Here is a 56503-nt window from a genome sequence, read left to right as displayed (position 1 = left end):
CGCCCCGGTTCACCAAGGTGTTCGCGTAGCGGGCCGGTTGGTCAGTGTGGAACCGGCGTGTAATGCGCCGCGTCGGTGGTGAATTCGGGTTTGCCGTAGGTCGCCAGCCGCAGCCTCAGTAGTGCGATGACATAAGCGTCGGTGACGTCCCTCAGCACCGGGACGCGGCTGGCCTGGCTCACCGCGGTGAAGCGCCCGATGATGAAGGGCGCGGTGAGGGCGACCCGCAGCAGGTCCGTCGACCCGAGTGAAACGCCCATGGCCTCGGCCACCTCGCGATCGCCACCGCAGAACGTGCGGACGAAAGTGAGCTTGCTGAAACTCTTTTCGACCGCCTCGGCGCAGCGATCGAACAGGGTGGTGTCGGGCCGCAGGTAGGCCGCCATCGTGCCGCGGACCAGTTCCTGGCAGATGCTGTCGAAGCCGTGGCGCAGTAGCGCCGAGCGCGCGTGCATGACGTGGATGATGTCGGCGGGCTCCGCGGGCAGCAGCTCCTCGGGGAGGCCGAGCAGAAAGCAGCGATACCTGGCGAATTCGATGACGGCACGCTCTTCTTTGGTGAACTTCGTCCGGCCTTGTTGGCGCGCCTTGCGGGCCAACAGGTACTGGCCGATCATTCCCGCCGGCATCTGGTCGACCTGCGGCACCGGCATGCCGTAGACGGCCGTGTCCCATTTGTCCGATTTCTTCAGGGCGTTGTAGCGGACCATCGAGTGCATCAGCCGGACCATGGCCGCGGCCTCGAACCCCGGGCCGTACCGGTCCAGCGCCCCGGGCAGCGTCGTGACGGCGAAGAAACTCGCCGTTTCGTTGACCCGCCGTGCCGCGCGCTTCCCCGAGAGCGCGCCGGTCAGCGCCATCGGCAGCGCGGCATAGGTGTTGGTGAACGTCGCGATGAAGGCTCCCCGCGTGATGAAGGGGGCCAGCAGCGCCGCCGGAATGCGTTCTTGGCGAGCGCCCTCCCGAACGAGGTCGAAGTCGATCCACTCCGGGGTGGCCTCCATCGCGGCGATGAACGCGACGAGCTCGGGCGGCGCCTCGGGCACGGCGTCGAGCCCCTCCCGGCAGGCCCTCTTGACCATGTCGATGAGATCCGTGACGCTGCGCGTGGCCATCAGCGCCGCGTACGGATCGGCGACGACGTCGCCGAGCAGGGTGGCCGTGCTGATCAATTCGAGGACGCGGTCGTCTTCCAGGATCGGCGCGCGGTCGGCGACCCAGGCGGGCAGGGCGGAGTCGACGTCCGGCTCGGTGGCCAGGCGATCCGGCGCCCGGTCGAAGTCAAAGTCGCCGTAGAGATCGGGCTGCAAATCGCGCTGGCTGCGGACACGTCGCTCGAGCTCGGGGTAGTACGTGGCCTTGGACATCACCAGCCGCCTCCCGCTAACTAACAGTTAGTGAGTAATACTCACAAGGTGTTAGTTATGCTGTCAAGCGTGACCACGTCGTCGCTGTCGTCGCCCGCGAAGCGCCGCATGACCGCCGAGGGTCGGCGCGAGCAGATCCTCGACGTCACGCACGCGATCGTCGAGGCCGAGGGGTTCCACGCGGCCACACCGAACCGCATCGCGGAGCAGGCCGGCATCAACCGGTCGTTGATCTATCAGAAATTCGGCGACTTGGCGGGGCTGTTCGTGGAGCTGATCGACCGCGAGGCGGCCCGCGCGGGCGCGCAGTTCGCCGAGGCGATCTCGGGGTTGGATGCGGCCGCCGAAAATCAGTCGCTGGTGCTCGCGTTCGACGGGGTGCTGGCGGCCGTCGACGCCCACCCGGCGACGTGGCGGCTGTTCCTGTTCCCGCCGCAGGGCGCTCCGCCGGAGTTGTATGCCCGCCTGGCTCAATCGGAGGCCGCCGTCATCGACTTCTTCGTCCGCGAACTGCTGCGCATCAATCGCCAGTTGCACGATCCCGAATACACCGCCCGCGTCCTGCACGCCGCCGGCCGCGAACTGCTGCGGCTGCACCTCAGCGATCCGCAAACCGCGACCGTGGAGCGGCTGCGTACGTTTGTGCGGCGATTCGGTTCGGAGCTCGTCCCGACGGGTTGAGGGCGCGCCCCCCGCGAAAGGTCAGCTGGTGCGCCCTCTTTCGGTGCGGTAGCGGCGCACCAGGGCGTCGGTCGAGCTGTCGGACTGCGGCGCTGGCGAGGAGTCGGCGGTGATCACCGGAAGCAGCGCCTTGGCCTGCGTCTTGCCCAATTCCACCCCCCACTGGTCGAAGGAGTCGATGCCCCAGACGACTCCCTCGGTGAAGACCTGGTGCTCGTAGAGCGCGATCAGCTGGCCCAGCACCGACGGCGTGAGCCGGTCGGCCAGGATCGAGGTGGACGGCCGGTTGCCCGGCATCACCTTGTGCGGCACGACGTGGGCCGGCGTGCCCTCGGCCGCGATCTCCTCGGCCGTCTTGCCGAACGCGAGCACCTGCGTCTGGGCGAAGAAGTTGCTCATCAGCAGGTCGTGCATGCTGCCGGTGCCGTCGGCGGTGGCGAGGTCGTCGAGGGGCTGGCTGAAGCCGATGAAATCTGCCGGCACCAGCCGGGTGCCCTGGTGCAACAACTGATAGAAGGCGTGCTGGCCGTTGGTTCCCGGTTCGCCCCAAAAGATTTCGCCCGTGTCGGTGGTGACGGGTGTGCCGTCGGCGCGCGTCGACTTACCGTTGGATTCCATGGTCAGCTGTTGCAGATACGCGGCAAAGCGGGACAGGTCGTTGGAATAGGGCAGCACGGCGCGCGATTGGGCGCCCATGAAGTTGGAGTACCACAGCCCGATCAGGCCGAGCAGGACGGGCGCGTTGGACTCCAGCGGGGCCGTCTTGAAATGCCGGTCGACGATGTGGAATCCGGACAGAAAGTCGGCGAAGGCTTCCTTGCCGATGGCCGCCATCAGAGACAGGCCGATCGCCGAATCGACCGAATACCGCCCGCCGACCCAATCCCAGAACCCGAACATGTTGTCGGTGTTGATGCCGAAGTCGTCGACCAGTCGCTTGTTGGTGGACACGGCCACGAAATGCTTGGCCACCGCGGCGTCGCCCAGCGCGTCGGTCAGCCAGCGGCGCGCGGCGGTCGCGTTGGTCAGCGTCTCCAGCGTGGAGAACGTCTTCGACGCGACGATGAAAAGCGTTGTGGCCGGGTCCAAGTCGGCCAGCTTCGCGATCAGGTCGGCAGGGTCGACGTTGGAGACGAAGCGTGCCGAGATTCCGGCGTCGGCGTAGTGCCGCAGCGCCTGATACACCATCACCGGTCCCAGGTCCGACCCCCCGATGCCGATGTTGACGACCGTGCTGATTCTTTTCCCGGTGGCCCCGACCCATTCACCGCTGCGTAACCGGTCGGTGAAGTCGCCCATCCTGTCCAGCACCGCGTGCACATCCTCGACGACGTTCTGGCCGTCGACGATCAGCTCGGCGTCGCGGGGCAGCCGCAGCGCGGTGTGCAACACGGCCCGGTCCTCGGAGGTGTTGATGTGCACGCCGGAGAACATCTGGTCGCGCCGCTCTTCGAGATTAGCCGCGCGCGCCAACTCGACCAGCAGCCGCAGCGTCTCTCGGGTGACGCGGTGTTTGCTGTAGTCGATATAGAGGTCGCCGACCGTGACGGTCAGCTCGCGGCCGCGATCGGGGTCTTCGTCGAAGAACTGGCGAAGGTGGGTGGCGCCGATTTGTTCGTGATGACTGCGCAGGGCGTCCCACGCCGGGGTGGCGGTGATGTCGGGGATGGTTTGCACGGAGGTCATGATCCGACCCTAATGCGGTCCGACGGCGCCCGGCCAGGCCAGCGCGCCGCGCTCAGTGGCCGAGCCGGCCCCTGCCCAGCCGCAGCAGCAGCATCGCCAGGTCCTTGCCGTCGGGACCGAGTTCGCTGTAGCGCTCGATGACCTTCATCTCGCGGCTGTGCACCAGCCGGGTGCCGCCGGACGCCATGCGCACCTTGCCGATCGCCTGGGACACCTCGGCGCGCCGCTTCACCGCGGCGAGGATCTCGGCGTCCAATCGGTCGATCTCTTGGCGCAACTGCTCGATGTCGGTGGTCTCCTGGGACTCGACCATCTCGATGTTCATGTCTGTCAACTCCGCGTTCTCTTGATGTGGGGGTTCTGGTCTCATCCGTTATCGGGCCTCACAAAAGAGACGAGCCCCGAATCCGGAAGCGGACCACGGGGCTCTGCGAACGCAGCTACACCACGGGCACCGCTGGCCGGTACCCATAAAAAAATCGGCGCTGCATGTTGAGCACCAATCGAGTGTGCCACTAGGGGGCGCGACCACGCAAAACCGGGTCCGGCGCGCCGGGCCGCCTGGCCAGCAAAGTAGTCGGAGCCCGGCGGTAGATTTGGACCGACATGAGTGTGCACGTGACCGGTGATACTGAAGCCAAGTCGACCCCCGAGGCAGACCAGCTGCTCGATGGGCTCAACCCGCAACAACGGCTGGCGGTGGTCCACGAGGGCTCGCCGCTGCTGATCGTCGCGGGCGCGGGCTCGGGGAAGACGGCGGTCCTGACCCGGCGCATCGCTTACCTGATCGCGGCGCGGGGCGTCGGGGTCGGCCAGATCCTGGCCATCACCTTCACCAACAAGGCCGCCGCTGAGATGCGCGAGCGCGTGGTGCGGCTGGTGGGCAACCGCGCCCGGGCGATGTGGGTGTCCACGTTCCACTCGACCTGCGTGCGCATCCTGCGCAACCAGGCCTCGCTGATCGAGGGGCTCAACTCCAACTTCTCGATCTACGACGCCGACGATTCGCGGCGCCTGCTGCAGATGATCGGCCGCGACATGGGGCTGGACATCAAGCGCTTCTCGCCGCGCCTGCTGGCCAACGCCATCTCGAACCTGAAGAACGAGTTGATCGGCCCCGACGAGGCCGTGGCCAACCTGTCGGAGGACTCCGACGAGTTGAGCCGCACGGTGGCCACCGTCTACGGCGAATACCAGCGGCGGCTGCGGACGGCCAACGCCCTGGACTTCGACGACCTGATCGGGGAGACCGTCGCGGTGCTGCGCGCCTTCCCGCAGATCGCCCAGTATTACCGGCGGCGCTTCCGGCATGTGCTGGTCGACGAGTACCAGGACACCAACCACGCCCAGTACGTGCTGGTGCGGGAGCTGGTCGGACACGGGGACCAGGAGGATTCATCCGACGCAGCTGGTCGGGTGCCGCCGGCGGAACTGTGCGTGGTCGGCGATGCCGATCAATCCATCTATGCGTTCCGCGGCGCCACCATCCGCAACATCGAGGACTTCGAGCGCGACTATCCCGACGCGAGAACGATTCTGCTGGAACAGAATTACCGCTCCACGCAGAACATTCTGTCCGCCGCCAACTCGGTGATCGCCCGCAACACCGGGCGCCGCGAGAAGCGCCTGTGGACCGACGCCGGCGCCGGCGAGCTGATCGTCGGCTACGTCGCCGACAACGAGCACGACGAGGCCCGGTTCGTGGCCGAGGAGATCGATGCGCTCGCCGAGCGGGGCGAGATCACCTACAACGACGTCGCCGTGTTCTATCGCACCAACAACTCGTCGCGGTCGCTGGAAGAGGTCTTCATCCGCGCCGGCATCCCCTACAAAGTCGTTGGGGGAGTGCGCTTCTACGAGCGCAAGGAGATCCGCGACATCGTCGCCTATCTGCGGGTGCTGGACAATCCCGGCGACGCGGTCAGCATGCGGCGCATCCTCAACACGCCGCGCCGCGGCATCGGGGACCGCGCCGAGGCGTGCGTGGCGGTGTACGCCGAGAACACCGGCGCCAGCTTCGCCGACGCGCTGGTGGCGGCCGCCGAAGGCAGGGTGCCGATGCTGAACACCCGCGCGGAGAAGGCGATCGCGGGCTTCGTCGAGCTGCTGGACGACCTGCGGGGCCACCTCGACGACGACCTCGGCGAATTGGTCGAGCTGGTGCTCGAACGCAGCGGCTACCGCAGCGAGCTGGAGTCCTCCACCGATCCGCAGGAGCTGGCCCGGCTGGACAACCTCAACGAATTGGTCAGCGTCGCGCACGAATTCAGCATCGACGAAGCCAATGCGGCCGCGCTGGAGACTCCCGAGGACGAGGATGTGCCCGACACTGGCGCCCTGGCGGCGTTCCTGGAGCGGGTGTCGCTGGTCGCCGACGCCGACGAAATCCCCGAGCACGGAGCGGGTTTGGTCACGCTGATGACGCTGCACACCGCGAAGGGGCTGGAGTTCCCGGTGGTGTTCGTCACCGGCTGGGAGGACGGGATGTTCCCCCACATGCGGTCGCTGGACGACCCGACCGAACTGTCCGAAGAGCGGCGGCTGGCCTACGTCGGCATCACCCGGGCCCGGCAGCGGCTGTACGTCAGCCGGGCGATCGTGCGGTCCTCCTGGGGTCAGCCGATGCTCAACCCGGAATCGCGCTTCCTGCAGGAGATTCCGCAGGAGCTCATCGACTGGCGGCGCAGCGCCCCGCCGCCGTCGTCGTTCAGCGCTCCCGTGAGCGGTGCCGGTCGGTTCGGCGCGCCGCGTCCCTCGCCGGCCCGAGCGGGGGCCGGCAAGCGCCCGCTGCTGGTGCTGCAACCCGGCGACCGGGTGACTCACGACAAGTACGGGCTGGGCCGGGTCGAGGAGGTGTCGGGGGTCGGTGAATCGGCCATGTCGCTGATCGACTTCGGCAGCGCGGGACGGGTGAAGCTGATGCACAACCACGCCCCGGTCAGCAAGCTCTGACGCGCCGAACGTGACGTCAGGGCGAGATTTTCGCCAATTCTTCGCCGTCAGAACACGTTCGGCGCAACGGGCGCTTTAAAGGTGTCAGTCCGCCTGCAGCCAGCGTCTGGTTTGCGGGTGAAACGCCAGCGCCACGCTGGCGACCGGCAGCAGCCACAGCGTGTAGACGATCCACGCCACGCGGGCGCCGGCGATGAAGACGCCGCCGTAGGTCAGCACCGCGACCACCGCGCCGGCGGCGATGAGGTAACGGCCCAGCGGCCGATGCTGCAGCAGCAGGATCACCCCGGAGATCGTGGTGATCGCGAAGACCAGCGCGAGGAAGGCGACCGCGATGCAGAACAGGCGGTCGGTCCGCCACCACCCCGCGATCAGGTCGGTGGCCACCACCGACGTCGCCCAGCCGCTGACGATGGTGACGGCGCTGGCGGCGACGGCGGTCCGGCCGCTGGGCTCGTGGCCCGGCAGGCCCGCGAGCCCGCGCCGGACAGAGGACGTGCCCTGATCGGGGGCTGACTGCCGGGGAAGCTGCGTCGTCGGGGACTCCGGGACGACGGGCATCGGCCCGGTTGGTGCGCGCCGGATGATCCGCGTCTGCGATTCCGAGGGTGGTGCGGCGGCCTCGGGTGTGGGCGCAGGAGCAGCGGGGTCGTTGGGCGCGGTCACCTCAGCCAGCGTAGTTGCCGACGTTAAGACCCCGCTTAGCAAGCCATGGGACTGGGTCGATCCGTTCGGTTCCGCCCTGGAGCACCTCAAAGTGCAGGTGGGGGCCGGTGGAGTTGCCGCGGTTGCCCATGGTGGCGATCTGGTCGCCGGCCATCACGCGCTGGCCGACGCTGACCAGCGTCGTGTTGACGTGGCCGTAGAGCGTGACGGTGCCATCGGCGTGCCGCAGCTTGACCAGCGCGCCGTAGCCGGCGGCGGGCCCGGAGTCGATGACCACGCCGTCGGACACCGCATAGATCGGCGTTCCGATCGAGTTGGCGAGGTCGATGCCGGCGTGCAGCACGCCCCAGCGGTAGCCGAAGTTGGAGGTGAAGATGCCCTTCGTGGGCATGACGTAGAGCGGCTGCTGCAGCCGGGCCTCGCGCTGGGCGCGATCGTTGGCGTAGGCGACGCCCTTGGCGAGCTCCTCGTTGTGCACCGCCGCGTTCGCCGCGGGCTGGACGGCGACCACCTGGGCGCCGCGGATCGTGTTGCTGCCCGCCCCGCCGGACAGCGCCGACGCGTTGGCGGTCAGCACGGCCTCCGTCTTCGGGGTATCGGCGTGGCTGGTCGCCGTGTGGGCGGCGGCCGCCGCCGCGCCGGCGGCCATCGCCGAAATCAGCAGGCGCCCCCGGGCCGCGCTGGTCGGCTGCTTGCGGTGTTGCCCGCCGCGGCGGATGACGGGAATGACGTCGGTGATGTCCGAGTAGTTGGGGCGACGCGCCTCGGTCGCGGGGGCAGCGGGCTGGAACCGCGCCGGGACCGGCACCGCGGCCGGGGCAGCCAGCAGCAGCGGGCCCAAATCGTCCGTGTCGAGCAGGTCGTCGAGCTCGGGGGCGAGCAGCACCCGGGCTTCGTTGTCGAAGGTCGAGTCGTTGCTGAAGTCCAGATCATCGAGATCGGCGGACTCGTCGACGAAATCGAGGTCGTCGAAGTCGAACCCGTCGAGGGGCAGGATTTCGGTGACTTCGTTGCGGTGACCTTCGGTCCACCGGCCGCCTGCTGCGCGACCTACCCTCACCACGCCTGTTGTTTCGGCAGAAGGACGAGTCAAACGGTGCTGGGACAAGCTGAAATGTCCTCGTATCGTGACCATAACGTTATCTGGACCCTAGGAAGGTATCCGCTAACCGACGGGGCTGGCAACCTCGGGCCAAGAACCCAACCAATATTGTGATTCGCATCACTTTTGAGGGGTATCGGTACGCGGTGAGCTGCGCCACATCGGTGGACGCGACGGTAGCAGGCGTTCGACGGGTGGATACAGTGCCACCGTGCGAGTCGCCGATTCCGGCTGTCCCCAATGCGGGGCCCACGTACAGGCCTAGCAGCAAGTCGAGCGAAGACAGTGAGCCCATGGACCTTTTCGAGTATCAAGCAAAAGAATTGTTCGCCAAGCACAACGTACCGAGCACGCCCGGTCGGGTGACCGACACGGCGGAGGGTGCCCGGGCCATCGCCGAGGAGATCGGTCGCCCCGTCATGGTGAAGGCCCAGGTCAAGGTCGGTGGCCGCGGCAAGGCGGGCGGCGTCAAATACGCCGCGACGCCCGACGACGCCTACGAGCACGCCAAGAACATCCTCGGCCTGGACATCAAGGGCCACGTCGTGAAGAAGCTGCTTGTCGCCGAGGCCAGCGACATCGCCGAGGAGTACTACATCTCCTTCCTGCTCGACCGCGCCAACCGCACCTACCTGGCGATGTGCTCGGTCGAGGGCGGCATGGAGATCGAAGAGGTGGCCGCCACCAAGCCCGATCGGCTCGCCAAGGTTCCGGTCAGCGCCGTCAAGGGCGTCGACGAGGCGACCGCCCGGTCGATCGCCGAGCAAGGCCACCTGCCGGCCGAGGTCCTCGACGCCGCCGCGGTCACCATCTCCAAGCTGTGGGAGCTCTTCGTCGCCGAGGACGCGACGCTGGTGGAGGTCAACCCGCTGGTGCGCACCCCCTCACTCGGTGAGGACGACCCAGGCCGCATCCTGGCGCTGGACGGCAAGGTCACGCTCGACGCCAACGCCGATTTCCGCCACCCCGATCACACCGAGTTCGAGGACCGCGAGGCGACCGACCCGCTGGAGCTCAAGGCCAAGGAACACCACCTCAACTACGTGAAGCTCGACGGTGCCGTCGGCATCATCGGCAACGGCGCGGGCCTGGTGATGTCGACCCTCGACGTCGTCGCCTACGCCGGGGAGAAGCACGGCGGGGTCAAGCCGGCCAACTTCCTGGACATCGGCGGCGGCGCCTCGGCCGAGGTGATGGCCGCCGGGCTGGACGTGGTCCTGGGCGACCAGCAGGTCAAGAGCGTGTTCGTCAACGTCTTCGGCGGCATCACCTCCTGCGACGCGGTGGCCACCGGCATCGTCAAGGCGCTGGAAATCCTCGGCGACGAGGCCAACAAGCCGCTGGTCGTGCGCCTCGACGGCAACAACGTCGAAGAGGGCCGTCGCATCCTCACCGAGGCCAACCACCCGCTGGTGACGCTGGTGCCCACGATGGACGAGGCCGCCGACAAGGCCGCCGAGCTGGCGAGCGCCTGAGATAAGGAGACATGACCCAATGTCCATTTTCCTGAACGCAGCAAACAAGGTCATCGTCCAGGGCATCACCGGCAGCGAGGCCACCGTCCACACCGCGCGAATGCTCAAGGCGGGCACGCAGATCGTGGGCGGTGTGAACGCGCGCAAGGCGGGCACCACCGTCACGCACGAGGACAAGGGCGGGCGGATCGTCAAGCTGCCGGTGTTCGGCGGCGTCGCGGAGGCGATGGAGAAGACCGGCGCCGACGTGTCGATCATCTTCGTGCCGCCGAAGTTCGCCAAGGACGCCATCATCGAGGCCGTCGACGCCGAGATCCCGCTGCTGGTGGTCATCACCGAGGGAATCCCGGTGCAGGACAGCGCATTTGCGTGGGCCTACAACGTGGAGAAGGGCGGCAAGACCCGCATCATCGGGCCGAACTGCCCGGGCATCATCACCCCGGGTGAGGCGCTGGTGGGCATCACTCCCGCCAACATCACCGGCACGGGCCCCGTGGGGCTGGTGTCCAAGTCGGGGACGCTGACCTACCAGATGATGTACGAGCTACGGGATTTCGGCTTCTCGACGTCCATCGGCATCGGCGGGGACCCGGTGATCGGCACCACCCACATCGATGCGATCGAGGCCTTCGAGAAGGACCCCGACACCAAGGTCATCGTGATGATCGGCGAGATCGGCGGCGACGCCGAGGAGCGTGCCGCCGATTACATCAAGGCCCACGTCTCCAAGCCGGTCGTCGGTTACGTGGCGGGATTCACCGCCCCGGAGGGCAAGACGATGGGCCACGCCGGCGCCATCGTGTCCGGCTCGTCGGGCACGGCGGCCGCCAAGAAGGAGGCCCTGGAGGCGGCGGGCGTCAAGGTGGGCAAGACCCCGTCGGAGACGGCGGCGCTGGCCCGGGAGATTCTCAACGCGCTCTAGCGGCCGCCGGCGCTTGACCGGACCCGGTGGCGGGGCCGCAGTTCCGCTGCGGTAGATAGTTGAGCTATGAATCTTGACGCGCGCACGCCCGTCGTCGTCGGCGTCGGGCAGGCCGCCGAGCGCATCGACGACCCCACCTACCGGGCGATGTCGCCCGTCGAGTTGGTCGCCGCCGCCGCATCGGCGGCCCTGGCGGACTGCGGGGCCGACGTCGCGTCGGTGGCCGCGGCCGTCGACACCGTGGCCGGCGTCAGGCAATTCGAGATCTCCGGCCCCGTCGCGTCGGCCGTGCTCGGCCGGTCGAACAACTACCCGCGGTCGGTGGCCAAGCGGCTGGGGGCTCAGCCGGCGCGCGCGATCCTCGAGATCGTCGGCGGCCAGGGCCCGCAGCATTTGATCAGCGAGCTGGCGGCGGAGATCGCCGCCGGCCGGTCGCAGGCGGCGCTGATCTTCGGCTCCGACGCGACCTCGACGCTGCGACATTTCGCGAACGCCGAGCACAAGCCGGACTTCACGGAGACCGTCGACGGTGACCTGGAGGACCGGGGTCACGGCATCGAGAAGCTCATCTCGCGCTACACGGTCATCCACGGCCTGACCAGCGCGCCGATCCAATACGGGCTGCTGGAAAACGCCCGGCGGGCCGGGACGGGGCTGGGGCCGTTGGAGTACCGGCGGACGATGGCCGAGCTGTTCGCGCCCTTCACCAAGATCGCCGCCAGCAATCCGTTCGCCGCCGCGCCGGTCGAGCGCACCGTCGACGAACTGATCACCGTGACCGAGGCCAACCGAATGATCGCGGAGCCCTACCCGCGGCTGATGGTCGCGCGCGACCAGGTCAACCAGGGCGCGGCCGCGCTGCTGATGTCGGTCGAGGCGGCGCGTTCACTGGGGGTGCCGGAGGAGAAGTGGGTGTACCTCCATGGGCACGTCGACCTGGAGGAGCAGCCGCTGCTGGAGCGTCCGGATCTCGGGCATTCCCCGTCGGCGGTCATGGCGGTGCGCGAGGCGCTGGGCATGGCCGGCATCGGAGTCGACGACGTCGCCACCTTCGACCTCTACAGCTGCTTTCCGGTGCCGGTGTTCAACATTTGCGACGGGTTGGGGATCGCGCCCGACGACCCGCGGGGCCTGACGGTGACCGGCGGGCTGCCGTTCTTCGGCGGGGCCGGCAACAACTACTCCATGCACGCGGTTGCCGAGACGGTGGCCCAAATGAGACGCATGCCAGGGCAATTCGGCCTCGTCGGGGCCAACGGCGGCATCCTGAGCAAGTACTCGGTCGGGATTTACTCGACAGCTCCGGCGGAATGGAAGCCGGATCGCAACGAGGAGTTGCAGGCGCTTGTCGCCGGGTGGCCGACCCAGGCCGTGACGGAGACCGCCGATGGCCGCGGGACCGTCGAGACGTACACGGTCCGGCGGGACGACGGGCGTCCGACCGGCATCGTCATCGGCCGGCTCGACGACGGCAGCCGGTTCCTGTCGACCACCGAAGACGACGAACTGATCGCCCTGCTGATCGACGGCGACCCGCTCGGGCGCGAGGTCCGGGTGCGCTCGTTCGACTACGGCAACCGCTGCTTCGCCGGCTGAGCGGGCTACACCAGGGCGGCCAGCTTGCCGGCCAGTCGTTCGACGTAGGCGGCGACCTCGTCCTCGGGGCGGTCCGGCAGCCCGAACAGCACCTCAGTCACGCCGAGCTCCGCCCACTTGGCGAGCTTCTCGGGGATCGGCTTGAAGTCCAGCGCCACGATCTGCGGTGCGCCGTCGCGGCCGGCGGCCGCCCAGGTGTCCTGCAGCAACTTGACCGGTTCGTCGATGTCGAAGTCGCGCGGGGTGGTGATCCAGCCGTCGGCGCTGCGGGCGATCCACTTGAAGTTCTTCTCGTTGCCGGCCGCCCCCACGAGCACCGGAATGTGTGACTGCACCGGCTTCGGCCACGCCCAGCTGGGCCCGAACCGGACGAACTCGCCGTCATAGGCGGCTTCCTCCTCGGTCCACAGCGCCCGCATCGCCTCGATGTACTCGCGCAACATGGTCCGGCGCCGCCCGGGCGGCACCCCGTGGTCGGCCAACTCGTCGGTGTTCCATCCGAAGCCGACGCCGAGGCTCACCCTGCCCCCCGACAGGTGGTCAAGCGTCGCAATGCTTTTCGCCAGCGTGATCGGGTCGTGCTCGACGGGCAGCGCCACCGCCGTCGAGAGGCGCACCCGCGACGTGACGGCGCACGCGGCGCCCAGACTTACCCATGGATCTAGCGTGCGCATGTAGCGGTCGTCGGGCAGCGACGCGTCGCCGGTGGTGGGATGGGCGGCCTCCCGCTTGACCGGGATGTGGGTGTGTTCTGGCACGTAGAACGTCTGGAAACCGTGGTCGTCGGCGAGCTTGGCCGCTGTCGCCGGGGAGATGCCGCGGTCACTGGTGAAAAGCACGAGGCCGTAATCCATGCACAGAATTAGAACGTGTTCTACCTGCGCTCGGCAAGCGGGACACCTCGGCGCTGGTCGCGCCGACAGGCCGGTGGCTCCGGCACGGCCACCGGAAGGTGCGCTAGCGTGGTTGGTCGATCGTGCCGCATCGCAACATGGGGAAGGTGTTCCGCTGTGGCGCGCCTGGAAGCACAGCGTCGCACTGCAATGTGGCGCCGCTAAGAAGCAACAGGAGGAGTCATGACCTATTCGCCCGGTGGTTCCGGATATCAACCCGCGCAGCCCGGCGGCTCCTACGCAGGCGCCACACCGTCCTTCGCCAAGACCGACGACGGTGAAAGCAAGCTTCCGCTGGCGCTGAATGTCGCGGTCGTGGTGCTCGGCATCGCGGTCTATCTGCTGAATTTCGGGCCGACGTTCGTCATCGGCGCCGACCTCGGCCCGGGCGGCGGACGCGCCGGCGACGCCGGCACCGCGGTCATCGTCGCGGTGCTGGCCGCCCTGCTGGCGGCGATCGGCCTGCTGCCCAAGGCCAAGAGTTATGTGGGCATCGTCGCGGTGGTCGCCGTTTTGGGCGCGCTGCTGGCCATCACCGAGACCGTGAACACGCCCGCCGGATTCGGCATCGGTTGGGCGATGTGGCCGTTGGTCGGCTGCAGCATCATTCAGGCCTTCGCCGCCGTCGGCGCGCTGCTGCTGGACGCCGGCGTCATCACGGCGCCGACGCCACGGCCCAAGTACGACCCGTATGCCCAATACGGCCAGTACGGACAGCAGTACGGCCAGTACGGCCAGTACGGACAGCAGCCGTCGTACTACGGTCAGCCGAGTGCGCAGCAGCACGGCGGTCACCAGTCCCACCAGCAGGAGACGCCGCAGCCTTCCTCGTATGGCTCGCAGTACGGCGGATATCCGCAGAGCCAGGCCCCGACGCAGGCCGCGATCCCCACGTCGACGGGCGGATTCGGCGCCCAGCCGCAGCCCGGCGCGCAGCAGCACGGGCCGTCGACGCCGCCCACCGGCTTCCCCAGCTTCAGCCCGCCGCCGTCCTCCGCCGCGGGCGGCACGGAGTCGCCGGCCGGTTCGGGTCCGGTCGACCAGGCGAGCCAGACCGGTGGCCAGTCGGCCTCCGGCCACGAGCAGCAACAGTCGCCGTCGTCACCGTCTGGGCCGGCGCCCTCCTAAGCGCGCGCCCTCGCGCGTAGTCGGGCACGTGCGCCAAGAGTGACAAGGGTGTCAGCAAGCGAGGACCACCGGGCAGGTGGCGCTCGCCAGGCGCGCGACCTCGTCCGGGTGGCGTTCGGCCCGGCCGTCGTGGCACTCGGCATCGTCGCCGCGGTGACCCTGCTGCAGTTGCTGATCGCCAACAGCGACATGACCGGCGCGTTGGGCGCCATCGCCAGCATGTGGCTGGCGGTGCACCAGGTTCCTATCTCGATCGGTGGCCGCGAACTGGGCGTGCTGCCGCTGCTGCCGGTCTTGCTGATGGTGTGGGGCACCGCGCGCACCAGCGCCCGGGCCACCGCCGCCCAGTCGTCGTGGCTGGTGGTCCGCTGGGTGATCGCCTCGGCGCTGGGCGGCCCCTTGCTGCTGGCGGCGATAGCCCTGGCCGTCATCCACGACGCGTCGTCGGTGATCACCGAGCTGCAGACGCCCAGCGCCCTGCGGGCATTCACGAGCGTGCTGGTGGTGCACGCCATCGGCGCCGCGATCGGCGTGTGGTCCCGGGTGGGGCGGCGGGCGCTGGCGGCGTCCCCGCTGCCCAACTGGCTCGGCGATTCGTTGCGCGCCGCGGTGGCCGGCGTGCTGGCGCTGGTCGGCCTCTCCGGGCTGGTGACGGCGGGGTCGCTGATCGTGCACTGGTCGACGATGCAGGAGCTCTACGGAATCACCGATTCGATATTCGGCCAGTTCAGCCTGACCGTGCTGTCGGTGTTGTACGCGCCGAACGTCATGGTCGGCACGTCGGCGGTCGCCGTCGGATCCAGTGCCCATCTCGGCTTCGCGACGTTCAGTTCCTTCACCGTTTTCGGCGGCGACATCCCGGCGCTGCCGATCCTGGCCGCGGTCCCCACGCCGCCGCTGGGGCCGGTGTGGGTGGCGCTGCTCATCGTCGGCGCGTCATCGGGCGTGGCGGTCGGGCAGCAATGCGCCCGGCGCGCGCTGCCGCTGCTCCCGGCGATGGCCAAACTGCTGGTCGCCTCCGTCCTGGGTGCCTTGGCGATGTCGTTGCTCGCCTACGGCGGAAGCGGGCGGCTCGGCAACTTCGGGCATGTCGGCGTCGACCAGGGGACCTTGCTGGGCGGCGTGTTCTTCTGGTTCGCGGTCGTCGGCGGCGTCACCGTGGTGATGACCGGCGGGATCCGGCGCCGGCCCAGGCGCCGTAAAGCCGCGCCCGTTGCGGCGGCCGACGAGCCGGCGGATTTCGCGGCCGTCTTCGACGAGCCCGAAGGCGAGCCCGACGAGGAGGAGCCGCCGGTCAGCGAGGACGACGAGCCGGCCGCCGACGAAGAGTCGCCGCCAGCGTGATCGAGCCTGCGCTGAGCGCGCCGACACGCCGGACGATGTCGCGCTGGCCGCAGTCTCGGCGCATCGTCGCCGGACTAGGCTCGCCGTGTGCCCCAACCCCTCCAGGTGCCCCCGAGCGCGCCGGCGCGGGTGGTGGTGCTCGCCTCGGGCACCGGTTCGCTGCTGGGCTCGCTGATCGAGGCGGCCGCCGGTGACTACCCGGCGCGGATAGTCGCCGTCGGCGTGGATCGCGCATGCCCGGCTACCGAGGTCGCGGCGGCGGCGTCGCTGCCCGTGTTCACCGTCCGCCTCGGCGACCACCCCGACCGCGCGGCCTGGGACAAGGCCATCACCGAAGCCACCGCCGCCCACTCGCCCGACCTCATCGTCTCCGCGGGATTTATGAAAATCCTTGGGCCGCAATTTCTTTCACGCTTCTGCGGACGCACCCTCAACACCCATCCGGCGCTGCTGCCGGCGTTCGCGGGAGCGCATGCCGTCCCGGACGCGCTGGCTTACGGTGTGAAGGTCACCGGCTGTACGGTGCACCTGGTAGACGCCGGCATGGACACCGGGCCGATATTGGCGCAGGAGCCCATCCCGGTGCTCGACGGCGACACGGAAGAGACCCTGCACGAACGCATCAAGGTCGTCGAGCGGCGACTGCTAGTGGACGTGGTGGCCGCGCTGGCGACGCGCGGCGTGACCTGGACCGGACGAAAGGCGACCCTGGGATGAACGCAGCATGAGCGACGAGTCAAGAAGGGCGATTCACCGCGCGTTGATCAGCGTGTACGACAAGTCCGGGCTGATCGAACTCGCCCAGGGGCTGGCCGCGGCGGGCGTGGAGATCGTGTCGACCGGCTCGACCGCCAAGACCATTGCGGACAAAGGGATTCCGGTCACCCGCGTGGAGGACTTGACCGGCTTTCCCGAGGTGCTCGACGGCCGGGTCAAGACTCTGCACCCGCGGGTGCACGCCGGCCTGCTGGCCGACCTGCGCAAGCCCGAGCACGAAGCGGCGCTCGAACAGCTCGGGATCGCGGCCTTCGAACTCGTCGTCGTCAACCTGTATCCGTTCAGTGAGACGGTCGATTCCGGCGCGGGGATCGACGAGTGCGTCGAACAGATCGACATCGGCGGACCGTCGATGGTGCGGGCCGCCGCGAAGAACCACCCCAGCGTGGCGGTGGTCACCGACCCGCTCGGCTATGACGGCGTGCTGGCCGCGGTGCGCAGCGGCGGATTTACCCTCGCCGAGCGTAAAAGGCTGGCCTCGTTGGCCTTTCAGCACACCGCGGACTACGACATCGCGGTCGCCGGTTGGATGGAGTCGACGCTGGCGCCCGAGCACCCGCCCACCAACTTCCCGCAGTGGTTGGCGGGCAGCTGGCGGCGCACGGCGATGCTGCGCTACGGCGAGAACCCGCACCAGCAGGCGGCGCTGTACGCCGACCCCGGCGCGTGGCCGGGCCTGGCGCAGGCCGAGCAGCTGCACGGAAAAGAGATGTCCTACAACAACTTCACCGACGCGGACGCGGCCTGGCGGGCCGCCTTCGACCACGACGAGATCTGTGTGGCGATCATCAAGCACGCCAACCCCTGCGGGATCGCGATCTCGTCGGTCTCGGTTGCCGACGCGCACCGCAAGGCCCACGAATGCGACCCGCTGAGCGCCTTCGGCGGGGTGATCGCGGCCAACACCGAAGTCACCGTCGAGATGGCGGAGTACGTGAGCACCATCTTCACCGAGGTGATCGTCGCGCCCGCGTACGCGCCGGGCGCCGTCGACGCGTTGACGCGCAAGAAGAACATCCGTGTGCTGGTGGCCTCCGAGCCGCTGGCCGGCGGCACCGAGCTGCGCCCGATCAGCGGCGGCCTGCTGGTGCAACAGCGCGACCAGCTCGACGCGCACGGCGACAACCCCGCGAACTGGACACTGGCGGCCGGGGCGCCGGCGGACCCGAACACCTTGACCGACCTGGTGTTTGCGTGGCGCGCCTGCCGCGCGGTCAAGTCGAACGCGATCGTGATCGCCGCCAACGGCGCGACCGTCGGCGTCGGCATGGGTCAGGTCAACCGGGTCGACGCCGCCCGGTTGGCGGTTGAAAGAGGGGGCGACCGGGTCCGCGGCGCGGTCGCGGCCTCCGATGCGTTCTTCCCGTTCCCCGACGGGCTCGAGACGCTGACCGGCGCCGGGGTCAGGGCGGTGGTGCATCCGGGCGGGTCGGTGCGCGACGAAGAGGTGACCGCGGCCGCCGCGAACGCGGGCGTCACCTTATACCTCACCGGAGCCCGGCACTTCGCTCACTGAACGTTCGGCGCGTGGGCCGGAGAGGCAGCGCGTAGCGTGGAGTGGTGCTATCACCCAGCAATCTGCCCCGCACCGTAGGCGAACTGCGCGCCTCCGGTCACCGCGAACGGGGAGTCAAGCAAGAAATCCGGGAAAACCTGCTGACCGCGCTGGCCGAGGGCGACGACGTGTGGCCGGGCATCCTGGGTTTCGAGGACACCGTTCTGCCTCAGCTGGAGCGCGCGCTGATCGCCGGCCACGACTTCGTTTTGCTGGGCGAACGCGGCCAGGGCAAGACGCGGCTGCTGCGCGCGCTGACCGGGCTGCTCGACGAGTGGACCCCCGTGATCGACGGGGCCGAGCTGGGCGAGCACCCGTACACCCCGATCACGCCGGAATCGATCCGTCGCGCCGCCACGCTCGGCGACGACATGCCGATCGCCTGGAAGCACCGCAGCGAGCGCTACACCGAAAAGCTGGCCACGCCCGACACCAGCGTCGCCGACCTGGTCGGCGACATCGACCCGATCAAGGTCGCCGAGGGCCGCAGTCTCGGTGACCCGGAGACCATCGCCTACGGGCTGATCCCGCGCGCCCACCGCGGCATCGTCGCGGTCAACGAGCTGCCCGACCTCGCCGAGCGCATCCAGGTGTCGATGCTCAACGTCATGGAGGAGCGCGACATCCAGGTCCGCGGTTACACGCTGCGCCTGCCGCTGGACGTGTTGGTGGTCGCCAGCGCCAACCCCGAGGACTACACCAACCGGGGGCGCATCATCACGCCGCTCAAGGACCGGTTCGGCGCCGAGATCCGCACCCACTACCCGCTGGAGCTCGACGCCGAGGTGGGCGTGATCGTGCAGGAAGCCCACCTGAGCGCCCAGGTGCCCGACTACCTCATGCAGGTGATCGCGCGGTTCGCGCGCTACCTGCGGGAGTCCAACTCGATCGATCAGCGGTCCGGGGTGTCGGCGCGGTTCGCGATCGCGGCCGCCGAGACCGTGGCCGCCGCCGCCCGCCACCGCGGCGCGGTGCTGGGCGAGACCGATCCGGTGGCCCGGGTGGTCGACCTGGACACGGTGATCGACGTCCTGCGCGGCAAGCTGGAATTCGAGTCCGGCGAGGAGGGCCGCGAGCAGGCGGTGCTGGAGCACCTGTTGCGCCGGGCTACGGCCGACACCGCGGCCAGGGTGCTCGGCGGCATCGACGTCGGCGCCCTGGTGGCCGCGGTCGAGGGCGGCTCGGCGGTGACGACGGGCGAGCGGGTGTCGGCCAAGGACGTGCTGGCGGCGGTGCCGAACCTGCCGGTCGTCGACAAGATCGCGGCCAAGCTGCACGCCGAATCCGAAGGAGAGCGCGCCGCGGCGCTGGAACTGGCGCTGGAGGCCCTGTATCTGGCCAAGCGGATCGACAAGGTGTCCGGGGAGGGCCAAACCGTCTATGGCTAGAGGGCATTCGTCGCGATACTCGGCGTACACCGGCGGGCCTGACCCGCTGGCGCCGCCGGTGGATCTGCGCGAGGCGCTCGAACAGATCGGCCAGGACGTGATGGCCGGCACCTCGCCACGGCGGGCGCTGTCGGAGTTGCTGCGCCGCGGCACCAAGAACATGCCCGGGGCCGACCGGCTCGCGGCCGAGGCCAACAAGCGGCGGCGGGACCTGTTGCGCCGCAACAACTTGGACGGCACGCTGCAGGAGATCAAGAAGCTGCTCGACGAGGCCGTGCTGGCCGAGCGCAAGGAGTTGGCCCGTGCGCTCGACGACGACGCCCGCTTCGGCGAGCTGCAGCTGGACGCGTTGCCCGCGTCGCCGGCCAAGGCCGTGCAGGAGCTGTCCGACTACAACTGGCGCAGCGACGAGGCGCGCGAAAAGTACGAGCAGATCAGGGATTTGCTCGGCCGCGAGATGCTGGATCAGCGCTTCGCCGGCATGAAGCAGGCCCTGGAGGGCGCCACCGACGAGGATCGCCAGCGCGTCAACGAGATGTTGGACGACCTCAACGAGTTGCTGGACAAGCACGCCCGCGGCCAGGACTCGCAGCAGGACTTCGAAGACTTCATGGACAAGCACGGCGAGTTCTTCCCGGAGAACCCGCGCAACGTCGAGGAGCTGCTCGACTCGCTGGCCAAGCGCGCCGCCGCGGCGCAACGCTTCCGCAACAGCCTGAGCCCCGACCAGCGCGCCGAGCTGGATGCGCTGGCGCAGCAGGCATTCGGGTCACCGGCGTTGATGGAGGCATTGGGGCGGCTCGACGCGCACCTGCAGGCCGCGCGGCCCGGCGAGGACTGGACCGGGTCCGAGCAGTTCTCCGGGGATAACCCGTTCGGCATGGGCGAAGGCACCCAGGCGATCTCCGATATCGCCGAGCTGGAGCAGCTGGCCGAGCAGCTGTCGCAGAGCTATCCCGGCGCCACCATGGACGACGTCGATCTCGACGCGCTGGCCCGCCAGCTCGGCGACCAGGCGGCCATCGACGCCCGCACCCTGGCCGAACTGGAACGGGCGCTGGTCAATCAGGGGTTCCTGGACCGCGGTTCCGACGGCCAGTGGCGCCTTTCGCCTAAAGCGATGCGCAGGCTCGGCGAGACGGCGTTACGCGATGTGGCGCAACAGCTTTCCGGACGCCGCGGCGAGCGGGATCACCGGCGCGCCGGGGCGGCCGGCGAGCTGACCGGCGCGACGCGGCCCTGGCAGTTCGGTGACACCGAGCCGTGGAACATTTCCCGCACGCTGACCAATGCGGTGCTGCGGCAGTCCGGGACGGCGACCATCGATGGCCCCATCCGGATCACCGTCGACGACGTCGAGGTCTCCGAGACCGAGACGCGCACCCAGGCCGCCGTGGCGTTGTTGGTGGACACCTCGTTTTCGATGGTGATGGAGAATCGCTGGCTGCCGATGAAGCAGACGGCGCTCGCGCTCAACCACCTGGTGTGCACCAGGTTTCGCTCGGATGCCTTGCAGATCATCGCGTTTGGCCGCTATGCCCGGACCGTGACGGCCGCGGAGCTGACCGGCCTGGAGGGCGTCTACGAGCAGGGCACCAACCTGCACCACGCGCTGGCGCTCGCGGGTCGCCACCTGCGCCGGCACCCCAACGCGCAGCCCGTCGTGCTGGTGGTGACCGACGGCGAGCCGACCGCACACCTGGAGGACTTCGACGGGGACGGCTCCGCGGTGTTCTTTGACTACCCGCCGCACCCGCGGACCATCGCCCACACCGTGCGGGGATTCGACGACATGGCGAGGCTCGGTGCGCAGGTGACGATCTTCCGGTTGGGCGACGACCCCGGCCTGGCCCGGTTCATCGACCAGGTCGCGCGGCGCGTGGAGGGGCGCGTCGTGGTCCCCGATGTCGACGGCCTGGGGGCCGCCGTCGTGGGCGACTATTTGCGGTCTCGGCGGCGACGTTAGTAATTCCCTCAGTGGAATAGATGCTTCCCCGGCCGGGTTGGCCGGGCGAAGAAGGGGGAGATGCATGAGCAAGGTTCCAACGATCGAACTCAACGACGGTGTGAGCATCCCGCAGCTGGGCTTCGGCGTGTTCCAGATCAAGCCCGACGAGACCGCGGCCGCCGTCAAGCGCGCCCTCGACATCGGGTACCGGCACATCGACACCGCGGAGATGTACGGCAACGAGAAGGAAGTCGGGCAGGGCATCCGTGACGCCGGGCTCGACCGCGCCGACGTGTTCGTTACCAGCAAGCTCAACAACGGCTTTCACAAGCCCGACGACGCGCGGCGCGCCTTCGACAAGACGCTCGAGGCGCTGAACTCCGACTACGTCGACCTGTTCCTCATTCACTGGCCACTGCCCACGCTCTACGGCGGCGACTTCGTCTCCACGTGGAAGGTGCTCGAGGAGTTCGCCAAGGACGGTCGCGCGCGCAGCATCGGGGTGTCGAACTTCCAGATCGCACACCTCGAACGGCTCGCCGCGGAAACCGAGACCGTCCCATCGGTCAACCAGATCGAGGTGCACCCGTATTTCGGCAATGAGCAGGTCCGCGGCTACGGCCGCGAACATGGCATCGTCACCGAGGCGTGGTCGCCGATCGCCCAGGGCAAGGTGCTCGGCGATCCCGAAATCAACCGCATCGCCGACGCCCGCGGCAAATCGGCCGCGCAGGTGGTGTTGCGCTGGCACATCCAGCGCGGCGACGTCGTGTTCCCGAAATCGGTGACGCCGGAACGGATCCAGGCCAACTTCGAGCTGTTCGACTTCGAATTGGACGACTCCGACATGGCGGCGATCTCGGCGCTGGACAAGGGCGAGGCGGGCAGGCGAGGTCCCAACCCCGACAAGTTCGACTACGTGCCGGGTTAACCGGCGGCGCAACGACTATCCGCGCGGGCGGCGGGCCTTGCGCTTGATGCCCACACCGCCCCACAGCGAGAAGCCGTGGATGTTGACCTTGGGCGCGCCTGGCGTCCCCTCGCCGAGCACGCTCTGGTCGAAGCCGCCCATCACGCCGTGCCCGTGGATCTCGACGTTGACTTCCGGGGGCAGCAGGATGTTCTGCGCGCCCATGATCGAGATCGCGTGGATGTCGACCTCGGTGGAGGTGAAGTCGGCGTAGCGCAGGTCCACCACGCCGGTGCCCCAGAAGGTGAAGGTGGTGAGCTTCTTCGGGACGTTCCACCGGCCGCGCCGCTCGAAATTGCTCATCAACGCCAGCAGCAACATCGACGGCGCGGGGTTGGGCTTGCCGCCCCGGCGCGGGCTCAGCATCGCGCCGGGCAGGTCGGCCCGCAGCTCGTCGAGCTCCTCGTAGGTGGTGGCGGCGTACGCCCGCGTGAGCCGATCCTCGTAGTCCTTCAGCTGCAGCCGGCCCTGCTCGGCCGCGTACGCCAGCAACTGCGCGACCTGGATGCGATCCGTATCGGCCGCGCGCGACGATTCGTCACGCGTGTCCGGGGTATCGCGAGTGTCGCGCTGCGCCGAGTTGCTCATCATCCACGAGCGTACGACGTAGAAGTTTTGCTGCAAGTGGGTTGGCTAAACTGCAACGTTCTTCCCGGCTCGAGTCCTGGTCGCGGGGGCTTTTGCGCTGGTCGCGCCGCCCGTTAGACGCTTGCCCAACTAGGCGGGCGCTTCTGCAGAAACGCCATCATGCCTTCGCGCGCTTCGTCGGATACGAATAGCCGGGCCGACTCCTCGGTCAGCCGTTCGGCGTCGCGGTCGAAGCCCTCCAGCACGGCGGCGGTGGTCAATGCCTTGGACGCCGCCAGCCCCTGCGGCGAACCTCGGCTCACGTCGGCGACCACCTTCTCCACCGCGGCGTCGATGTCGTCGGCCGCCATCGTGATGAGCCCGATCTCCGCGGCGTCCGCCGCACCGAACGTCTCGCCGGTGAGGTAGTAGCGCGCCGCGGCGCGCGCCGACATCTTCGGCAGCAGCGTCAGCGAGATGATCGACGGCGCGACGCCGATCCTCGCCTCGGTGAGCGCGAAGGTGCTCCGCGGGCCGGCGACGGCGATGTCGCAAGCGCCGACCAACCCGAAGCCGCCGGCGCGGACGTGCCCGTCGACGGCGGCGATCACCGGCAGCGGAGCGGAGACGATGGCGCGCAGCAGCGCGGTCATCTCCCGCGCCCGGGCCACCGCCACGTCGAACGGGTCGCCCCCACCGGCCTCGCTCAGGTCGGCGCCGGCGCAGAAGGTGCCGCCCGTGTGACCCAGCACCACGACCCGCACCGCCGGATCCGCCGCGGCGTCACGCAGGCCCTGGTGCAACTGGGTGACCAGGGCCGTGGAAAGGGCGTTGCGGTTGTGCGGCGAGTTCAGCGTCAGCCGCGCGACCGGACCCGCGACGGCGTATTCGACGAGACGGTCTTCCATCAGTAAGACCGGGGCAGGCCCAGCGACGTCTGTGCGACGAAGTTCAGCACCATCTCGCGGCTGATCGGGGCGATGCGCCCGAGCCGGGCCGAGGCGAGCATGGCCGCCACGCCGTACTCCTTGGTCAGCCCGTTGCCGCCCATCGACTGCACGGCCTGGTCGACCGAGCGGGTGGCCGCCTCCGCCGCCGCGTACTTGGCCATGTTGGCGGCCTCGGCGGCACCCGCGTCGTCGCCGTGGTCGTACAGCGTCGCGGCCTTCTGCATCATCAGCTTGGCCAGCTCCACCTCAATGTGGCACTGCGCCAACGGGTGTGACAGGCCCTGGTGCGCGCCGATCGGGGTGGACCAGACCTGGCGGGTCTTGACGTAGTCGACGGCCTTGTTCAGCGCGAAACGCCCCATGCCCACCGAACTGGCCGCTCCCATGATGCGCTCGGGATTCAGCCCGGCGAAAAGCTGTGCGATGGCGGCGTCTTGGGCCCCCACCAGCGCATCGCTGGGCAGCCGGACGTCGTCGAGGAAGACCTGGAATTGGCGCTCGGGGCTGATCAGCTCCATCTCGATCGGGGTGTAGGTGAAGCCGGGCGCGTCGGTCGGCACCACGAACAGCGCCGGGCGGAGAGATTCGGACTTGGCCCCTCCCTCTTTGAAGGCGCGCGCCACCACCAGTACCGCCTGCGCCTGGTCGATGCCGGAGATGTAGACCTTCTGCCCCTTGAGGATCCAGTCGCTGCCTTCGCGGCGGGCGGTCGTGGTGATCTTGTGCGAATTCGAGCCGGCGTCCGGCTCGGTGATGGCGAACGCCATCGTCAGCGAGCCGTCGGCGATCCCCGGGATCCAGCGCTTCTTCTGCTCCTCGGTGCCGAACTTGCTGATGATGGTGCCGTTGATGGCGGGCGACACCACCATCAGCAGCAGCGCGCTGCCCGCGGCCGCCATCTCCTCCATCACCAGCGACAGCTCGTACATGCCGGCGCCGCCGCCGCCGTACTCCTCGGGCAGGTTGACCCCGAGGAAGCCGAGTTTGCCCGCCTCGGACCACAATTCGGTGGTGTGCTCGTGCGCACGGGCCTTCTCGAGGTAGTACTCGCTGCCGTAGTTGGAGGCCCACTCGGACACCGCCTTGCGCAGCGCCCGGCGCTCCTCGTTCTCGATGAAGCTGCTATCGGTCACTGTGAATCTCCTTCTCCTTCGGGCGCTTCCACTCGCGCCAGGATGGCGCCCACTTCGACTTGCTGACCGGTTTCGACGTTGAGCTCGGCGAGCACGCCGTCGGAGGGTGCGGTGATGGTGTGTTCCATCTTCATCGCCTCCAGCCAGATCAGTGGCTGTCCGGCGGTGACGGTGTCGCCGATCGCGGCGCCGAGGCGGATGACGTTGCCGGGCATGGGTGCCACCAGGGAACCCTTTTCGACGGTCGACCCCGGCTCCGGGAAGCGGGGCAGCGCGACCAGGTGAACGGGGCCGCGCGCCGAATCGACGTAGACGTCCTGGAGGTCGGGTCCGTGCCGGGCGATCGCGAACGTGTGCTCCACCCCGTCGTCGGCGAGGGTGACCCGGTCCGCCGCGGCGGAGACGAGCCGCACCGTCGCGTCGCCTGGCAGCGTCAATCCGTTTCTGGTGAAACGGTATTCGACGCTCTGCTCGGAACCGCCGCCGTCGCGGTAGGTCTTGACCTGATACCCCGACGCCAGGTTTCGCCAGCCGCTGGGAACCGGGCCGAGGACCGCGGCGACGGCGCGATTGTGGGCGGCGTCGGCAAGCGCGGCGGCGATCGCGGACAACCGGACGACCGCGGCGTCGGCCAGGGGCGCCGACAACTTGTCCAGCCCGTGTGTGTCGAAGAACGCCGTGTCGGTGGCGCCGTCCAGAAATGCGGGATGGCGTAGCACGTTCACCAGCAGCTCGCGGTTGGTGCGCACGCCGTGCAGGCGGGCGCGGGCCAGCGCGTCGGCGAGGACCAGCGCCGCCTGGCGGCGCGTCGGGGCGTAGGAGATGACCTTGGCCAGCATCGGGTCGTAGTGGATCGAGACCGCGAACCCGTCGACGATGCCGGAATCCAGCCGGATCCCGGTCCGCCGCCCCAGCGTGCCGAACTGTGTCCGGACCCCCGGCACCCCGATCGTGTGCATCACGCCGGCCTGCGGCTGCCAGCCCTGCGCGGGGTCCTCGGCGTAGAGCCGGGCCTCGATCGAATGCCCTTGGGCGGCGGGGGGTTCGGCGTCGAGCCGGCCGCCCTCGGCGACCGCGAGCTGCAGCTCGACCAGGTCGAGCCCGGTGGTCTCCTCGGTCACCGGGTGCTCGACCTGCAGGCGGGTGTTCATCTCCAGGAAGTAGAACTCGCCGTCGTCATCGGCGAGGAACTCCACCGTTCCGGCGCCCGTGTAGCCGATCGCGGTCGCGGCCAGCCGGGCCGCGTCGAACAGCTTGGCCCGCATCCCGGGGACGCGCTCGACCAGCGGCGAGGGGGCCTCCTCGATGATCTTCTGGTGCCGGCGCTGAATCGAGCATTCCCGTTCGCCGACGGCCCAGACGGTGCCGTGGGTGTCGGCCATCACCTGGACCTCGATGTGATGCCCGGTGGGCAGGTAGCGCTCGCAGAAGACGGTCGGGTCGCCGAACGCCGACTGCGCCTCACGCCGGGCCGCCTCGACTTCGGCGGCGAGAGAGGGCAGTTCGCGCACCACCCGCATCCCGCGGCCGCCGCCACCCGCCGAGGCCTTGACCAGCACGGGCAGCTGCGCCTCGGTGACCGCGTCGGGGTCCAGCTCGTCCAGCACCGGGACCCCGGCGGCGGCCATCAGCTTCTTGGACTCGATCTTGGAGCCCATCGCGCGCACCGCGTCCACCGGCGGCCCGACCCAGGTCAGGCCCGCCTGCTGCACGGCGGCCGCGAAATCGGCGTTCTCGGAAAGGAACCCGTAACCGGGGTGCACCGCGTCGGCGCCGGCGGCGCGGGCGGCGGCGATGATCGCCTCGGCGTTCAGGTAGTCGTACGTCTTTTCCAGCCGCACCCGCGCGTCGGCCTCGGCCACGTGCGGCGCGGCGGCGTCGGGGTCGGTGTAGACGGCGACGGTGGACAGGCCCAGCCGGCGGCAGGTGGCGAACACCCGCCGGGCGATTTCGCCGCGGTTGGCGACCAGCACTCGAGTGACCATGGGGCTCACATCCGGAAGACGCCGAAGTTCGACGTCCCCTCGATCGGGCCATTGGCAATGGCGGACAGACACATTCCCAGCACCGTGCGGGTGTCGCGCGGGTCGATCACCCCGTCGTCGTAGAGCATCCCGGACAGCACCAGCGGCAGCGACTCGGCCTCGATCTGCCCCTCGACCGCCGCGCGCATCGCGGCGTCGGCGTCCTCGTCGACCTGCTGGCCGCGGGCCTCGGCGGCGGCGCGGGCCACGATCGACAGGACGCCCGCGAGCTGGGCGCCGCCCATCACCGCGGATTTGGCGCTGGGCCAGGCGAACAGGAACCTCGGGTCGTAGGCCCGCCCGCACATGCCGTAGTGGCCGGCGCCGTACGAGGCGCCGATCAGCAGCGAGATGTGCGGGACGGTCGAGTTGGACACGGCGTTGATCATCATCGACCCGTGCTTGATCATCCCGCCCTCTTCGTAGTCCTTGCCCACCATGTAGCCGGTGGTGTTGTGCAGGAACAACAGTGGCGTGTTCGACCGGTTGGCCAGCTGGATGAACTGGGTGGCCTTTTGCGACTCCTCGCTGAACAGCACGCCGCGCGCGTTGGCGAGGATGCCCAGCGGGTAGCCGTGCAGCCGGGCCCAGCCGGTGACCAGCGACGAGCCGTACATCGCCTTGAATTCGTCGAATTCGGAGCCGTCGACGATGCGGGCGATCACCTCGCGCGGGTCGAACGGGACGCGCAGGTCCGCGGGCACGATGCCGATAAGCTCCTCGGCGTCGAACAACGGCTCGGTCACCGGCCCCGGGGCGGGCCCCTGCTTGACCCAGTTCAGCCGGGCCACGATGCGGCGCCCGATGCGGATGGCGTCGAGCTCGTCGGCGGCGAAGTAATCCGCCAAACCCGAGATGCGGGCGTGCATTTCGGCGCCGCCCAGCGACTCGTCGTCGGATTCCTCGCCGGTGGCCATCTTGACCAGCGGGGGACCGGCGAGGAACACCTTCGAGCGTTCCTTGATCATCACGACGTGGTCGGACATGCCGGGAATGTAGGCGCCGCCGGCGGTGGAGTTGCCGAAAACCAGGGCAATGGTGGGGATTCCGGCCGCCGACAGGCGGGTCAGGTCGCGGAACATCTGCCCGCCGGGGATGAAGATCTCCTTCTGGGTGGGCAGGTCCGCCCCGCCGGATTCCACCAGCGAGATGACGGGCAGCCGGTTCTCGAAGGCGATCTGGTTGGCCCGCAATATCTTTTTCAGCGTCCACGGGTTGCTGGTGCCGCCCTTGACCGTCGGGTCGTTGGCGACGATCAGGCATTCCACGCCCGACACCACGCCGATCCCGGTGACCGTGCTGGCGCCGACCGTGAACGCGCTGCCGTAGGCCGCCAGGGGGCTGAGCTCCAGGAACGGGGAGTCGGGGTCGACGAGCAGCTCGATGCGCTCCCGCGCGGTCAGCTTGCCGCGGGCGTGGTGGCGCTCGACGTACTTGGGGCCGCCGCCCGCCAGCGCTTTGGCGAATTCGGCCTCGATCTCGTCGAGCCGCGAGACCGCCGTCGATGCCGCGTCGGTGTAGGCCGCGGAGTTCGGGTCGAGGGTGGACTTCAGTGTGGTCACGACCACCGCCGACGATGCAGAGGGAAGTGATGAGGAGGCGGTGCAATCATGATTGGAATCCCAGGGTTTTGGCGGCCAGCGCGGTCAGGATTTCGGTGGTTCCCCCGCCGATGCCCAGGATGCGCATGTCCCGGTATTGGCGTTCGACTTCGGATTCGGCCATGTAGCCCATGCCGCCGAACAGCTGCACGGCCTGGTTGGCCACCCATTCCCCGGCCTCGACGGCGGTGTTCTTGGCGAAACACACCGGCGCGATCAGGTTGGTCTCGCCCGCGAGCTGACGCTCCACCACGTTGCGGGCATACACGCGGGCGACGTCGATGCGCCGGGCCATCTCGGCCAGCGTGTTCTGCACCGACTGCCGCGAGATCAGCGGGCGGCCGAAGGTCTCCCGGTCGCGGCACCACTGCACGGTCAGGTCCAGGCAGCGCTGCGCGCTCGAATACGCCTGCGCGGCAAGGCCGATCCGCTCGGACACGAACGCCTGGGCGATCTGGGCGAATCCGCTGTTCGGGGCGCCGACGAGGTTGGCCGCCGGCACCCGCACGTCGGTGTAGGACAACTCGGCGGTGTCGGAGGACCGCCAGCCCATCTTGTCCAGCTTGCGGGTCACCTCGAAGCCGGGCGTGCCCTTCTCGACGACCAGCAGCGAAACCCCGGCGGCGCCAGGGCCTCCCGTGCGCACCGCGGTGACGACGTAATCGGCGCGCACCCCCGAGGTGATGTAGGTCTTGGCCCCGTTGACGACGTAGTGGTCGCCGTCCAACTCGGCGGTGGTGCGCAGGTGTCCGACGTCCGAACCGCCGCCCGGCTCGGTGATGGCCAGCGAACCGATCTTCTCGCCGGCCAGCGTCGGCCGCACGAACTCGTCGATCAGCCGGGCGTCGCCGGAGGCGATCATGTGCGGCACCGCGATGCCGGAGGTGAACAGCGACGCGAACACGCCCCCGGGGGCGCCGGATTGGTGCACCTCCTCACAGATGACCACCGCGTCGGCGCCGTCACCGCCACCGCCGCCGACCGATTCGGGAAAGCTCGCGCCCAACAGGCCGGCCGCCCCGGCGCGCCGGTGCAGGTCGCGCGGCAGCTCGCCCGAGCGCTCCCACTCGTCGGCGTGCGGCAGGATCTCGCGTTCGGTGAAGGAGCGCACCGTCTTTCGCAGTTGCTCGCGCTCAGGGGTGGTCCAGATATTCACAACAGGCTCTCCGGGATGTCGACGTGACGGGCGCGCAGCCATTCGCCCAGCCCCTTGGCCTGGGGATCGAATCGCGCGTTGTACGCGACGCCCTGGCCGAGGATGCCGTCGACGACGAAGTTCACCGCGCGCAAATTGGGCAGTAGGTGGCGGGTGACGTCGAAGTCGGCCGCCTCGGGCAGCAGTTCGGTGAACAGCTCGACGGTCAACGTGTGGGCCAGCCAGCGCCACTGCTCGTCGGTGCGGACCCAGACACCGACGTTGGCCGACCCACCCTTGTCGCCGCTGCGGGCCCCGGCGATCCGTCCCAGCGGCGCCCTGCGCGTCGGTCCGGACGGCAACGGCTCGGGCAGCGGCGGGGGATCGGCGGGGGCCAGCTCCAAAGTCTCGGTGGCGCAGGGGATGTAGGTCCCGGTCCCGTCGGCGTGCACCGCGACGTGCGGCACCTTGGCGGCGTCGACGTAGCCGGCGGTGAACACCCCGTACACCTGGCCGTCGCCGGGCGGGGCGGTCACGTGAAAGCCGGGGTAGCTGGCCAGCGCCAATTCGACTGCCGCCGACGAGAATTGGCGTCCGACGTTGGCGGCGTCGGGGTCGCGGGCCACGCAGTGCAGCAAGGCGCTGGCGGCTTCCTCGGTGTCGGCGTCGGCGTGGTCGGTGCGGGCCAGCGTCCATTGCAGCTCCGCGGGCTTCACTGTCAGCGCGGCCTCCAGCTGGCGGCGCACCAGGTCGGCCTTGGCCTCGATGTCCAGTCCGGTCAGCACGAACGTCATGGCGTTGCGGAAGCCGCCGATGCTGTTGAGCGACACCTTGTAGGTGGGCGGGGGCGGTTCGCCGCGCACGCCGCTGATGCGCACCCGGTCGGGGCCGTCGGGGGACAGCGCGATGGTGTCCATCCGGGCCGTCACGTCGGGGTTGGCGTAGCGCGCGCCGCCGATCTCGTAGAGCAGCTGCGCGGTGACGGTGTCGACGCTGACCAGGCCGCCGGTTCCGGGATGCTTGGTGATCACCGACGAGCCGTCGGCGAAGACCTCGGCGAGGGGGAAACCGGCGTGGGTCAGGTCGGGCAGCTCGGTGAAGAAGGAGTAGTTGCCGCCGGTGGCCTGGACGCCGCATTCGATGACGTGGCCGGCGACCACGGCGCCGGCGAGCCGGTCGTAGTCGGTGGGGCCCCAGCCGTGGTGCGCGGCGGCCGCACCGACGATCACCGAGGCGTCGGTGACCCGGCCAGTGACGACGACGTCGGCGCCGCTGTTCAGGCAATCGACGATGCCCCACGCGCCCAGGTAGGCGTTCGCGGTGAGCGGCGTGCCCAGCCCGAGCTCGGCCGCGCGCGGCTGCAGGTCGTCGCCCTCGACGTGCGCGATGCGCGCGGGGACGCCCACGCGCTCGGCGAGGGCGCGGATCGCGTCGGCCAACCCGCCCGGGTTGAGGCCGCCGGCGTTGGCGACGATGCGCACGCCGCGGTCGTGGGCCTCGCCCAGGCAGTCCTCGAGCTGGGTCAGGAAGGTCTTGGCGTAGCCGCGCTCGGGGTGCTTCATCCGGTCGCGGCCGAGGATCAGCATGGTGAGTTCGGCGAGGTAGTCCCCGGTGAGGTAGTCGACGTCGCCGCCGGTCAGCATCTCGCGCATGGCGGACAGCCGGTCGCCGTAGAACCCGGAACAGTTCGCGATCCGGACGGCGTCATCGGTGCAGGAAGCACCGGAAGCAGAGGCCATGCAGTCCTCCAATCTGCGATTCACCGGTGAGCGCAAACCAACCAACCAACCGGTAGGTTAGCGGGTCGCGCCGGTGCCGCGTCAAGGACGTCCACTGGGCCGGGGCGGCGCCATTTTGGCGGCGAGCAGCTCACCCACTATCCTGATAGGCAATCGTCGCACGTTCGGCCCGACCGGCCACGCCGCGCGGCATACCCCCCGACCCGAGGAGTTAGGCCCGACCATGGCCGTACCCAAGCGCAGGATGTCGCGCGCGAACACCCGAAGCCGTCGCGCACAGTGGAAGGCCACTAAGACCGAGCTCGTCGGTGTGACGGTGGCGGGCCAGAAGCACAAGGTGCCGCGCAGGCTGCTCAAGGCCGCGCGCCTCGGTCTCATCGATCTCGACAAGCGTTAATCTCGGCAAATACGCGGCGCGCCTCTCAGGCGGCTCTCAGGCGCTAGTACGAAACTAGTGGCCGTGCGCATCCTTGTCGTCGACGACGATCGCGCCGTGCGCGAGTCACTGCGCCGGTCGCTTTCCTTCAACGGGTACTCGGTCGAGTTGGCCCATGACGGGCTCGAGGCCCTGGACATGATCGCCAGCGACCGGCCCGACGCCCTCGTCCTGGACGTGATGATGCCGCGCCTGGACGGCCTCGAGGTGTGCCGTCAGCTGCGCAGCACCGGCGACGACCTGCCGATCCTGGTCCTCACCGCCCGCGATTCAGTGTCCGAGCGGGTGGCCGGCCTGGACGCCGGCGCCGACGACTACCTGCCGAAGCCCTTCGCCCTGGAAGAGCTGCTGGCCCGGATGCGGGCGCTGCTGCGGCGCACCAAGCCCGACGACGACGTCGAGTCGGTGGCCATGAGCTTCTCCGACCTGACCCTGGACCCGGTGACGCGCGAAGTCACCCGCGGACAACGCCAGATCAGCTTGACCCGCACCGAGTTCGCGCTGCTGGAAATGCTGATCGCCAACCCGCGCCGGGTGCTGACCCGCAGCCGCATCCTCGAGGAGGTGTGGGGATTCGACTTTCCCACCTCGGGCAACGCGCTGGAGGTCTACGTCGGCTATCTGCGTCGCAAGACCGAGGCCGAAGGTGAGCCGCGCTTGATCCACACGGTGCGCGGGGTGGGCTACGTCCTTCGGGAGACCCCGCCGTGATGATTAAAAGCCAACGATGATCCGGCTGCATCGGCACCGGCGCGCACCGCTGCGAGCCACCAGCTCGCTGTCCCTGCGATGGCGGGTGATGCTGCTGGCGATGTCGATGGTGGCGATGGTCGTGGTGTTGATGTCCTTCGCCGTCTACGCGGTGATTTCGGCCGCGCTCTACAGCGATATCGACAACCAACTGCAGAGCCGGGCGCAGCTGCTGATCGCCAGCGGTTCGCTGGCGGCCGACCCGGGCAAGGCCATCGAGGGCACCGCGTACTCCGACGTCAACGCCATGCTGGTGAACCCGGGCCACTCGATCTACAGCGCCAACCAGCCGGGCCAGACCCTGCCCGTCGGCACCACCGAGAAGGCCGTCATCGCCGGCGATCTGTTCATGTCGCGCCGCACGGCGTCGGATCAACGAATCCTGGCCATCCACCTGCCCAACGGCAGTTCATTGCTGATCTCCAAGAGCCTCAAGCCCACCGAGGCGGTGATGACCAAGCTGCGCTGGGTGCTGCTCATCGTCGGCGGCATCGGCGTCGCGGTCGCCGCGGTGGCCGGCGGAATGGTCACCCGGGCGGGGTTGCGGCCGGTGGCCCGCCTCACCCAGGCCGCCGAGCGGGTGGCGCGCACCGACGACCTGCGCCCCATCCCGGTGTTCGGCAGCGACGAATTGGCAAGGCTCACCGAGGCTTTCAACTTGATGCTGCGGGCGCTGGCCGAGTCGCGGGAGCGGCAGGCGCGGCTGGTCACCGACGCCGGGCACGAACTGCGCACGCCGCTGACGTCGCTGCGCACCAACGTCGAACTCTTGATGGCCTCGATGGAGCCCGGGGCGCCGCGGCTACCCGAACAGGAGATGGTCGACCTGCGCGCCGACGTCCTTGCCCAAATCGAGGAATTGTCCACGCTGGTAGGCGATTTGGTGGACCTGACCCGCGACGACGCCGGCCAGGTGGTGCACGAGACCGTCGACATGTCCGAGGTGATCGACCGGAGCCTGGAGCGAGTGAGGCGGCGGCGCAACGACATTCACTTCGACGTCGACGCGATCCCCTGGGGCGTCTACGGTGACGCCGCCGGGCTGTCGCGCGCCGTGCTGAACCTGATGGACAACGCGGCCAAGTGGAGCCCGCCGGGCGCGCACGTGGGCATCACGATGCGCCAGCTCGACGCCACGCACGCCGAGCTGGTGGTGTCCGACCACGGCCCCGGTATCCCGCCGCACGAGCGCCGCCTGGTGTTCGAGCGCTTCTACCGGTCGACGACCGCGCGGGCGATGCCGGGTTCGGGGCTCGGCCTGGCGATCGTCAAAAAGGTGGTGCTCAACCACGGCGGGCTGCTCCGTGTCGAGGACACGGTGCCGGGCGGCCAGCCGCCGGGCACCTCGATCTATGTGCTGCTTCCGGGCCGCCGGATGGCGGACCCGACGGCCGTGGCCGACACTGAGGTGTTGACGACGGACACCGAAACCGACCCTTACGTGCCCGTAACGGACCGCGCGGCGAACTCTCGGGATTCGGCGAACGTTATCTCAGTGGACTCTCAGTCCGCGCGGGCAAGGTAGGTCTGCAGCTAGTGTTGGACTCGAGCCAAGTCGAGCCCAAAAAGCAGAAATATAGGAAGAGCGACGTAGCGACATGACGAATGACCCGAGGTATTCGCCACCGCCGCAGCAGCCGGGATACCGTACCGGGCCTAATCAGCCTGTGCCCCCCGCGTATGCGCAAGGGCGCCAGCAGCCGTACAACCCGCAGTACGACTGGCGCTATCAGCAGCCGGCCCAGCCGTCGCAGCCCCAGCAGACGGGCCCGTACCGGCGGCCCTACGAGCCCTACGAGCCGTTCAGTGGCACCGGGCCGGGCCGCATCCCCGCCGGCACCGGGCCGGGCCCGATACCGGGCGGCACCGGCGCGGGTCCCGTGCCCGGCGCAGCCGGCACCGGCCCCATCCAGATGTTGCCGCCGATGCCCCCCGGGCCCCAGAAGCGTTCCCGCGCAGGCCTTTTGACGGCGGGCGCGCTGGCCATCGCGGTCGTGTCGGCCGGCATCGGCGGCGCCGCGGCGACGGCCGTCGAGCTGGGCACCCACTCCGCGAGCAGCAACGGCCACGGAATAATCCCGGGGGCCGCACCCAGCGTCCCGGCCGCGAACATGCCGCCGGGCACCGTCGAACAGGTGGCCGCCAAGGTGGTGCCCAGCGTCGTCATGCTGGAGACCGACCTGGGCCGCCAGTCCGAAGAGGGTTCGGGCATCGTGCTGTCGACCGACGGCCTGATCCTGACCAACAACCACGTGGTGGCGGCCGCGGCCAAGCCCGGCGGCCCGGGTGGGCCCGGCGGGCCGGGCGGACCCGCCGGTCCGCCGCCGAAAACGACGGTGACCTTCTCCGACGGCCGCACCGCGCCGTTCACGGTGGTCGGTGCCGACCCCACCAGCGACATCGCCGTGATCCGCGTGCAGGGCGTGTCCGGCCTGAACCCGATCACGCTGGGCTCCTCGTCGGATCTGCGAGTCGGACAGCCGGTGGTGGCGATCGGCTCGCCCCTGGGCCTGTCGGGCACGGTGACCACCGGGATCATCAGCGCGATGAACCGGCCGGTGTCCACCACCGGCGAGTCGGGTAACCAGAACACCGTGCTGGACGCGATTCAGACCGACGCCGCGATCAACCCGGGTAACTCCGGTGGTGCGCTGGTCAACATGAGCGGCCAGCTGGTGGGCGTCAACTCCGCGATCGCCACCCTGGGGGCCGACTCGCCGGACGCGCAGAGCGGTTCGATCGGCCTCGGCTTCGCGATCCCCGTCGACCAGGCCAAGCGCATCGCCGACGAGCTGATCGCGACCGGCAAGGCGACGCACGCCTCGCTCGGCGTGCAGGTCACCAGCGACAAGGGCACCCCGGGCGCCAAGGTCGTCGACGTCGTGCCGAACGGCGCGGCGGCCAGCGCCGGAGTGCCCAAGGGGGTCGTCGTCACCAAGGTCGACGACCGCCCGATCAACAGCGCCGACGCCCTGGTGGCGGCGGTCCGTTCGAAGGCGCCCGGTGACAAGGTGTCGCTGACGTTCCAAGATCCCGGCGGGGGAAGCCGCACGGTGCAGGTCACCCTCGGTAAGGCGGATCAGTGATGAGAGTCGAAGAGCCCTCGGCGGCGGGATTGTCCGACCTCGGTTATACGGTGGCACCCATGGAATCGGGCGCGGAGTTGGTAGTCGGCCGGGCGCTGGTCGTGGTCGTCGACGATCGCACCGCGCACGGCGACGAGGACCATAGCGGGCCGCTGGTCACCGAGCTGCTGACCGAGGCGGGATTCGTGGTCGACGGCGTGGTGGCGGTCGCGGCCGACGAGGTCGAGATCCGCAACGCGCTCAATACCGCGGTGATCGGCGGGGTGGACTTGGTGGTCTCGGTCGGCGGGACGGGCGTCACCCCGCGCGACGTCACGCCGGAGGCCACCCGCGAGATCCTGGACCGGGAAATCCTCGGCATCGCCGAGGCCATCCGCGCCTCGGGGTTGTCCGCGGGCATCACCGACGCCGGGCTGTCGCGCGGTCTGGCCGGGGTGTCGGGCAGCACGCTGGTGGTCAACCTTGCCGGCTCCCGTTACGCCGTGCGCGACGGGATGGCGACGCTGAATCCGCTTGCCGCGCAGATCATCGGCCAGCTGTCGAGCCTGGAGATCTAGGCGCGCCTCACTGCGCCTCGGCGTCCGCGCGCGGTCCGTGATCGGGAGGGGGCGTCGTGGCGACGCCGCCGTGCCTGCCGGACGAGTCCCCGTTGGTCTGGGCGAGCAGGTCACGGATCTCGGTGAGCAGGACGACCTGGGCGTCGTCCGCCTGCTCCACCTCACCGCGCTTGCGCAGGGTGTTGTACGGCAGCACGACGAAGAAATAGACCACCAGCGCGATCAGGAAGAAGTTGATCGCGGCCGACAGCAAGATGTTGAAGTCGATGAACTGGCCGCCGCCGATGGAAATCTTCAACGCGCCGACATTGGTCTGCTTGTTGGCGCCGACCCGGTTGAGGAGCGGCGTGATGATGGCTTCGGTGAACTTGGTGACCAATGCGGTGAAGGCAGTACCGATGACCACCGCGACGGCCAGGTCGACGATATTGCCCCTTGCGAGAAACTCCTTGAACCCTTTGAGCATGCCGAGGTCCTTTCTGGACTGGACAACGTTTGCTATCGATCACGTGCCCAACAGCGGCCAGGCCCTCAGTGCAGGGTCAGGGTTACAGTCTGGCCCAGCGTCGAGCCTGCCACCGTGTTCGCCACGCGAGCCGGCAGCGCAACCAACACTACGCGGTCGCTATCGGCAGCCTGGACCTTCTGTTTAGCCGAAACAAGCACGACAACGGCGTCGGTTGCTACCACTTTGGTCACGGCCGGGGTGCCCGATGCCGGCGCGTCGGCGGCCGGGGCGGCCAGCACGTCCACGACATCACCGACCCGGATCAGGTCGATCAGGGCGCCGTCCGCCAGGTGCAGCGGCACGATGCGGGCGCCGGGTCCGGCGGTCGACTCGGCCAACCGACTGCCCAGCAGCCGGACGTCGGTGAGCACCTCGCCGCGCCTGGTGGGGCTTGCCAGCATCGACCCGACGACCGTGGCCACGTCCGACCGCGAGCCGTCGGGAATCGTTGTCGCCGAACGCTTTTCGAGCCGCACGTCATCCGCGGTCAGCGCGGCACCCGGGCGCAGGTCGCGCGCCGCCACCACCACGTCGGCGTCGTCGCCACCGGGGTCCGAGCGCAGCGTCGCGACGCCGGCCAGCACGACCAGCCCGGCCGCGGTCACCCGCCGGGCCAGCACCGTGCGGGTCCAGTCGGGGCGCAGCGATACCGAGATCCGCCTGAATAGGCTTGCGTTCAGCGAGGATTCGCGCACGCCGCAACGGTAGGCGCGGCGGGACGCCGGCGGTGCCGGTCAGGAATTGCCTTGTGGATAACCGCTCAGCTCGAGGCGGCCGCGGTGGCCGGCGCCGCGCTGGCGGTCGACTTGTCGCTCGAGCCGCTCTTGTCGCCGGACGCGCTTTTCTCGCTGGAGCCGGACTTCTCGCTCGACCCGGTGTCAGCGGACGACCCGTTGGTCGAGCTCGTCGACTTCTTGCCGTCCGCGCGGCTGTCGGTGCGGTAGAAGCCGCTGCCCTTGAACACGACGCCGACGGAATTGAACAACTTGCGCAGCCGGCCGGAGCACTTCTCGCACGTGGTCAGCGCGTCGTCGGTGAAGGCCTGGACAGCGTCGAAGCGGTCGCCGCACTCGGTGCACGCGTAGCTGTAAGTCGGCACAAAAACCTCCGAATCGTCTCGGGCTGCATTAGCACTCTACCGTGTCAAGTGCTAGAACCGCCACGTGATCGCGATCATTCCCGGCTCGGGAGGGCGATCAGGCCCCGGTTGGGCGTGAGCGCATCCGTCATCAGCACGTCGTGCGGTTCGGCGGGCAGCTCGTCCAGGACTTCCGCATCGCGCACCACCGCGACCAGCCGCGCGTGCGGGTTGCGCGCGCGCAGCGAGCGGTCGTAATACCCGCGCCCGCGGCCCAGCCGCACGCCCCGGCGGTCGACCGCCAACGCCGGCACCAGCACCAGGACCGCCTCGGCCAGGGCCGTCTCCGGCAGCAGCGGCTCGGGCGGCTCGAGCAGCCCCCACGCCCCGGGGACGAGTTCACCCGGCCGGTATTCGCCCCAACGCAGCGGCGCGGGCTTGTTCTCCGGGGTGGTGCGCGCGACCGGAAGCAGCACCCGGGCCGACCGGCGCAGCAACATGTCCAGCAGCTCCGTCGAACCCGGCTCGGTGCCCACCGGCACGTACGCGCAGACCGTGATCCCGGCGGTGATCATCGGCTCCAGATGGTCACTGAGCAGGCGCGCCTCGGCGCCGCGAACGTCGTCGGCAACGCAACGCCGCGCGGCCAACAGCTGCTGGCGCAACGCGTCCTTGCTTGCGGTTTCCACGCCTCAACCATGACAGGCCGGGATTTGGCGCCGCCAGACGGCGTCGGCGCACCTAACGAGGGTTATCGTTTGAACAATGTCACGCCCAGAAGTTCCGGTCCCCTTCACGGCGATCGTCCCCGCGGCCGGCCTGGGCACGCGTTTCCTGCCCGCGACCAAGACGGTGCCCAAGGAGCTGCTGCCGGTCGTCGACACGCCGGGCATCGAGCTGGTCGCCGCCGAGGCCGCCGCCGCCGGCGCGGAACGCCTGGTGATCATCACGTCCGAGGGCAAGGACGGCGTCGTCGCGCATTTCGTCGAGGACCTGGTGCTGGAGGGCACGCTCGAGGCCCGGGGCAAGAAGGCGATGCTCGACAAGGTGCGCCGCGCGCCGCAGCTGATCAAGGTCGAGTCCGTCGTGCAGGCCGAACCGCTCGGGCTGGGCCACGCGATCAGCTGCGTGGAGCCCACGCTGGCGGCCGACGAGGACGCCGTCATGGTGCTGCTGCCCGACGACCTGGTGTTGCCGACGGGCGTCCTGGAGACGATGGCCAAGGTGCGGGCCGACCACGGCGGCACGGTGCTGTGCGCGATCGAGGTGAGTCCCGAAGAGATCAGCGCCTACGGCGTTTTCGACGTCGAGCCGGTGCCCGGCGGTGACAACCCCAACGTGTTGAGGGTCAAGGGCATGGTCGAAAAGCCCAAGGCCGAAGACGCCCCCTCGATGTACGCCGCCGCCGGCCGCTACGTGCTCGACCGCGCCATCTTCGACGCGCTGCGCCGCATCGACCGGGGCGCCGGCGGCGAGGTGCAGCTCACCGACGGCATCGCGCTGTTGATCAAAGAGGGCCACCCGGTCCATGTCGTCGTGCATCGCGGATCTCGACACGACTTGGGAAATCCCGGCGGCTACCTGAAGGCTGCGGTTGACTTTGCATTGGATCGTGACGACTATGGCCCGGATTTGCGGCGATGGTTGGTGGCGCGATTGGGTCTGACCGAGAACTAGCCAGGCCCTAGCGCCGGTCCAGCACTCGACGGCAGAGAGGCGCGCTGTGCGTTCTGTGGAGGAGCAGCAGGCCCGGATAACGGCGGCCGCGGTGGCCCCGCGACCGATACGGGTGGCCATCGCCGAGGCCCAGGGATTGATGTGCGCCGAGGAAGTGGTCACCGAGCGGCCCATGCCCGGCTTCGACCAGGCCGCTATCGACGGGTACGCGGTGCGCAGCGTCGACGTGCTGGGCGTCGGTGAGGTCGGCGCCGAAAGCCTCGGCGAGCCGCCCGACGAATCCGGCGGCGACGAGGACGCGCGCGACGGCCTGCTCCTGCCGGTGATGGGGACCATCGAGGCCGGCTCGCGCACACCGAGCCGGCTGCAGCCGCGGCAGGCCGTCCGGGTGCAGACCGGGGCCCCGCTGCCCACCCTGGCCGACGCGGTCCTACCGGTGCGCTGGACGGACGGCGGGATATCGCAGGTGCGGATCCTGCGCGGGGCGCCCTCGGGCGCCTACGTGCGCCGCGCCGGCGACGACGTCCAGCCCGGCGACGTCGCCGTGCGGGCCGGGACGATCATCGGCCCCGCGCAGGTGGGGCTGCTGGCCGCGGTCGGCCGGGAACGGGTGCTGGTCCATCCGCGGCCGCGGTTGTCGGTGATGGCCGTGGGCGGCGAGCTGGTCGACATCTCGCGCACCCCCGGAAACGGTCAGGTCTACGACGTCAACTCCTATGCCCTGGCGGCCGCGGGCCGGGACGCCGGCGCGGAAGTCAACCGCATCGGCATCGTGCCCAACAACCCCAGGGAGCTGCGCGAGGTCGTCGAGGGCCAGATCAACCGCGCGGAGGTCGTGGTGATCGCCGGCGCGGTCGGCGGCGCGGCCGCCGAGGCGGTGCGGCTGGTGCTGTCCGAGTTGGGCGAGATGGAGGTCGTCCGGGTCGGCATGCACCCGGGGTCCGTCCAGGGTTTCGGTCAGCTGGGGCGCGAGGGCGTTCCGACGTTTCTGCTGCCGGCCAACCCGGTCAGCGCGCTGGTGGTCTTCGAGGTGATGGTCCGGCCGCTGATCCGGCTGTCGCTGGGCAAGCGGCAGCCGATGCGCCGGATGATCCAGGCCCGCGCCCTGTCGCCGATCACGTCCGTCGCCGGGCGCAAGGGCTACCTGCGCGGCCAGCTGATGCGCGATCAGGACACCGGCGAGTACCTCGTGCAGGCGCTGGGCGGGGCCCCGGGGGCGTCGTCACACCTGCTGGCCACCCTTGCGGAGGCGAACTGCCTGGTGGTCGTGCCCAGCGGGGCCGAGCAGATTCGCACCGGTGAGATCGTCGATGTCGCCTTCCTGGCCCAGCGCGGCTAGGCGAGGCGACGGCACATGCTCGTGAACCTGTTGCGCACCAATTCCCGTCATCCGGGTTGGCCCCTGGACGTGGGGCCGCTGCGCGTCCCCGCCGGGATCGTGCGGTTGCGGGCGGTGCGGATGCGCGACGGCGCGCAATGGAGCCGCATCCGGCTGGCCGACCGCGAGCATCTCGAGCCATGGGAACCCAGCACCGACGGTGACTGGACCATCCGCCACACGGTGGCGGCGTGGCCCGCGCTGTGTTCGGGCCTGCGCGCGGAGGCCCGCAAGGGCCGCATGCTGCCCTACGTCATCGAGCTCGACGGGCGCTTCTGCGGCCAGCTGACCATCGGCAACGTCACCCACGGCGCGCTGCGCTCGGCGTGGATCGGTTATTGGGTGCCCCGGTCGGCCACCGGCGGCGGGGTCGCGACGGCCGCGCTCGCGCTCGGTCTGGACCACTGCTTCGGCCCGGTCATGCTGCACCGCGTCGAGGCCACCGTGCGCCCGGAGAACGCCGCGAGCCGCGCCGTGCTGGCAAAAGTCGGGTTCCGGGAGGAGGGCTTGCTGCGCAGGTACCTCGAGGTCGACCGGGCGTGGCGCGACCACCTGCTGATGGCCATCACGGTCGAGGAGGTGCAGGGATCGGTGGCCTCGACGCTGGTCCGCGCCGGCCACGCGAGCTGGGCCTGAGCGGCCGCTACTTGGTCGCTGCGTCGCCGTGAGCTGTGGCTAGCGCGACACGAGTGACACTTGGTGCTTGTGAGAGGCAAATTACAGGTGTGTAATTGTGCTGGTCACCCTGCCCCGGCCGCGCCGGCCGCCGATGAGCCTCGCGGGGGTCAGGGCCAGTGAGGAGCACGTCATCATGCCAAGCATTCCGCAGTCACTGTTGTGGATTTCGCTCGTGGTGCTGTGGCTGTTTGTGCTGGTCCCGATGCTCATCAGCAAACGCGAAGCGGTGCGTCGCACCAGCGACGTGGCGCTGGCGACCCGGGTGCTGAACGGCGCCGGGTCCCGGCTGCTCAAGCGCGGTGGGCCCGCCGCCGGTCATCGCAGCGACCCGCACTGGAAGCCCGAGGAGGACGCGGCCGAGGGTGACCAGGACGAATACGAGGAGCAGGAAGAAGAAGCCGACACCGACGTGCACCCGGCGCGTCCGGTCGTCGTGAAGGTTGCAACCGTCGAACAGACCGAGCCCGACTACCTCGACGTCGACGTCGTCGAGGACTCTGGCGCGCTGCCGGCCGGGGCCGGCGCCGAGCTGGCCGAGCCCGACGAGGATGAGGCCGCCGTCGAGACCGAGCCGCAGGCCGTCGCCGAGCACACCGAGGCCGACGACGAGGACGCGGACCTGGACGACCACTACGAATACGTCGAGGACTCTTCGGGTTTGGAGCCCGAGGCGGACCGCGAGGAGGACGAGGACCCGCGGGCGTTCGTCGCTGCCGGTTCCTCCCGGCGGCGCCGGTTCGACCCGAAGACCGCGGCCGCGGTCAGCGCCCGCAAGTACGCCTTCCGCAAGCGGGTGCTGATGGTGATGGCCGTCTTCCTGGTCGGCTCGGCCACCGCCGCCTTCGAGGTGTCGCCGACGGCCTGGTGGGTGTGCGGCAGCGCGACCGCGGTGACCCTGCTGTACCTGGCCTATTTGCGCAGGCAGACCCGCATCGAGGAGCGGGTGCGCCGCCGCCGGATGCAGCGGATGGCCCGCGCCCGGCTCGGCGTGGAGAACGCCTACGACCGCGAGTACGACGTGGTGCCCTCGCGGCTGCGGCGTCCGGGCGCGGTGGTGCTGGAGATCGACGACGAGGACCCGATCTTCGAGCACCTCGAGTACGCGATGCCGATGCGCAACTACGGTTGGCCCAGGGACCTGCCGCGCGCGGTCGGCGAGTAGCGCCGGCGGTTCGTCGGTTCGCCCGGGGGCTGGTAGCCTGCTAGCGGTCAGGGGCTATGGCGCAGTTGGTAGCGCGTCTCGTTCGCATCGAGAAGGTCAGGGGTTCGAATCCCCTTAGCTCCACAAAGTTTGAGTGCCGAGGTAAGTGGGGGTCCAACAATTAGCTGCGTCACCGTCGGCGACGCCCGGTACGCAGCGGTGACGTAGGAGGGGCTGAAGAGCATGGCTGTTGATCCGGAAAGAATTCGCGAATGGCGTGATGCCGCCCAAAAGTATGCCGACATGGCGGTCAAGCTGATGCAGGTGTTGCCGGAGGAGCCGACCGACAGCGATTACGCGAAGATTTCTATGGTCGCGTCGATATCCTCGCTGTATTACGCGACGGCGTTGGATGCCGATCACTTCGGTGACGGGCCAGACGAAGGTGCAACGCCCGAAAAGTGAGGTCCTTGCCTCATCCGACCGGGCAGTAGCCGGCTGAATCGCTACCCCTAGGTCGCCAGCCGCACCGTCCGGGTCTTCATCGAGCAGGTCACGTCACCTGCGTTCGATTCGGCTTCCGAAGGCTTCCGCAGATCCTCATCGAAGGGATCGGCACAGATCGCGCGTCACCGACGCCTTGGCGTGTCCAAGCATTCCCTGAACCGCTTTCACCTGCGCCCGTGGAACGCCAGATCATCGCGGCCTTATTAACTCCCATCACGCCGGAGTCTGACAGGAAATGGCACTGACCTCCGTTCCAGGTGTGCTGCGCCCGCACTGCGGACGCCCCTTGAGAGAACGTATGACCATCGGCAGGCGGCAGACAGTTTAGCTGGGTAAATTTCGTTCTTCATTGACGCCTCCGCGATGATGGTCATACGCTTGGAGGGAATATGTCGGCATGCAGCCCGACGCAGGACCAGCGCAAAGGCGGGAATGTCAATGAACGTGAACAGCACCGCTCCCAACGTCTTCGAGGCCGGGCTCCCCACGCTCAGTTACGGCCTCACCGCCACTCCACACGACGTCGTGGAAGATGTCCGACTGGCGCAATCGCGCGCGCCCATCGCCATCGGGCCCCTCGGACCGGAAATCCTGTCCTACGAATTGGCTCGCGAGATATTGCGCGACAACAGATTCCGCCTGCCGCCCGGTATCACTCTGGCGGCGCAGGGCATCACGTCGGGTCCGCTGTACGACAAGCTGGCGAACAGCCTCCTGGGCCTGGACGGTGCGGCACACGTTCGGTTGCGCAAGCTGGTTTCCAAGGCTTTCACTCCCCGCGCGACAGCACGTCTCCAAGACACGATCCACGAGGTGGTGAACGGGCTGATCGACCGCGTGTTCGACGCCGGACGGTGCGACGTCGTGCAGGACATCGCGCGGCCCTACCCCACGCCGATCATGTGCGCGCTGCTCGGTGCGCCTCGCGAGGATTGGCAGCTGTTCGCGGACTGGACCGAGGAGATCTTCAAAGCCCTCAACTTTCAGCCAGACGTCAACTTCGACGAAGCTGCGATCATGCGCGCATGGGGCGAACTCGACGCCTACGTCGACGACATGGTCGCCGCCCGCCGAAACAATCTGACCGACGATCTGCTCTCCGAACTCATCCGCGCCGAAAGCGACAGTGACCGTCTCAATCTCGACGAACTCCGCATGCTGGTGGCCGGCTTCTTGATGGCGGGAACGGATACCACACGGAACCAGCTGGCGGCGTCGGTTCAGGTGCTCTGCGAGCATCCGGACCAATGGGCGAAGCTGCGCGACCATCCAGAACTTGCGATGCAGGCGGTCGAGGAGAGCATGCGCCACTCACCCGCGGCCTGCATCGTGCCGCGCGCCGCCACCGAGGACGCCGAGTTCGGTGGCTTCCTGTTCCCGGCGGGAACCTTCGTGTTCGCGAACACCTTTGCGGCCAACCGAGATCCAGCGATCTATGACGATGCTGACCGCTTCGACATCGCGCGCAGAGACGTTCCCCCGATTCTGACGTTCGGCGGCGGCGCGCACTACTGCCTAGGGGCGAACCTCGCACGCCGGGAACTGGCCGAAGCGCTCACCGTCCTCACTCGCCGCCTTCGCGCGCCGCATCGCGTCGGTCCGGCCCCGTGGAAATCCCTACTGGGAATGACCGGCCCGACAACGCTTCCGATCAAGTTCACTAGCGAAAGGCTTGTGACGGCGGATGCGTAGTCGTGGCTGGGCGGGTTCGACGCCCTCGTCGGACGAGGAAGCTATTTCGCGCATCCTGACTGCGGTCGACGAGGAGGTCGCCGAGCATGGAGCGGCGATACGCCTTGCCGACGTCGCCCGCCGGCTCGGAGTCACCCGCCAGACGGTGTACCGCTACTTTCCCAATGCCGACGCGCTGCTCATCGCGAGCTCGATGCGTGCGGTCAACGGGTTCATCGACCAGGTCGCAGAACACGCCAGCGGCCTCAACGACCCGGTCACTGCCATTGTCGAATGCGTTTCGTTCGGGATCGAGAACCTCTACGGTGACCCGCAGCTGGAGAGCCTCTTGACCCGGCGACATGGCGGCGAAACCGTCACCTCGCTGACCTCCGACACGGCAATCTCCTTCTGCCTGTCCGTTTTTCACCGCCTCGATGTCGATTGGACGCTGCACGGTTTCGACACGGCCGGGCTCCGCGAGCTTGCCGAGATCACTTTGCGCAGTGTGCAATCCGTCCTAACCGATCCTGGACAGGAGCCGCGCAGGGGACTCGCGCTACGCCGCTTCCTTGCTCGGTGGTTGGGCCCGGCCATCCTCTATCCGCGAGTGTCGTCGCTGTCGATCTACGAACAAGATGCAACATTCGACGCGGCTGAGGAGTACGCCCCTCGGCTTCCCTAGGGGCGCTGGGCGTCCAATCCGGGGGTCACATCATCGGGGGGAACGGCAGTAGCCAGATCACCGAGGGATCGACGGAGCCCCGGTATTGCGGGCAATACGACGCCACCGAATCGCCGACGAAGAAGCCGGCTTGCCGCTTCGTCGTAACCTTGATCTGCGGATCCTTGATCAGCTTCAAGGCGATAATGCTCGAATCTTGGCCCCTGTCAAGCGCAGCGCATACCCCGTGGCCATGCGCGATCGCGGTGTCGCGGTCGCTGGCGTCGATCCCGTAATTCTCCAGCGCCGCGATGAACGCATCATCGGTCGGGTCCGCGGATGCTGGCGCCGCGGGAAACACCGTGGCGGCGGCCAGCAGGAGAGCGCAGACTCCCAACCCGCTCCGAAGACCGGCGTTCATATCGTCGCGGCATCCTCTCTCTAGCGCGCGTACCGGCCGGTGACGCGATCAAGTCGATGTTGGCAGACGCGTTCGTGCCGTCGTCGAAGCTTCCTCGTCTCACTGTCGGCCCGGCGGTCCGACCAGAGGTAGGGGCCAAAGTCCTCCGCGTCGCACCCTAGGTCGCTTCCGGCGGCCGCGGTGGACCGGCGGGTTGTGGATCCCGGATGTTGGGTACTGATCCAGTTGTCACCCGTACGGCTGAGCTCTTGACCACGCGTGTCGACCCGCGGGTGCCGACGAGGAAGGACTCAATGGCGGACCCGGGCGCGACCGACGAGCTGCTGACAGAACTTTTGTCGACGTACGGGCCGTGCGGCCAGGAGGACGAGGTCCGCGCGGTGTGCGCGCGCGAGCTGCAACCCGTCGTCGACGACATGTGGACCGACGACGCCGGCAACCTGATCGGCTACATCGGCGCCGGCGGTCCACCGGACGGCACCGCGCACCGGCACCGGTCGACCGCCGGACAGAGCTCCGCCACGCGGGTCATGGCGCACATGGACGAACTGTCCATGCTGGTCAAGCGCATCGAGCCCGACGGGTCGCTGCACCTGACGCACCTGGGGACGATGTACCCGGGCAATTTCGGGCTCGGTCCCGTCGCCGTGCTCGGCGACAACGAGACGCTCACCGCAGTGCTGACGCTGGGCTCCGAGCACACCACCAAGGAGAGCCCGCGGATCTGGCAGACCAAACCGGATCAGGGCGACCAGGCGCTGGATTGGCACCACGTCTACGTCTTCACCGGGCGCACCGGCGACGAGCTCAAGGAGGCCGGTGTGCATCCCGGCACGCGCGTATGCGTCGAGCGCAGCAAGCGGACGCTGGTCGAGATCGGCGACTACGTCGGGTGTTACTTCCTCGACGACCGCGCCGCCGTGACCGCCCTGCTCAAGGCCACTCGCCGGCTGCGTGAGGGCGGGCAACGGCCAGCCGACGACGTCTACGTCGTGTTCACCACCAACGAGGAGATCGGCGGCGTGGGCGGCTCCTACGCCAGCGCCAACCTGCCCGGCACGCTCACCCTCGCCCTGGAGGTCGGGCCCACCGAGCAGGAGTACGGCACCAGCGTCACCGGCGGCCCCATCGTCGGCTACAACGACGCAATGTGCGTGTACGACAAGGACGTCGCCGACCGGCTGATGAAGATCGCCACCGACCACGGGTTCGAGCCCCAGGCGGCCGCGCTGGGTGCGTTCATGTCCGACGCCTCGCATTCCAAGGCCAACGGGCTGACACCGCGTGCGGGCCTGCTGTGCATGCCCACGCTGAGCACCCACGGCTACGAGGTCATGTCGAAGAGCTCCATCGAGGCGGTGGCCGCGATCGTCGTCGACTTCGTGCTGCAGCCCGACGAGAAACGCTCGGGCGCAACGGATTAGCCCGGCTTGGTGGCGGCGACGAACTGCAACACGCGCTGCGTCTGTTGCTCGATGTCGACCAGGCCGGCCGACGAGAACAGGTCCACGAAGGCATGCCGGTCGAACATGGTGAGGCCGATCACCTGCGCGCCGCCGCTCAGGACGTGGCGAAGCGGCGGCAGCCCGGCGGCATAGCTGGTCAGGATGGCGATGCGGCCGCCCGGCGCGAGAACCCGCACCATCTCGCGGGCCACCTGAAACGGCTCCGGCATCAGATACAGCGCGCCGAAACAGCAGACGGCGTCGAAGGTTTCGTCGGAAAACGGCAAGGTGCGGGCATCGCCGCGGACGTAACAGGTGCGCGCGCCGCCGTTGTCCAGCACGCCGCGCGTCAGCATCGGCTCGGAAATGTCGAAACCGACCGCCAGGCCGCCGTCGGGCAGTTCGGCCGCCAGCGGACCGGTGAAATTGCCCGGCCCGCAAGCCACGTCGAGCAAGCCTGACGCGGTCGCGAGGCGCAGGGCCGACGCCGCGCGGCGCCGCTCGGCGCGGGCGGTGACGCCACTGGCCACGTAGAAGGACGTGGGCCGCCACAGCCGCTCGTACACCGTCGCGACGAAGGGGCTGTTCATCGCGCGCTGCGCGAACGTCGGGGCCGGAGAGCTCGTCGCTTCGCCCAGCACGTCCAGGAAACCGTTGCGCAGCACTGCGGTCGTCTCGAGGAGACCGCGGGTCCGCTCGATCGGATCCTGGATCATGCGCGTGCTTTCGTGGAGTTTTCGCTGGGACAGCGCCGCCCCCAGCGTAGTGGGCTCCGCGGTAACGCTGGCTGGCCAGAGGTGTCTCGCAACCCCTCACGTCCCCTGCCGATATTACAGACCTGAGGACTGGTAAAAGCGTTGCAGACCAATCTGTGGGTATGTAAACTCCGCGAAGAAGTGCATATCCGGTATATACGGGCCGTGGCGCTGGTGGGTGTCGCGCAGCACTACACCGAAAGATTGGCGGCTGAAGATGACCAGCGTTTCCTCCCTAGACTCAGTCCAAGACTCGCTCGCACGGCGGCCTCGACCTCGCCCGAAACCGAGCCTCGCAGATCCAACGGTCAGCCTGGTCATTCCGGTCAGGAATGAGGCGCGCAACATCGCCTGGGTGCTCGAGCAGGTCGCTGACGAGGCGACCGAAATCATCATCGTCGACGGCGATTCGACCGACGTGACGATCATCACCGCGCGCCGGTCGCGGCCGGATATCCGGGTCGTGCCGCAGCAGGGTCCCGGCAAAGGCAGCGCGTTGCGCACAGGCTTTCTCGCCGCCACCGGCGACATCATCGTCATGATGGACGCCGACGGCAGCATGTCGCCCAGCGAGATCCCCCACTACGTGCATTTTCTTGCCAACGGCTACGACTTCGTCAAAGGGTCGCGGTTCATCAGCGGCGGATCGTCGCTGGATATCACCTGGTTTCGGCGCCTGGGTAATCGGTTCCTGCTCGGGGTGTTCAACTCGCTGTACCGCGGCCACCTGACCGACCTCTGCTACGGATTCTGTGCTTTCGACCGTCGCTATCTCGATCACCTCCACCTGTCGGCGACCGGCTTCGAAATCGAGGCCGAGATGACAGTGCGGGCCATGCAGGCGGGGTTGCGCATCGCGGAGGTTCCCAGCGTGGAATTGCCCCGTCGCAGCGGGGTCTCGAACCTGCATGCCATACGCGACGGCATCCGCGTCCTGCGAACGGTACTGCGTCATCACCGCTCGGGCGTTTCTGGGCACCTCTACCAGGCGGCGAGACATGCTGCAGGGCGACCAGCTGTGGGAATGTCAGCTGAAGTGACGGCGTGACTGGCACTTCTCGGCCATCCGACCGGCTGATCGACGTCAATGACCTGCCGATCGGTTTCATCGACGTCGCACTGAGCATGCCGCCGACCGAACTTGTCGGCGAAACGGTTGTGGTCCTGCTGCGTCGCGAGACGGGACCGCCCGCGGCGGTTTTGAAGGTGGCACGTGGCCAGCTGAGAGCCGCGAAATTGCGCACGCAGCGGCGCGTGCTCGCCGAACTGGCCGTCCACCACGGACTCGACGACGAATGGCGCAAACTCCTACCCCGGATCCTTGCATTCGACGAGCGCACAAATGCCGCCGTGTCCGTGGAGTCCTATCGGCGGGGAACGGATCTGGCGGAAATCTTGGAGCGCCGCCCCAATCGGGTCGAGGAGCTGACCGCGGCTGCCCTGAGGGCCATCGCGCCGCTGCACCGGGGGACGGCGACGCCCGTCGTCGTAGACAACTTCTGTTTATTGCGGGGGTGGGTCGTCGAACCACTGACGACCCTGACCGACGTGTGCCGGCGGCTGGATCCCCGTCTGGTTCGCGACATGAATCGGCTTGGAACGGTGCTACGGCAGGCCCTTGTCGGCCGGCGCATCCCGGTGGGCTGGACGCACGGCGACTACGTCCCCGCCAACGTCCGGGTCGCCGGTCTAAGGGGCTCGGTCACCGGCATCGTGGATTGGGGCGGGGCGCGGTCGGGACAGCCTGCTTTCCTCGACGAGTACACGATGATCTTGACGGCGAGCTGTCGGGTGGAGAGAACTGATCTGGGCATGCTCGTCGCCGACCGGCTGAGCGCGGGTGGTCTCTCCGGTCGCGAGCGTTCCGCGCTGCGTGCCGCGCACGACCGACCGGGCGGGGACGTCGAGGACCGTGAGACCATCGACGAGCGCATTGCCATCGTGTTGACCTGGCTGCACCATGTTGCCCACGCGTGGCGCAAGCGCCAAACCCCGCCGGACCACCACACCTGGTGGGCAAACAACGTGGCACCGGTACTTGACGCCGTCGCCGGATGGCGCGACGGATCCGATCTTTCAGGCGCGCGGGCCCGCCCGGGCGGCGCCGTAGGCGCCGCACCGATGACGGCGCCGCCGCCGGTAAAGGATGCCGCGCCGGCCCAGGGAGACCGATCCGATGGCTGACCATTCACAGCGGAGAACGAATTCTCGCGCAGTCGGCTGATCGGGGGTCGTCCTGCCAGCGCGCTGTGGCGTCGTCGAGTGTTTTAGAGCTCAGCAAGGGCGCAAGCCCGCGCGGTGTCGGAGGCGAAGACCTGGCGGTAGGCCCCCTCGGTTTGCAGGGCCGTTTTGCCATGGGCAGTGTGGCTTGATGAACTTGTGCGTAGCTCCCAGTTGGGCGACAGCGGTGGCCACCTGGGTCGATCGGCGGTAACCGAAGTGGTTGTCGGTTATCACTCGCCCGATACGCGAAACACCTTGTGCGGCAAAGTAGGCGGCGGCTCGGGTGATAAAGCCCGCGCAGGTGGTGGGCCCCTTCTCGTCGGCAGGATCTCTGAGTACGCCAGCCGCCTGTGGCCATCGACCATCGAATGGATGAAGTCATAGCCGAGGCTACGGCCACTTACTTCTTCGCTGCGCCCATGGGCTCGCCCCCGGGGTCCTCCTCACACCAAGCCGACACGCCTGCTACCAACGTCCTGGCCGAGTACAGCTAGCTCATGCTCGACGGGCGAGGCTCAGCAACCGTTTGCGAGGTCGTAGAGGATGATCCCAGCGTTGCCGGCCGGCTTGTCCGGCTCTGCGCTGGGCTAACTATCCGGCTGGCTAACCGTTGGTGGCCACCTGGTGAACGCGGCCGTGGCCATGGGGGCTGGTCGGCTTCGCTGCCCGCGCTGCAACGCCGGTGCCGGGCAGCGTCCGCCAGACGATCCGGTTGTCGCATTGCACTGCGACTGATCGGCGCCGCCGGCGTGCTACCCGCCAACGGCACCCGACGCGTCGTGCTCGACGCGCAAGGTGGCGGCATCGGCCGCCCTCGCCTGACTGCTACGCGTCGGCGTGCGCCGAGGCGGCGACGTGGAGGTCAAACGATATTTCCTCCGTCGAAACTCTTTTCACCGCGAGTGCGTGGCGGCGCTTCATAAACGAGGTGAAGTAGTCGATCCGATCGGGATTGGTGAAGCTGGGTAGTGACAGCATCCACGCTTTGTTGAAGTTGTCGAGGTAGTCGACGGGTTTGTCCAGGTTGCTGGTCCGGCGAATACCCACCCACAGCGCTACCAACATGTTGGCGATGTCTTCGGGATCCTGGTGGGCGACGATGTCACCCTCTGCGGCTGCTTTCTTGATGAGGCCGCTGACGAATTCCTTCCGTGATTTCCACAGTGCGCGGGGCAGGGGGCTCACGTTTTCCAGGGCGTCGAGCAGTCGGACGCCGGCCCGGGCGACGTCGTATTGAGTGTCGTGAACGGCGCGGACGAAGACGAATTCGATCAGGGTCTCTAGTCCCGACATGTTGCGGTCGACCAGCTCGGCGACTGCTGTACGGCTCATCTCGGTGAGGTCGTCAATGATCTTTATGGCCAGTGCCTGCTTCGACGAGAAGTGGAAGTACATCGCACCTTTGGTGAGTTCAGCTTCGGCCAGGATGTCGTCGAGGCTGACCGCGCTGTAGGGATGATGGGCGAACTGGCGCGCGGCGGCGGCGATGAGTCGATCGCGTGTGGTGTCTGGCCGTCGTTCGCCATCCTCAGTCATATACCCGCCTGTCTTGTCGCGATCGCAGCATAGTGGACCATCTCGTCACCCCAAGACCACAGCGCCGCCGTGTCGGTGCCTACGATGATAGGCCGCGGTGACATGACAGGTGTGCAGACCCGCCCGGCGCGGTGTCGAAGCGTCCACGCCATGACCTCGAGCACACTTCTCGCCCTTACCGCAGCAAACTCCGGCGACTACGCCTGGACGCGTCGGCGACAGTTGCTGGCACGTCACGCGATCCTGCGGCCGCAAAGCCGTGGAGCTGCCTCACGGGCGATCGGTACCTGTATCGCTGTCCGTCGGCGGACAGCGGTGGCTAGAGGGCAGGCGAGGCGGCGTGAAGTCGGTGTGAGAGTTGCGTTGGCAGAGAGCTTCTCACGCGAGTGCGTGGCGTCTCTGAATGAATTTGGTGAAGTAGTCGATTCGAGCGGGATTGGCGAAGCTGGGCAGCGCCAGAATCCATATTCTCTGCAGGAGGTCGAGGTAGTCCCCGGGTTGATCGAGGTTACTGGTTCGGCGGATACCCACCCACAGTGCCACCAACATTTTGGCGATGTCTTCGGGATCGTGGTCCTGGATGACATCGCCCTCCGCGGCTGCTCTTTCGATGAGAGAGCTGACGAACTCGATCCATGATTGCCACACCGTGGGAGGCAAGGAGGTTGGATTGTCGAGCGTGTCGAGCAGTCGGACGCCGGCGCGCGCCGCGTCGTGTTGGGTGTCTTGAACGGCGCGGACGAAGACGAATTCGATCAGGGTCTCGAGTCCCGACATCTTGCGGTCAAGCAACTCGACGACCGCTGAACGGCTCATCTCGGTGAGGTCGTCGATGATCGCTAAGGCCAGTGCTTGCTTCGAGGAGAAGTGAAAATACATTGCCCCTTTGGTGAGTTCGGCCTCTGCCAGGATGTCGTCGAGGCTGACCACGCTGTACGGGCGGTGGGCGAATTGGCGTGACGCGGCGGCGATGATTCGCTGACGTGTCACGTCGGCTCGCCGGTCGCCGTCCTCAGTCATTGCGCCGCCTGTCTCGTCCCGGTTGCCGCGCGACCTGCCATCGCCGCGTGGTAACGCAGTTCCGCGATCTGGTCAGACCCTCGGAGAACGGCGATGGCACGCAGAGTGCGCAGACCCGCCTGCGGGCGGCGCCGTGTCCGTCGAAGTTTTCCGTGGGTTTGGCCCGGTCTCATCTAGAGCTGCGTCCTGTGACTGTAATTCACACTTTAGCAGCGCGGGAAGACTCAAAGTGTGATAACTTGGCCGCTACCAAGCCAAATGGTATGTGATTTGGCAGGTCAGGTGCATCGACGGTATCACGCGATTGCACCTAGGCGCCGCGGTGACACGCCCGCCCTTAGGTCGGCTTGCTTCTAGAAGGAGGAGCACATGTCGGTCGTGACCAGACAACCGGATGTGTCGACGTGCGTGCGACCTCAGTCGAATGCGCCTCCACCCTCTGCGAGCCCGCCGTACCAACCGCGCGACGGCGCACGGATGGACGCCGGCGGCCCGGTTGAGCGGCGGCGCGGGGGAGGGCCCGGTGATTCGCCGATGGACGTCTTGAGACGGTTGCCGGCGGTGGTGGTGTTGGAGCGCCTGCCGGTCCCTTCGCTCGCCATGGCGCGGGACGGCATCATCTTGTTCGCCAATCCCGCGTTCGCCGAGATGGTCGGTTACGAGCTGGAGGGGTTGGCCGGGTCGGCGTTTCCAGAGATGTTCCACACCGTGCCGGCCGTTTTATGCGCGCTTTCTGGCGTCGATGCAGTCGCGAATCTGGTTGTGGAGCTGCGCCACTGTGAGGGTTGGACCGTCCGGGCCAGGATGAGCAGGACGGCGATGTTGCGGCAGGCCGATCCGGTCGTGCTGGTGACGTTCGACAATTTGACGGAGCGGCTGTGGATGGACGAGCGATGAATCGCCGATTTGGACGGTTGCGCGTCCAGGCAGCTACGACGACGCCGACCGGGACCTGGGTGCCGCGGTAACCGCGCACCTCTTTCCCGGCGGCGCTACCGGAATTGACGTCGCGCTCGAGCCCACGGATGTTCCGGACCGGCGCCGCGCTCCCAGGGGATTTTGGCGACGCGCTTGCCGCGCCGTTCAAGCTGTGTTTCCGATCGCCGGGTCCCTTCCGTGCCTTGTCCATGACTTTGCGGGCCGTGCCGAACGTGGCGTTGTTTCCGCCGGCCTTCGCTGGGTGGGGTCCGTTCGAGAGCCTCTGCGCGGGCAGGCGGGGATGCCTTACCTACGAACAAATACCGTAAGTTGACCAATTCGGCCACGAGTGCTTCCATTAGTACGTATTCTGCGGATTAAGGTACATAGCTGGTATCCCGAGGTCGCACCCAGGCGCCGCAGTCACTGCGGCCGGCCGATGGCTCGGCCCGCTTCCTTTAGGAGGAGCACATGTCTTTTGTGACCACGCTGCCGGCGATGTTGGCATCCGCGGCGGGAGAACTACAAAGCATCGGCGCTGCTGTAGCCGCCGGGGATGCGGCGGCGGCCGCCCCGACGACCGGGGTGGTCCCCGCAGCTGCCGACGAAGTGTCGGCCCTGACGGCGGCGCACTTCGCCGCGCACGGTGCCTTGTACCAAGAGGTGAGCGCCCAGGCCACCGCCATTCGTGAGCTGTTCGTCAGCACCTTGGCGACCAGCGCCGGTTCGTACGCGGCGACCGAGGCCGCCAACGCGGCCGCGGTCCTCTGACCTTCGCCGAGGTGCCACCATGGACTACGGGGCGCTACCGCCGGAAATCAACTCCGGGCGAATGTATGCCGGCCCGGGCGCTGGGTCGATGCTGGCCGCCGCAGCCGGCTGGGACGGGCTGGCCGCCGATCTGCGTGCCGGGGCGTCCGGGTACGAGGTAGTGATTTCGGCCCTCACCGGCGGGCCGTGGCTCGGGCCGTCGTCAATGGCCATGGCTGCCGCGGCCGCACCCTACGTCGCGTGGATGAACGCGACCGCCGGGCAGGCTGAGCTGGCTGCCGCCCAGGCTCAAGCGGCGGCGGCCGCCTATGCGGCGGCGTTCGCGGCGACGGTGCCGCCGCCGGAGATCGCGGCCAACCGCGCGCTACTGATGATGTTGATCGCAACCAACTTCTTCGGTCAGAACACGCCGGCGATCGCGGCCACCGAGGCTCAATACGCGGAAATGTGGGCGCAGGACGCCGCGGCGATGTACGGCTACGCCGCGGGTTCGGCGGCGGCCACCGCGCCGGTGACGCCGTTCACCCCGGCGCCGGAGACCACCAACCTGGCCGGGCTGGCTGCTCAGGGGGCCGCGGGCGCTCAGACGGCCGGCGCATCGACCGGCACAGGTGTGCAGCAGGCCCTGTCACAGTTGACCTCGACGATAACCGGGGCGCTCAACAGCCTCGCATCGCCGTTGGCCTCCGCGTTGGGCGGAACTTCCTCGGCGGGCTCCACCGTGACCGGCCCCTTCGGAACCCTGTTGTCCTCCAACGGGTTATCCGTCGGCGGCATCGCGTCCGGCCTGATCACCTCCTACGGCGCGATGCCGGGGTGGATGGGCTTGTCGGTGATGTCCACGATGTTGGGCACCACGTTCGGTCCCCTCATCGGTGGCCCGATGAACATCGGCTTCGCATCGGCAGCCGCGGGCAACGCGGCCGGCGCGGCGGGGGCGGCGGGAGCCGGGGCTGCACTGGGGCCGATTGGCGGAGGCTTGGGCGGTATTCCGGGCCTAGGCGGCTTCGCGGGCCTGGGCGCGGCGACATCGGTTGGCGGGCTGGCGGTGCCTCAGAGTTGGGGGCTCGCGGCGGCGGGCGCGCCGGCGGGGATCCTTGGCAATCTGTCGATGACGCCCTCGGCGGCGGTGCCGCTGGCGGGCGACGAAGTTGCGGCCGGACTCGGTTTCCCGGTGCCATTCGGGGGGCTCGGCCGAGCCGCAGCGGCGGGCGCCGGAGCCGGCGCGGTCGTCGCCGCCGCGAAGTACGGGCCGCGCCTCAGATTCGTATCGCGTCCGCCGGCCGCCGGATACTCTTCCGAGACGGAACTCCCGACGGCCCCGCCGCCGGCGGCGAAATACCCTGTGCCCGCAACGTTTCCGACCAACGGGCACGCACCGCCCGGATATCAGGCGGCGGTCATATACGTGCCGACCAACGGAAACACGTCGGCCAACGTATGACGGCAGGGATAAATCCATTGACTCGAGGTGTGCTGGCTTGCCGCACAAGCTAACCGGCCACCGACAGAACAACATCAACCAAGTGAGGTAAGGAGCCAAAATGGCAACACGATTTATGACCGATCCGCACGAGATGCGGGCGATGGCGGGCCGTTTCGAGGTGCACGCTCAGACCGTTGAGGACGAGGCTCGCAAGATGTGGGCGTCGTCGATGAACATCGCTGGTGCCGGCTGGAGTGG

The 56503-nt window shown here is 68.5% G+C and carries 53 protein-coding genes, 1 tRNA gene and 1 pseudogene (1 of these 55 cut by a window edge); 33 read left to right on the top strand and 22 right to left on the bottom strand.

Annotated features, from left to right (window positions below; all coding sequences use genetic code 11):
* Nucleotides 1-29, top strand: partial view of an SDR family oxidoreductase gene (locus tag AWB89_RS16310; protein WP_085175046.1) — the final stretch only. The gene continues 721 nt to the left of window position 1, outside the view; 29 of the gene's 750 nt are visible here — the last part of the coding sequence; its start codon lies off the left edge, out of view; its stop codon occupies nucleotides 27-29.
* A 12-nt stretch (nucleotides 30-41) separates the two neighbouring features.
* Here AWB89_RS16310 and AWB89_RS16305 read toward each other — a convergent pair whose 3' ends face one another.
* The gene (locus AWB89_RS16305) at nucleotides 42-1367 is read right to left on the bottom strand and encodes an oxygenase MpaB family protein (RefSeq protein WP_085175044.1); all 1326 of its coding nucleotides are present in this window, start codon (nucleotides 1365-1367) and stop codon (nucleotides 42-44) included.
* A gap of 108 nt (nucleotides 1368-1475) precedes the next feature.
* Between AWB89_RS16305 and AWB89_RS16300 the strand changes: the two genes are divergently transcribed.
* Nucleotides 1476-2048, top strand: coding sequence for a TetR/AcrR family transcriptional regulator (locus tag AWB89_RS16300; RefSeq protein ID WP_142282557.1), 573 nt, complete (start codon nucleotides 1476-1478; stop codon nucleotides 2046-2048).
* A 21-nt stretch (nucleotides 2049-2069) separates the two neighbouring features.
* Here AWB89_RS16300 and pgi read toward each other — a convergent pair whose 3' ends face one another.
* Complete coding sequence (pgi, locus tag AWB89_RS16295) at nucleotides 2070-3734, bottom strand: glucose-6-phosphate isomerase (protein ID WP_085175040.1); 1665 nt, start codon at nucleotides 3732-3734, stop codon at nucleotides 2070-2072.
* A gap of 52 nt (nucleotides 3735-3786) precedes the next feature.
* Entirely contained in the window at nucleotides 3787-4104 is a 318-nt protein-coding gene (locus AWB89_RS16290) for a chorismate mutase (RefSeq protein ID WP_085098889.1), read from the bottom strand.
* 236 nt (nucleotides 4105-4340) lie between these two features.
* Between AWB89_RS16290 and pcrA the strand changes: the two genes are divergently transcribed.
* Nucleotides 4341-6686 carry a DNA helicase PcrA gene (gene pcrA, locus AWB89_RS16285; RefSeq protein WP_085175038.1) on the top strand — a complete coding sequence of 782 codons (2346 nt, stop codon included), beginning with the start codon at nucleotides 4341-4343 and terminating at the stop codon, nucleotides 6684-6686.
* A gap of 84 nt (nucleotides 6687-6770) precedes the next feature.
* Here pcrA and AWB89_RS16280 read toward each other — a convergent pair whose 3' ends face one another.
* Together AWB89_RS16280 and AWB89_RS16275 are read right to left on the bottom strand one after the other, a co-directional pair.
* Nucleotides 6771-7352 (bottom strand): hypothetical protein, encoded by a 582-nt coding sequence (locus AWB89_RS16280; protein WP_170929135.1) that lies wholly within the window; start codon nucleotides 7350-7352, stop codon nucleotides 6771-6773.
* A gap of 1 nt (nucleotide 7353) precedes the next feature.
* Nucleotides 7354-8412: a M23 family metallopeptidase gene (locus tag AWB89_RS16275; protein WP_241520514.1), complete on the bottom strand. Its 1059-nt coding sequence runs from the start codon at nucleotides 8410-8412 to the stop codon at nucleotides 7354-7356.
* 335 nt (nucleotides 8413-8747) lie between these two features.
* Between AWB89_RS16275 and sucC the strand changes: the two genes are divergently transcribed.
* From sucC to AWB89_RS16260, 3 genes are all read left to right on the top strand, one after another.
* Complete coding sequence (gene sucC / locus AWB89_RS16270) at nucleotides 8748-9929, top strand: ADP-forming succinate--CoA ligase subunit beta (protein WP_085098898.1); 1182 nt, start codon at nucleotides 8748-8750, stop codon at nucleotides 9927-9929.
* A gap of 19 nt (nucleotides 9930-9948) precedes the next feature.
* Nucleotides 9949-10851 carry a succinate--CoA ligase subunit alpha gene (gene sucD, locus AWB89_RS16265; protein ID WP_085098901.1) on the top strand — a complete coding sequence of 301 codons (903 nt, stop codon included), beginning with the start codon at nucleotides 9949-9951 and terminating at the stop codon, nucleotides 10849-10851.
* 66 nt (nucleotides 10852-10917) lie between these two features.
* Nucleotides 10918-12447, top strand: coding sequence for an acetyl-CoA acetyltransferase (locus AWB89_RS16260; RefSeq protein WP_085175033.1), 1530 nt, complete (start codon nucleotides 10918-10920; stop codon nucleotides 12445-12447).
* A gap of 5 nt (nucleotides 12448-12452) precedes the next feature.
* Here AWB89_RS16260 and AWB89_RS16255 read toward each other — a convergent pair whose 3' ends face one another.
* Nucleotides 12453-13301, bottom strand: coding sequence for an LLM class F420-dependent oxidoreductase (locus tag AWB89_RS16255; protein WP_085098907.1), 849 nt, complete (start codon nucleotides 13299-13301; stop codon nucleotides 12453-12455).
* A 222-nt stretch (nucleotides 13302-13523) separates the two neighbouring features.
* Here AWB89_RS16255 and AWB89_RS16245 point away from each other — a divergent pair, with 222 nt between their 5' ends.
* From AWB89_RS16245 to AWB89_RS16215, 7 genes are all read left to right on the top strand, one after another.
* Nucleotides 13524-14468 (top strand): DUF5336 domain-containing protein, encoded by a 945-nt coding sequence (locus tag AWB89_RS16245; RefSeq protein WP_085175029.1) that lies wholly within the window; start codon nucleotides 13524-13526, stop codon nucleotides 14466-14468.
* Nucleotides 14469-14507: 39 nt separating this feature from the next.
* Complete coding sequence (locus tag AWB89_RS16240) at nucleotides 14508-15812, top strand: cell division protein PerM (RefSeq protein WP_085175027.1); 1305 nt, start codon at nucleotides 14508-14510, stop codon at nucleotides 15810-15812.
* Between the two features lie 87 nt (nucleotides 15813-15899).
* Nucleotides 15900-16529 carry a phosphoribosylglycinamide formyltransferase gene (purN, locus tag AWB89_RS16235; RefSeq protein WP_085175025.1) on the top strand — a complete coding sequence of 210 codons (630 nt, stop codon included), beginning with the start codon at nucleotides 15900-15902 and terminating at the stop codon, nucleotides 16527-16529.
* 7 nt (nucleotides 16530-16536) lie between these two features.
* Entirely contained in the window at nucleotides 16537-18105 is a 1569-nt protein-coding gene (gene purH / locus AWB89_RS16230; protein ID WP_085175023.1) for a bifunctional phosphoribosylaminoimidazolecarboxamide formyltransferase/IMP cyclohydrolase, read from the top strand.
* A 41-nt stretch (nucleotides 18106-18146) separates the two neighbouring features.
* Nucleotides 18147-19532 carry a sigma 54-interacting transcriptional regulator gene (locus AWB89_RS16225; RefSeq protein WP_085098928.1) on the top strand — a complete coding sequence of 462 codons (1386 nt, stop codon included), beginning with the start codon at nucleotides 18147-18149 and terminating at the stop codon, nucleotides 19530-19532.
* On the top strand, nucleotides 19525-21498 hold the full coding sequence (locus AWB89_RS16220) for a vWA domain-containing protein (protein WP_085175021.1): 1974 nt from the start codon (nucleotides 19525-19527) through the stop codon (nucleotides 21496-21498). The genes AWB89_RS16225 and AWB89_RS16220 overlap by 8 nt, the downstream gene beginning before the upstream one ends.
* A 64-nt stretch (nucleotides 21499-21562) precedes the next feature.
* Complete coding sequence (locus tag AWB89_RS16215) at nucleotides 21563-22411, top strand: aldo/keto reductase (RefSeq protein WP_085175018.1); 849 nt, start codon at nucleotides 21563-21565, stop codon at nucleotides 22409-22411.
* Nucleotides 22412-22426: 15 nt separating this feature from the next.
* Here the strand turns inward: AWB89_RS16215 and AWB89_RS16210 are convergent, their stop codons facing one another.
* The 7 genes from AWB89_RS16210 to AWB89_RS16180 all read right to left on the bottom strand — a co-directional run bounded on the left by AWB89_RS16210 (nucleotide 22427) and on the right by AWB89_RS16180 (nucleotide 31599).
* Entirely contained in the window at nucleotides 22427-23038 is a 612-nt protein-coding gene (locus AWB89_RS16210; RefSeq protein ID WP_162293321.1) for a DUF1707 SHOCT-like domain-containing protein, read from the bottom strand.
* Nucleotides 23039-23151: 113 nt separating this feature from the next.
* A complete protein-coding gene (locus tag AWB89_RS16205; protein WP_085098937.1) occupies nucleotides 23152-23925 on the bottom strand; it encodes an enoyl-CoA hydratase family protein in 774 nt (257 codons plus the stop codon).
* Nucleotides 23925-25100: an acyl-CoA dehydrogenase family protein gene (locus AWB89_RS16200; RefSeq protein WP_085175016.1), complete on the bottom strand. Its 1176-nt coding sequence runs from the start codon at nucleotides 25098-25100 to the stop codon at nucleotides 23925-23927. The genes AWB89_RS16205 and AWB89_RS16200 overlap by 1 nt, the downstream gene beginning before the upstream one ends.
* A complete protein-coding gene (locus AWB89_RS16195) occupies nucleotides 25097-27085 on the bottom strand; it encodes an acetyl/propionyl/methylcrotonyl-CoA carboxylase subunit alpha (RefSeq protein ID WP_085175014.1) in 1989 nt (662 codons plus the stop codon). The genes AWB89_RS16200 and AWB89_RS16195 overlap by 4 nt, the downstream gene beginning before the upstream one ends.
* Before the next feature lie 5 nt (nucleotides 27086-27090).
* Nucleotides 27091-28686 carry an acyl-CoA carboxylase subunit beta gene (locus tag AWB89_RS16190; protein WP_085175087.1) on the bottom strand — a complete coding sequence of 532 codons (1596 nt, stop codon included), beginning with the start codon at nucleotides 28684-28686 and terminating at the stop codon, nucleotides 27091-27093.
* Between the two features lie 46 nt (nucleotides 28687-28732).
* The gene (locus tag AWB89_RS16185) at nucleotides 28733-29881 is read right to left on the bottom strand and encodes an acyl-CoA dehydrogenase family protein (RefSeq protein ID WP_085175012.1); all 1149 of its coding nucleotides are present in this window, start codon (nucleotides 29879-29881) and stop codon (nucleotides 28733-28735) included.
* Nucleotides 29878-31599, bottom strand: coding sequence for an acyclic terpene utilization AtuA family protein (locus AWB89_RS16180; RefSeq protein ID WP_085175010.1), 1722 nt, complete (start codon nucleotides 31597-31599; stop codon nucleotides 29878-29880). The genes AWB89_RS16185 and AWB89_RS16180 overlap by 4 nt, the downstream gene beginning before the upstream one ends.
* A 223-nt stretch (nucleotides 31600-31822) precedes the next feature.
* On the opposite strand from AWB89_RS16180, the gene rpmF reads away from it, so the two are divergent.
* The 5 genes from rpmF (at nucleotide 31823) to AWB89_RS16150 (ending at nucleotide 36428) form a co-directional block, all read left to right on the top strand.
* Nucleotides 31823-31996, top strand: coding sequence for a 50S ribosomal protein L32 (gene rpmF, locus AWB89_RS16175; RefSeq protein ID WP_066961599.1), 174 nt, complete (start codon nucleotides 31823-31825; stop codon nucleotides 31994-31996).
* 63 nt (nucleotides 31997-32059) lie between these two features.
* Nucleotides 32060-32746, top strand: coding sequence for a two-component system response regulator MprA (gene mprA, locus AWB89_RS16170; protein WP_085099810.1), 687 nt, complete (start codon nucleotides 32060-32062; stop codon nucleotides 32744-32746).
* A 16-nt stretch (nucleotides 32747-32762) separates the two neighbouring features.
* Complete coding sequence (locus tag AWB89_RS16165; RefSeq protein WP_085175008.1) at nucleotides 32763-34310, top strand: HAMP domain-containing sensor histidine kinase; 1548 nt, start codon at nucleotides 32763-32765, stop codon at nucleotides 34308-34310.
* Nucleotides 34311-34383: 73 nt separating this feature from the next.
* A complete protein-coding gene (locus tag AWB89_RS16155) occupies nucleotides 34384-35871 on the top strand; it encodes a S1C family serine protease (protein ID WP_085175006.1) in 1488 nt (495 codons plus the stop codon).
* Nucleotides 35871-36428 carry a MogA/MoaB family molybdenum cofactor biosynthesis protein gene (locus AWB89_RS16150; RefSeq protein WP_085098958.1) on the top strand — a complete coding sequence of 186 codons (558 nt, stop codon included), beginning with the start codon at nucleotides 35871-35873 and terminating at the stop codon, nucleotides 36426-36428. Before AWB89_RS16155 ends, AWB89_RS16150 begins: the two co-directional genes overlap by 1 nt.
* Nucleotides 36429-36435: 7 nt before the next feature.
* Here AWB89_RS16150 and mscL read toward each other — a convergent pair whose 3' ends face one another.
* The 4 genes from mscL to AWB89_RS16130 all read right to left on the bottom strand — a co-directional run bounded on the left by mscL (nucleotide 36436) and on the right by AWB89_RS16130 (nucleotide 38703).
* A complete protein-coding gene (gene mscL / locus AWB89_RS16145; RefSeq protein WP_085175004.1) occupies nucleotides 36436-36894 on the bottom strand; it encodes a large-conductance mechanosensitive channel protein MscL in 459 nt (152 codons plus the stop codon).
* A 65-nt stretch (nucleotides 36895-36959) separates the two neighbouring features.
* Nucleotides 36960-37631 (bottom strand): SAF domain-containing protein, encoded by a 672-nt coding sequence (locus AWB89_RS16140; RefSeq protein ID WP_085175002.1) that lies wholly within the window; start codon nucleotides 37629-37631, stop codon nucleotides 36960-36962.
* A gap of 65 nt (nucleotides 37632-37696) precedes the next feature.
* The gene (locus AWB89_RS16135) at nucleotides 37697-38035 is read right to left on the bottom strand and encodes an FmdB family zinc ribbon protein (protein WP_085175000.1); all 339 of its coding nucleotides are present in this window, start codon (nucleotides 38033-38035) and stop codon (nucleotides 37697-37699) included.
* Nucleotides 38036-38109: 74 nt separating this feature from the next.
* The gene (locus AWB89_RS16130) at nucleotides 38110-38703 is read right to left on the bottom strand and encodes a 5-formyltetrahydrofolate cyclo-ligase (RefSeq protein WP_085098970.1); all 594 of its coding nucleotides are present in this window, start codon (nucleotides 38701-38703) and stop codon (nucleotides 38110-38112) included.
* 76 nt (nucleotides 38704-38779) lie between these two features.
* Here AWB89_RS16130 and AWB89_RS16125 point away from each other — a divergent pair, with 76 nt between their 5' ends.
* From AWB89_RS16125 to AWB89_RS16095, 8 genes are all read left to right on the top strand, one after another.
* Nucleotides 38780-39691: a UTP--glucose-1-phosphate uridylyltransferase gene (locus tag AWB89_RS16125; protein WP_085098972.1), complete on the top strand. Its 912-nt coding sequence runs from the start codon at nucleotides 38780-38782 to the stop codon at nucleotides 39689-39691.
* A 46-nt stretch (nucleotides 39692-39737) separates the two neighbouring features.
* Nucleotides 39738-41030 (top strand): molybdotransferase-like divisome protein Glp, encoded by a 1293-nt coding sequence (gene glp / locus AWB89_RS16120; RefSeq protein ID WP_085098975.1) that lies wholly within the window; start codon nucleotides 39738-39740, stop codon nucleotides 41028-41030.
* 21 nt (nucleotides 41031-41051) lie between these two features.
* Nucleotides 41052-41705 (top strand): GNAT family N-acetyltransferase, encoded by a 654-nt coding sequence (locus AWB89_RS16115; protein ID WP_085175085.1) that lies wholly within the window; start codon nucleotides 41052-41054, stop codon nucleotides 41703-41705.
* Nucleotides 41706-41880: 175 nt separating this feature from the next.
* Nucleotides 41881-42909 carry a divisome protein SepX/GlpR gene (gene sepX, locus AWB89_RS16110; protein ID WP_085175083.1) on the top strand — a complete coding sequence of 343 codons (1029 nt, stop codon included), beginning with the start codon at nucleotides 41881-41883 and terminating at the stop codon, nucleotides 42907-42909.
* 50 nt (nucleotides 42910-42959) lie between these two features.
* Nucleotides 42960-43032 (top strand) — tRNA-Ala (locus AWB89_RS16105).
* 99 nt (nucleotides 43033-43131) lie between these two features.
* Nucleotides 43132-43353, top strand: a complete 222-nt coding sequence (locus tag AWB89_RS27030; protein WP_139830704.1) for a hypothetical protein — start codon at nucleotides 43132-43134, stop codon at nucleotides 43351-43353.
* A gap of 480 nt (nucleotides 43354-43833) precedes the next feature.
* Nucleotides 43834-45087 carry a cytochrome P450 gene (locus tag AWB89_RS16100; RefSeq protein WP_085174998.1) on the top strand — a complete coding sequence of 418 codons (1254 nt, stop codon included), beginning with the start codon at nucleotides 43834-43836 and terminating at the stop codon, nucleotides 45085-45087.
* Nucleotides 45080-45751 carry a TetR/AcrR family transcriptional regulator gene (locus tag AWB89_RS16095; RefSeq protein ID WP_085174996.1) on the top strand — a complete coding sequence of 224 codons (672 nt, stop codon included), beginning with the start codon at nucleotides 45080-45082 and terminating at the stop codon, nucleotides 45749-45751. The genes AWB89_RS16100 and AWB89_RS16095 overlap by 8 nt, the downstream gene beginning before the upstream one ends.
* 25 nt (nucleotides 45752-45776) lie before the next feature.
* Here AWB89_RS16095 and AWB89_RS16090 read toward each other — a convergent pair whose 3' ends face one another.
* The gene (locus AWB89_RS16090; RefSeq protein WP_085174993.1) at nucleotides 45777-46151 is read right to left on the bottom strand and encodes a DUF732 domain-containing protein; all 375 of its coding nucleotides are present in this window, start codon (nucleotides 46149-46151) and stop codon (nucleotides 45777-45779) included.
* A gap of 293 nt (nucleotides 46152-46444) precedes the next feature.
* On the opposite strand from AWB89_RS16090, the gene AWB89_RS16085 reads away from it, so the two are divergent.
* A complete protein-coding gene (locus AWB89_RS16085; protein ID WP_085174991.1) occupies nucleotides 46445-47575 on the top strand; it encodes a M42 family metallopeptidase in 1131 nt (376 codons plus the stop codon).
* Here AWB89_RS16085 and AWB89_RS16080 read toward each other — a convergent pair.
* Nucleotides 47572-48312 (bottom strand): class I SAM-dependent methyltransferase, encoded by a 741-nt coding sequence (locus AWB89_RS16080; RefSeq protein ID WP_085174989.1) that lies wholly within the window; start codon nucleotides 48310-48312, stop codon nucleotides 47572-47574. The two genes, AWB89_RS16085 and AWB89_RS16080, sit on opposite strands and share 4 nt — an antisense overlap.
* 256 nt (nucleotides 48313-48568) lie before the next feature.
* On the opposite strand from AWB89_RS16080, the gene AWB89_RS16075 reads away from it, so the two are divergent.
* Nucleotides 48569-49399, top strand: a complete 831-nt coding sequence (locus AWB89_RS16075) for a glycosyltransferase family 2 protein (protein ID WP_085099015.1) — start codon at nucleotides 48569-48571, stop codon at nucleotides 49397-49399.
* Nucleotides 49396-50535 (top strand): phosphotransferase family protein, encoded by a 1140-nt coding sequence (locus tag AWB89_RS16070; RefSeq protein ID WP_085174987.1) that lies wholly within the window; start codon nucleotides 49396-49398, stop codon nucleotides 50533-50535. The genes AWB89_RS16075 and AWB89_RS16070 overlap by 4 nt, the downstream gene beginning before the upstream one ends.
* Nucleotides 50536-50621: 86 nt before the next feature.
* On the opposite strand, the pseudogene AWB89_RS28475 reads toward AWB89_RS16070, so the two are convergent.
* The 3 genes and pseudogenes from AWB89_RS28475 to AWB89_RS16055 form a co-directional block, all read right to left on the bottom strand.
* A pseudogene (locus tag AWB89_RS28475) lies at nucleotides 50622-51017 on the bottom strand (IS481 family transposase); the annotation flags it as partial.
* Nucleotides 51018-51399: 382 nt separating this feature from the next.
* Nucleotides 51400-52110: a TetR/AcrR family transcriptional regulator gene (locus tag AWB89_RS16060; protein ID WP_085174983.1), complete on the bottom strand. Its 711-nt coding sequence runs from the start codon at nucleotides 52108-52110 to the stop codon at nucleotides 51400-51402.
* A 378-nt stretch (nucleotides 52111-52488) separates the two neighbouring features.
* Nucleotides 52489-53130, bottom strand: coding sequence for a TetR/AcrR family transcriptional regulator (locus tag AWB89_RS16055; RefSeq protein ID WP_085099822.1), 642 nt, complete (start codon nucleotides 53128-53130; stop codon nucleotides 52489-52491).
* A gap of 369 nt (nucleotides 53131-53499) precedes the next feature.
* Between AWB89_RS16055 and AWB89_RS16050 the strand changes: the two genes are divergently transcribed.
* From AWB89_RS16050 to AWB89_RS16035, 4 genes are all read left to right on the top strand, one after another.
* Complete coding sequence (locus tag AWB89_RS16050) at nucleotides 53500-54027, top strand: PAS domain-containing protein (RefSeq protein ID WP_372515128.1); 528 nt, start codon at nucleotides 53500-53502, stop codon at nucleotides 54025-54027.
* A gap of 492 nt (nucleotides 54028-54519) precedes the next feature.
* A complete protein-coding gene (locus tag AWB89_RS16045; protein WP_085099033.1) occupies nucleotides 54520-54819 on the top strand; it encodes a PE family protein in 300 nt (99 codons plus the stop codon).
* A 19-nt stretch (nucleotides 54820-54838) separates the two neighbouring features.
* A complete protein-coding gene (locus tag AWB89_RS16040) occupies nucleotides 54839-56263 on the top strand; it encodes a PPE family protein (protein ID WP_085174981.1) in 1425 nt (474 codons plus the stop codon).
* 100 nt (nucleotides 56264-56363) lie between these two features.
* Nucleotides 56364-56503 (top strand): WXG100 family type VII secretion target (locus AWB89_RS16035; RefSeq protein WP_042798136.1); only part of this gene is annotated, 140 nt, incomplete at its 3' end.

Source organism: Mycobacterium paraense, assembly GCF_002101815.1.
GTDB classification, from domain to species: domain Bacteria; phylum Actinomycetota; class Actinomycetes; order Mycobacteriales; family Mycobacteriaceae; genus Mycobacterium; species Mycobacterium paraense.
Note: the sequence above shows the minus strand (reverse complement) of the source record. Positions and strands in the feature narration are given on the sequence as shown.

What these genes read in the sequence shown, in the direction of transcription:
- AWB89_RS16260 (WP_085175033.1), top strand. Translation starts at nt 10,918, where the DNA reads ATGAATCTTGACGCGCGCACGCCCGTCGTCGTCGGCGTCGGGCAGGCC.
- AWB89_RS16305 (WP_085175044.1), bottom strand. Translation starts at nt 1,367, where the DNA reads ATGTCCAAGGCCACGTACTACCCCGAGCTCGAGCGACGTGTCCGCAGC.
- AWB89_RS16050 (WP_372515128.1), top strand. Translation starts at nt 53,500, where the DNA reads ATGTCGGTCGTGACCAGACAACCGGATGTGTCGACGTGCGTGCGACCT.
- AWB89_RS16055 (WP_085099822.1), bottom strand. Translation starts at nt 53,130, where the DNA reads ATGACTGAGGACGGCGACCGGCGAGCCGACGTGACACGTCAGCGAATC.
- AWB89_RS16150 (WP_085098958.1), top strand. Translation starts at nt 35,871, where the DNA reads ATGAGAGTCGAAGAGCCCTCGGCGGCGGGATTGTCCGACCTCGGTTAT.
- AWB89_RS27030 (WP_139830704.1), top strand. Translation starts at nt 43,132, where the DNA reads ATGGCTGTTGATCCGGAAAGAATTCGCGAATGGCGTGATGCCGCCCAA.
- AWB89_RS16075 (WP_085099015.1), top strand. Translation starts at nt 48,569, where the DNA reads ATGACCAGCGTTTCCTCCCTAGACTCAGTCCAAGACTCGCTCGCACGG.
- AWB89_RS16080 (WP_085174989.1), bottom strand. Translation starts at nt 48,312, where the DNA reads ATGATCCAGGATCCGATCGAGCGGACCCGCGGTCTCCTCGAGACGACC.
- AWB89_RS16255 (WP_085098907.1), bottom strand. Translation starts at nt 13,301, where the DNA reads ATGGATTACGGCCTCGTGCTTTTCACCAGTGACCGCGGCATCTCCCCG.
- AWB89_RS16095 (WP_085174996.1), top strand. Translation starts at nt 45,080, where the DNA reads ATGCGTAGTCGTGGCTGGGCGGGTTCGACGCCCTCGTCGGACGAGGAA.
- AWB89_RS16205 (WP_085098937.1), bottom strand. Translation starts at nt 23,925, where the DNA reads ATGGAAGACCGTCTCGTCGAATACGCCGTCGCGGGTCCGGTCGCGCGG.
- AWB89_RS16125 (WP_085098972.1), top strand. Translation starts at nt 38,780, where the DNA reads ATGTCACGCCCAGAAGTTCCGGTCCCCTTCACGGCGATCGTCCCCGCG.
- AWB89_RS16155 (WP_085175006.1), top strand. Translation starts at nt 34,384, where the DNA reads ATGACGAATGACCCGAGGTATTCGCCACCGCCGCAGCAGCCGGGATAC.
- AWB89_RS16300 (WP_142282557.1), top strand. Translation starts at nt 1,476, where the DNA reads ATGACCGCCGAGGGTCGGCGCGAGCAGATCCTCGACGTCACGCACGCG.
- AWB89_RS16040 (WP_085174981.1), top strand. Translation starts at nt 54,839, where the DNA reads ATGGACTACGGGGCGCTACCGCCGGAAATCAACTCCGGGCGAATGTAT.
- sucD (WP_085098901.1), top strand. Translation starts at nt 9,949, where the DNA reads ATGTCCATTTTCCTGAACGCAGCAAACAAGGTCATCGTCCAGGGCATC.
- AWB89_RS16060 (WP_085174983.1), bottom strand. Translation starts at nt 52,110, where the DNA reads ATGACTGAGGATGGCGAACGACGGCCAGACACCACACGCGATCGACTC.
- AWB89_RS16215 (WP_085175018.1), top strand. Translation starts at nt 21,563, where the DNA reads ATGAGCAAGGTTCCAACGATCGAACTCAACGACGGTGTGAGCATCCCG.
- rpmF (WP_066961599.1), top strand. Translation starts at nt 31,823, where the DNA reads ATGGCCGTACCCAAGCGCAGGATGTCGCGCGCGAACACCCGAAGCCGT.
- AWB89_RS16045 (WP_085099033.1), top strand. Translation starts at nt 54,520, where the DNA reads ATGTCTTTTGTGACCACGCTGCCGGCGATGTTGGCATCCGCGGCGGGA.
- pcrA (WP_085175038.1), top strand. Translation starts at nt 4,341, where the DNA reads ATGAGTGTGCACGTGACCGGTGATACTGAAGCCAAGTCGACCCCCGAG.
- sucC (WP_085098898.1), top strand. Translation starts at nt 8,748, where the DNA reads ATGGACCTTTTCGAGTATCAAGCAAAAGAATTGTTCGCCAAGCACAAC.
- AWB89_RS16195 (WP_085175014.1), bottom strand. Translation starts at nt 27,085, where the DNA reads ATGGTCACTCGAGTGCTGGTCGCCAACCGCGGCGAAATCGCCCGGCGG.
- AWB89_RS16165 (WP_085175008.1), top strand. Translation starts at nt 32,763, where the DNA reads ATGATCCGGCTGCATCGGCACCGGCGCGCACCGCTGCGAGCCACCAGC.
- AWB89_RS16210 (WP_162293321.1), bottom strand. Translation starts at nt 23,038, where the DNA reads ATGAGCAACTCGGCGCAGCGCGACACTCGCGATACCCCGGACACGCGT.
- sepX (WP_085175083.1), top strand. Translation starts at nt 41,881, where the DNA reads ATGCCAAGCATTCCGCAGTCACTGTTGTGGATTTCGCTCGTGGTGCTG.
- mscL (WP_085175004.1), bottom strand. Translation starts at nt 36,894, where the DNA reads ATGCTCAAAGGGTTCAAGGAGTTTCTCGCAAGGGGCAATATCGTCGAC.
- AWB89_RS16245 (WP_085175029.1), top strand. Translation starts at nt 13,524, where the DNA reads ATGACCTATTCGCCCGGTGGTTCCGGATATCAACCCGCGCAGCCCGGC.
- AWB89_RS16220 (WP_085175021.1), top strand. Translation starts at nt 19,525, where the DNA reads ATGGCTAGAGGGCATTCGTCGCGATACTCGGCGTACACCGGCGGGCCT.
- pgi (WP_085175040.1), bottom strand. Translation starts at nt 3,734, where the DNA reads ATGACCTCCGTGCAAACCATCCCCGACATCACCGCCACCCCGGCGTGG.
- AWB89_RS16085 (WP_085174991.1), top strand. Translation starts at nt 46,445, where the DNA reads ATGGCGGACCCGGGCGCGACCGACGAGCTGCTGACAGAACTTTTGTCG.
- AWB89_RS16090 (WP_085174993.1), bottom strand. Translation starts at nt 46,151, where the DNA reads ATGAACGCCGGTCTTCGGAGCGGGTTGGGAGTCTGCGCTCTCCTGCTG.
- AWB89_RS16290 (WP_085098889.1), bottom strand. Translation starts at nt 4,104, where the DNA reads ATGAGACCAGAACCCCCACATCAAGAGAACGCGGAGTTGACAGACATG.
- purH (WP_085175023.1), top strand. Translation starts at nt 16,537, where the DNA reads ATGAGCGACGAGTCAAGAAGGGCGATTCACCGCGCGTTGATCAGCGTG.
- AWB89_RS16100 (WP_085174998.1), top strand. Translation starts at nt 43,834, where the DNA reads ATGAACGTGAACAGCACCGCTCCCAACGTCTTCGAGGCCGGGCTCCCC.
- AWB89_RS16180 (WP_085175010.1), bottom strand. Translation starts at nt 31,599, where the DNA reads ATGGCCTCTGCTTCCGGTGCTTCCTGCACCGATGACGCCGTCCGGATC.